Genomic DNA, 57,671 nt, shown 5'->3' with positions numbered 1-57,671 from the left:
GGTCCGCGATGGCATGCACAAGGTTGCAGATTTCTCCAGAATCGAGGGATAAGACCATGCCTGACCGCCTGCTCCTGCCGTTCGGGGGCTCCGCCCCCTCCGCCCACCAGCTCGGCAAGGCGCATCTGGGCGGCAAGGGCGCCAACCTCGCGGAAATGGCCGGGATCGGCTTGCCCGTCCCCCCCGGTTTCGTCATCCCCACCCCGCTTTGCGCGCTCTACTATGATGCCGGCGGCCGCCTGCCAGACGCGCTGAAGGCGAAGCTCGCCGAGGGTCTCGCGCATATCGAGGCGCTGGTCGGCATGGAGTTCGGCTCCGCCACCAACCCGCTTCTCGTCTCCGTGCGCTCCGGCGCGCGGGTGTCGATGCCGGGGATGATGGACACGGTGCTGAACCTCGGTCTCAACGATGTGACGGTGGAGGGGCTCGCCAGCCGCAGCGCCAACCCGCGCTTCGCCTGGGACAGCTACCGCCGCTTCATCCAGATGTATTCGGACGTGGTGCTCGGCCTCGACCATTATCTGTTCGAGGACGCGCTGGAGATCATGAAGGACGATCGCGGCGCCAGCCTCGACACCGACCTGACCGCCGAGGACCTGAAGGCGCTTGTGGGGCAATATCAGGCGATCGTGCTGAAGACCCGCGGCGAGGAATTCCCGCAGGACCCGCTGGAGCAATTGGAAGGCGCGGTGGCCGCCGTCTTCGGCTCCTGGCGGTCGGAACGGGCGGCCGTCTACCGCCGCCTGAACGACATCCCGGAATCCTGGGGCACCGCCGTCACCGTGCAGGCGATGGTGTTCGGCAACATGGGCGAGACGTCGGCGACCGGAGTCGCTTTCACCCGCGACCCGGCGACGGGCGACCGGCGCATCTATGGCGAATATCTCATCAACGCCCAGGGCGAGGATGTGGTGGCGGGGATCCGCACCCCGCATTACCTGACCCTGAGCGCGCGCGAGGCGGCCGGCGCCAGGGGCCAGTCGATGGAAGAGGCGATGCCGGCGGTGTTCGCGGAACTGGCCGAAATGTTCGAGCGGCTGGAAACCCACTACCGCGACTGCCAGGATATCGAGTTCACCGTGCAGGAAGGCAAATTGTGGCTCCTGCAGACCCGCAGCGGCAAGCGCACGGCGAAGGCGGCGCTGAAGATGGCCTGCGACATGGTGGACGAGGGGCTGATCGAGGCCGACGAGGCGGTGCTGCGCGTTGATCCGGCCGTGCTCGACCAGCTTCTGCACCCGACGCTGGACCCGGCGGCGCCGCGCGACATCATCGCCGTCGGCCTGCCGGCATCCCCCGGCGCGGCGTCCGGCGCCATCGTGCTCGACAGCGAGACGGCGGCCGAGCGCGCCGGGCGCGGCGAGGATGTGATCCTGGTGCGGGTCGAGACCTCGCCGGAAGACATCGCCGGGATGCACGCGGCGCGCGGCATCCTGACGGCGCGCGGCGGCATGACCAGCCACGCCGCCGTGGTGGCGCGCGGCATGGGCCGCCCCTGCGTCTCGGGCGCGGGTGGCATCTCCATCGACATGGAGGCGCGCACGCTGAAGATCGGCTCCAAATCGTTCAGGGAAGGCGAGATCGTCACCCTGGACGGCGCCAGCGGCGAAGTGATGCTGGGCCGGGTGGCGACGGTCGAGCCCGAACTGTCCGGCGATTTCGCCCGGCTGATGGGCTGGGCCGACCAGCATCGCCGCATGAAGGTGCGCGCCAACGCCGAGACGCCGGAGGATTGCCGGACGGCGGTGCGCTTCGGCGCCGAAGGCGTCGGCCTCGCCCGCACCGAGCATATGTTCTTCGGCGCCGAGCGGATCGTGCATGTGCGCGCGATGATCCTGTCCGCCGACGAGAGCGGCCGCCGCGCGGCGCTGGAAAAGCTGCTGCCGGCGCAGCGGGCGGACTTCGCCGAGATCTTCCGCATCATGGAGGGCCGGCCGGTCACCATACGCCTGCTGGACCCGCCGCTGCACGAATTCCTGCCGTCGCGCGAAGCGGAAATGGCGGAAGTGGCGGAGGCGACGGGCCTCGCACTCGGCGCCGTGCGCCGCCGGGTGGCGGAGCTGCACGAATCCAACCCGATGCTGGGGCATCGCGGCTGCCGGCTGCTGATCACCTTCCCGGAAATCACCGAGATGCAGGCCCGCGCCATCTTCGAGGCGGCGCTGGAAGCGGGCGGCGGAGTCGAGCCGGAAATCATGGTGCCGCTGGTCGCCACCGCGCGCGAGCTGGAACTTGTGAAGTCGGTGATCGAGCGCACGGCGGCCGAGGTGTTCGCGGAAAAGGGCAAGACCATCCCCTACACCATCGGCACGATGATCGAGCTTCCGCGCGCGGCGCTGCGCGCGGGCGAGATCGCCGAACATGCCGGCTTCTTCAGCTTCGGCACCAACGACCTGACGCAGACGACGCTTGGCATCAGCCGCGACGACGCCGCCCGCTTCCTGGGCGCCTATGTCGACGCCGGCATCTATCCGCGCGACCCGTTCGTCAGCCTGGACACCGATGGAGTCGGCGAACTGATCGGCCTGGCGGCGGAGCGCGGGCGCGGCACGCGCGCGGGCCTGAAGCTGGGCATCTGCGGCGAGCATGGCGGCGATCCGGCCACCATCCAGTTCTGCGAAACGCAGGGGCTGGATTATGTGAGCTGCTCGCCCTGGCGGGTGCCGATCGCCCGGCTGGCGGCGGCGCAGGCCGCGCTCCACAAGGCCTGATCCATGCGCGCGGGCGCAGGGCAGTGAAACCCCGTTTCCATCTTCCGCCAGCCGCGATCATCGGCCGCGAGGAGATGGCGGACGGGGCTTCCATCCGCACGCTGCTGCTGCCGCATGAGGCTCCGCTCGCCAATCTGCTGCTGCTGACCGGGCGCGCCGATTTCCACGAGAAATGGGCGGGCGCCATCCAGGAACTGCACGAGGCGGGCTTCGCCATCGCCGCCTTCGACTGGCGCGGGCAGGGCGGCTCCACCCGGCTGACGCAAAGCGGCGCGGGGCATATCGATAGCTTCGACACCTGGCTGTCCGACCTCGACCGGCTTTCCGGCTGGGCGCTGGGCGCGCTTTCCGGCGACCGCTGGCTGGCGCTGGGGCACAGCATGGGCGGGCATCTGCTGACCCGCTGGCTGGTCGACCCGGCGCGCCGCGCGCTGCCCCTGCGCCGCGCGCTTTCCGGCGCGGTGCTGAGCTCGCCTTTCTACGGGCTGGCCGGGCCGGTCGCGATGCGCGCGGCGGCGATGCGGCTGGCGCCGATCCAGGTGGCGCGCGGGCTGGGCGATCATTTCGCCTGGGGGCAGCGGCCCTATGGGGCGCTGCAGCAGCGGCCGGAGCGGCAGTTCCTGCTGACCGGAAGCCGGGCGCATTTCGAGGATGAGGGGCTTTGGGCAAGCCACAGGCCGGAACTGGCCACGGGCGGCGTCAGCTGGGGCTGGATCAAGGCTTTCGCCGACAGCGAGGCGATATTGGAGGCGCAGCCGATCGAAGAGGTCGAGCTTCCGCTGCTGATGCTGCTGGCGGATCGCGAGCGGCTGGTGGACAACAAGTCGGCGCTGAGGATCGCGGCGCGGCTGCCGCATGTCCGCCACCGGCTGTTCGCGGGGGCGGCGCACGAACTGCTGCGCGAAGCCGACGAGGTGCGGCGAGAGGCGATCAGCAGCGTCGTGCATTTCGCCCGCGAGGTGACGGCCTGAGCCGCTACGATATCGTGATTCTGGGCGCGGGCATCGGCGGCGCCTCGCTGGCCCATGCCCTGCTGCAGCGGGCGCCGCGCCTGAAACTGGCGCTGCTGGAGGCGGAATCCCGGCCAGGCTATCACACCACCGGGCGCTCGGCCGCCTTCTATGCGGAAACCTATGGCGGGCCGGGGGTGCAGCCGCTCAGCTCCGCTTCCAAGGCTTTTCTGCAGCGTCCGCCGGCCGGCTTTTGCGAAACGCCGATCCTCTCGCCCCGCGGGGCGCTGCATATTTGCCGCGCCGGGCAGACTCTGGAGGCGCTGGAAGCCGAGTTCCGCCAGGGCGGAATCGCCTGCGAACATCTGCACGGCGAGGACATCCTGCGCAAGGCGCCCCGGCTGCGCGCGCAATGGGCCGAGGCGGCCATCTGGGAGCCGGGCTGCTCCGATATCGACGTGGCGGGCCTGCACCAATCCTATCTGCGCTCGGCGCGCAGGGCCGGCGCCGATCTGGTGACGGATGCGCGGGCGGCGGCGGTCGCGCAACGTGGCGACTGGCGCATCCTCACCCCGGCCGGGGAGTTCCGCGCCGGGGCGCTGGTGAATGCCGCCGGGGCCTGGGCGGACGAGGTGGCGGCGCTCGCCGGGGTCGCCCCCATCGGCATCGAACCGCTTCGCCGCACCATCCTCGTCGCCGAAGTGCAGCCGGAGGCGCCCACCGGCCTGCCGCTGGTGATCGATTCCGGCGGCTCGCTCTATTTCAAGCCCGACGCCGGGCGGCTGTGGATTTCCCCGCACGACGAAACCCCGGACGTGCCGCGCGACGTGCAGCCGGAGGAGATGGACGTGGCGGTCGCCCTCGACCGCTTCGAACGCATGTGCGACTGGCCGGTCCGCCGCATCCTTTCCAGCTGGGCGGGGCTGCGCAGCTTCGCGCCGGACCGGCTTCCGGTCCTAGGCCCGGACCCGGAGGCGCCCGGCTTCCACTGGTGCGCGGGGCAGGGCGGCTGGGGCATCCAGACGGCGCCCGCCGCCAGCGCCGGCGCGGCGGCGATGCTGCTGGGGGAAGCCCCGCCCGCCGCCTATGCCGGGATCGACGCCGCCCCCTATCTGCCGGCGCGCTTTCGCTGAAGGCGAAAAGCCTTGCGGATTCCGGCCGTTTCATCCGCGCGAAACATGTTCTAACAATCGCCCGGAGCAACAAGCGGAAGCTTGTTCGGCCCACTAGATATGGTAAGGTTTTCGGCCAGATGACCAAGATGTTGAAAGTCGCGCTTCTTTTCTCGGGCACGCTGGCGCTGGTCGCCTGCGATTCGGGCACGTCCACCGCGGCGCCCGCCGCCAAGACGGAGGCGAAGGGGAGCGCGCCCGCCGCGAAGGACTGGACGACGGTCGTGGTCGAGACGCCGGAAGGCGGCTTCCGCATGGGCAACCCGGACGCCAGGGTGAAGCTGGTGGAATTCGCCTCTTTCACCTGCAGCCATTGCCGCGACTTCCACAAGGAAGCCGAAGCGAAGCTGAAGCCCGATTATGTGAAATCGGGGCAGGTTTCCTACGAATATCGGCCCTTCATGCTGAACATCTACGATTTCGCCGCGACGCAACTGGCCACCTGCCAGGGGCCGGAGAAATTCTTCACCTGGGCCGGCGAGCTCTTCAACAACCACGACGCCTGGATCGAGCCCTTCACCAAGCTGACCGAGGCGGACATCACCCCGCTTCGCAACCAGTCGATGGGCAAGCAGGTGCTGGGGCTGGCGACCGCCGGCAAGTTCAACAGCTTCGCCGCCGCCCGGGGCGTGCCGCGCGCCAAGTTCGACGCCTGCCTGTCGGACGAAGCGAAGATCGAGGCGCTGACGAAGCGCCAGCAGGCGGCGATCGACGCCTATCAGATCCAGGGCACGCCCACCTTCGTGCTGAACGGCAAGAAGGTGGAGAACGCCGCGAGCTGGGCGCAACTGCAACCCAAGATCGCCGAAGCCCTGTGATCCCGGCCGGGGCTTCGCGCGCATGAGATTCGCGAAGCTCCGCCTGTCGGGGTTCAAATCCTTCGTCGAGCCGACGGAACTGCACATCCGCGACGGGCTGACCGGAGTCGTCGGCCCGAACGGCTGCGGCAAGTCCAACCTGCTGGAAGCCTTGCGCTGGGTGATGGGCGAAAGCTCGGCCCGGTCGCTCCGGGTGGCGGCCGGCGGCGCGGGGATGGACGATGTGATCTTCGCCGGCACGGCGAAGCGCCCCAGCCGCGATCTCGCCGAAGTGCGGCTGACGCTGGACAATTCGGCGCGGCGGGCGCCGGCCGAATTCAATTCCGACGACAGCCTGGAAGTCTCGCGCGCGATCGTGCGCGGCGAAGGCTCCAGCTATTCGCTGAACGGCCGCGAGGTGCGGCTGAAGGATGTGCAGCTTCTGTTCGCCGACGCGGCGACGGGCGCGCATTCGCCGGCGCTGGTCAGCCAGGGGCGGGTGGCCGCCATCATCAACGCCAAGCCGCAGGAAAGGCGGCAGCTTCTGGAGGAGGCGGCGGGGATTTCCGGCCTGAACGTGCGCCGCCGCGAAGCCGAGCTGCGGCTGCGGGCGGCGGACGCCAATCTGCTGCGGCTGGACGATGTGATGAAGGGCGCGGAAACGCAGGCGGCCGGGCTTCGGCGGCAGGCGAAGTCGGCGGCCCGCTACCGCGAATTGTCGGACCGGATCCGGGCGTCGGAATCGGCGCTGCTGCGCCTGCAATGGGCCGCCGCCGTGGAGGCGCAGCAGGCGGCGGAGCGGGATTTGCAGGCCACGGATGCGGCCCTCGCCGAAGCGGTGAAGGCGGCCGCCCGCGCCGCCACCGCGAAGGCGGACGCCGCCGCCGGCCTGCCGGCGAAACGGCAGGCGGAAGCCAATGTCGCGGCGGTCGTGCAGCGGCTCTCCACCGAGCGCGCGACGCTGGTCGCCGAACGGGCCGGGCTGGTGAAGCGCCTGCAGGATCTGCAGGCGGCGCTGGACAATGCCGGCGCCGACGCCGAGCGGGAGCGCGCCCGCGCCCGCGATTCGGCGGGCACGCAGGCGCGTCTGGCCGAGGAGCTGCAAGGCCAGCGCCAAGCGGAAGCGGAAGCGCAGGCGGCCGTCTGCCCGCAGGCCGAAGAGGTGCGCGCCGCCGAAGCCGCCGCCACCGAGGCGGAGCGGGCGCTGGCGGGCGCGGTGGAAGCGCATGCCGCGCTGGTGGCGGAGGCGCGCAGCGTCCGGGCGCAGGCGGAAGCCGCGCGCGGCCGGGCCGAGCGGCTGCGGGGCGAGCGGCAGCGGCTGGAAGCGGAGCTGGCGCGGCTGAAGGCGAGCGGCTCCGGGGCGACGCTGGACGGGCAATTGGCGGAAGCCGAAGCGGCGCTCGCCGCGCGCATGGCTGAGGCCGAGGCCGCCGCCGGGTCCATCGCCGCCGCCGAGCGCGATGCGCAGGCGGCGCGGCAGGCGGCCGAAGCGGTGGAGCGCGCGCTCTCCGCCGCCCGCGCCGAAGTGGCGAGCCTGGAAGCCGAAGCCGCGGCGCTCGAACGCCTGCGCGGCGCCAAGCAGGCGCAGGCGGCGGCGGGCGCCCGCGCTTCGCTTTCCGCCAACCCCGGTTTCGAAGCGGCGGCCGCGGCCGCGCTCGGCGACGATCTGAACGCCGCCCTGGGGGCGCCGGAAAAGCCCGCGCGCCACTGGTTGCGGATCGGCGTGCAGAAGGGCGACCCCGCCCTGCCGCCCGGCTGCCTGCCGCTGGCGGCGGAAGTGCAGGCGCCCGCCGAACTGGCGCGGCGGCTGGCGCAGGTGGGCGTGGTCGATGCCCCGCCCGACGCCGCGACGCTGGCTGCCCTGCGCCCCGGCCAGCGGCTGGTGGCGCGCAACGGCTGGCTCTGGCGCTGGGACGGTTTCGTGGCGCCGCCCGGCGGGCAGGCGGCAGCGGTCGCCGAAGCGCTGGCGCAGGACAACCGCCGCAAGGAAATCGCCGCGAACCTGCTGGCCCCGCGCGAGCGGCTGAAGGCGGCCGAAGCCGAACTGGCGCAGCAGAAGGCGGCGCTGGCGGACGCGCAGGCCGCCGAACGCAAGGCGCGCGCCACCCGATCCGAAGCCGAACGCGCGCGCGAGCAACTGGCGGGCCGTCTGCAGGGCCTGCGCGCGGCGCAGGCGCAGGCCGCCGCGCGGACCAGCGCGATGGAAGCCTCGATCGAGCGGCTGGCGGCCGAAGGGGCGAGCGCCGCCGAGGAAGCGGAAAGCGCGACCCTTGCCGTCACCCGCCTGCCGGACGCCACGGCCGCCGCCGAGCAGGTGGGCGGCGCGCGGTCGGCGGCGGAAAGGGCGCGGGCGCATCTGGCGCAGGCCCGCGCGCAGGCCGCTTCCACCGAGCGCAGCCTGGCCGAGGCAAGCGCGCGAATCGCCCGCCTCGCGCGCGAGATCGCCGACTGGCAGGCGCGCGACCGCGACGCCGCCTCGGCGGCGGAAGCGCTTTCCGCGCGGGTGGAGAAGCTGGCGGCGGAGCGAACGGCGCTGATCGCCGAGCCGGAAGCGCTGGACGCGCGCCTCAGCCTGCTGGACCGCGAAATCGGCGCTGCCGAGGCGCAGCGATCGAGCGCGGCGGAAGCGGTGATGGCCGCCGAACTGTCGCAGGCGGACCTCGACAAGCAGGCGCGCGCGGCCGAAGCGCAGGTGGCGGACGGCCGCGAAGCCCGCGCCACGCGCGCCGCCCGCGCCGAGCAGTTGCGGGAAAAGGTGGCGGAACTGGTGGCGGAGGCGCGCGAGCGATTCGGCGAGCCGCCGCACAATCTCGAAGCGCCGGCGGAAAGCCAGGCCGATGCACTGGAGCAGATACTGGCGTCGATGCGCGCCGAGCGGGAGCGAATCGGCATCGTCAACCTGCGCGCCGACATCGAACTGGCGGAAATCGAAGCCGCGCTCGCCGAGCAGACGCGCGAGCGGTCGGAACTGGAAACGGCGATCAACCGCCTGCGCGGCTCCATCGGCACACTGAACCGCGAAGGCCGGGCGCGGCTGATGGCCGCCTTCCAGCAGGTGGAGGCGCATTTCCGCGAACTGTTCGTGACTCTGTTCGGCGGCGGCTCCGCCGAGCTTCAGATGATCGAAAGCGACGACCCGCTGGAAGCCGGGCTGGAAATCCGCGCCCAGCCGCCGGGGAAGAAGCTGCAATCCCTCTCCCTGCTGTCGGGCGGGGAGCAGGCGCTGGCGGCGATCGCCCTCATCTTCGCCCTGTTCCGCACCAATCCGGCGCCGATCTGCGTGCTGGACGAGGTGGACGCGCCGCTCGACGACGCCAATGTCGAGCGTTTCACACGGCTTTTGAAGCATATGGCGGAGACGACCGACACCCGCTTCCTTATCGTCACCCACAATGCCGTGACTATGGCAGCCATGCACAGGCTTTATGGCGTGACCATGGGCGAACCGGGCGTTTCGCAGCTGGTTTCCGTGGAGCTGAAGGAAGCGGAGAGGCTGGCCGCGGCCTGATCGGGCATTTCCGGCCTGCAATCCAACGGCTTTCGCAAGCTTGACCTTTGCTGAACCGCAATCTAACGAACCCCCGCTTCGGCGGCCTTGGGGCTGGCGGAGCCCTTGGCGCAATGTCGCCGATGGCTGACCTGTTCGAACGCGAAGGGCCAACCTTTTTGCCTGATCCTGCCGACAAGCGCGACCTCGAAGATCTCGGGGCCCGGCTGGAAGCAGCAAAGGCAAGGCATGAACCCCGCGCGCGGCAGGCGGCCTCGTCGGCCTTGGCCCAGGGCACCCGCCATGCGTTCGAGATCGCGGCGACCACCCTGGTCGGCGGCGGCATCGGCTGGATGCTGGACCGCTGGCTGGAAACGGGGCCATGGATGCTGCTGCTGTTCTTCCTTCTGGGGATTGCGGCGGGCTTCTGGAATCTGTTGAAGGCGGTCGGAAACGAAGCGAAGGCCGTCCGCAAGGCGGCCGACGAGCCGAAGAACGACGATCAGGTTTAGAAAAGCGAGAGCTGAACGGTGGCCAATCCTCTCGAGCAGTTTGCGATCAAGCGCTACGCCGAATTCTCGGTGGCGGGCGCCGACGCCGCGTTCACCAACGCCTCGCTGTTCATGCTGATCGTGCTGGGCCTGACGCTCCTCTTCTTCTGGCTGGGCAGCCGCAACCCGCAACTGGTGCCGGGGCGCTGGCAGGCGGCGCTGGAAGGCGCGACCGGCTTCATTTCGGGAATGGTGGAGGAGAATATCGGGCCGAAGGGCCGCGCCTTCGTTCCCTTCGTCTTCTCGCTGTTCATCTTCGTGCTGGTGGCGAACCTGATCGGGCTTTTCCCCTACAGCTTCACCGTCACCAGCCACATCGTCGTCACCTTCGCCTTCGCCGCGCTGATCTTCCTCATCTGCGTCATCGTCGGCTTCGCGAAGCACGGCCTCCACTTCTTCTCGCTGTTCGTGCCGCAGAACACGCCGATCGTGCTGATGCCGCTGATCGTGCTGATCGAGCTGATCTCCTTCCTGTCGCGGCCGCTCACGCTTTCCATCCGTCTCTTCGCCAACATGACGGCGGGCCACATCCTGCTGAAGGTGTTCGCGGGCTTCGTGATCTCGCTGGCGGCGGCCGGCGGCGCGCTGGCGGCGATCTCGATCCTGCCCTTCTTCATGACCGTGGCCTTCTACGGCCTGGAATTGATCGTGGCGGTGGTGCAGGCCTATGTGTTCGCGCTGCTGACCTGCATTTACCTCAACGATTCCATCAATCTCCACTGAACTTTTTTTCACTGAGTTTCATTCGAAAGGACTGACCAAATGGACGCTGAAGCCGCAAAGTACATCGGTGCCGGTCTCGCAGCCATCGGCATGGGCTTCGCCGCCATCGCCGTCGGCACGCTGTTCGCGCTGTTCCTGCAAGGCGCGCTGCGCAACCCCGCCGCCGCCGACTCGCAGCGCCCGAACCTGATCTTCGGCTTCGCCGTGACCGAAGCGCTTGGCATCTTCGCCTTCCTCGTGGCCCTGCTGCTGCTGTTCGCGGTCTGATCCACGAACACTGAAGGCAGGAGGCTCCGATGCCCCAGTTCGACTTTTCCCAGGCGCTGCCGCAGATCATCTGGCTGGTGCTGGTCTTCGGCATCCTCTACCTCGCGGTGCGCGGGCTCTACCCGCGCGTCGAGAAGGTGGTGGAAAACCGCAAGGCGCGGATCGCGGCGGACCTGCGCGAGGCGGAAGCCGCGCGCGATTCCGCCGAGGCCGCGACCAGCGGCGGCACTACGGCGCTGGCGCAAGCCCGCGCCCATGCGCTGGGCGTGACCGGCAAGGCGCGCGACGAGGCGAATGCCGCGACCCAGCGCAGGCTGGCGGAAATCGACGCGGGGCTGGAAGCCAAGGCGGAAGCGGCCGCCGCGTCGCTGGTGCGGCAGCGCGACACCGCCGTCGCCGAACTGGATGCGGTGGCGGCGGAGGCCGCGGCCGATCTGGTGAAGCGGGTGGCCGGCCTTGACGTCTCCAACGACGAAGCGGCGGAAGCCGTGAAGAAGGCGGCTGCCTGATGGCCGAAACGCAAAATGCCCACAGCAGCTTCGAAGTGGCCGACGTGGCGGAAGTAGCCGATTCGCCCGCCGGGCATCCCGGCACCGTCGCCGACGCCGAACATGCCGCCAACCACGAGACGATCCTGGGGCTGGACAGCTATGCCATCGTCGGCCTGGCTTTCCTCACCTTCCTGGCTATCCTCTGGAAGGCGGGCGCTTTCCGGATGATCAGCGGGGCGCTTGACGGCGCTGCTGAAAAGGTCCGGGCTGATCTGGCGGAGGCCGCGCAACTGAAGGCCGAGGCCGAAGCCATGAAGGCGAAGGCCGCAGCCGAAGCCGCGGAAACCGAAGCGCAGGCGAAGGCCATGCTGGCCGGTGCGGAAACGGAAGCGAAGCGGATCGTCGAACAGGCCGCTGCCGACGCGGAAGTCGCGATCGCCCGGCGGACGAAGCTTGCCGAAGACCGGATCGCCGCTGAAGCCCGTTCGGCCGAAGCGGAATTGCGTGCCCGCGCCGCCGATGTGGCGGTTAAGGCCGCCGAGACGCTGCTGGCGGCTCGTTCCAAGGAGCTGACGGGCTTCACCGACGAAGCCATTGCCGCGCTGGACCGCCGCTGAGGTCGCAAATGGCTGAAAGCGGGGCGCAAAGCGTCACGGTTGCCAGCTACAATATTCGAAAGGCCGTCGGCGCAGACATGCGCCGGCGGCCTTCGCGCATATTGGATGTGCTGGACGAAATCGGCGCCGATATCGTGGTGGTGCAGGAGGCCGACCGGCGCTTCGGCACCCGCGCGGCGGCGGTGGCGCCAGCCGAACTGCAAGAGCGGGGCTGGCGGCATGTGCCGGTGGGGATGACCCCGGCCGCCATCGGCTGGCATGGCAATGCGATACTGGTTTCACCCCGAGTGGAAGTCGAAAGTCACGACAGGCTTCAGCTTCCAGTGCTGGAACCGCGCGGTGCGGTGCTGGCGGGTCTGCGTGTTGGCGGGCGGGCGCTTCGGATCGTCGGCATGCACCTCGACCTCTCGGGCCTTTGGCGCCGGCGGCAGGCCCGCGCCATCCTCGACCGGCTGTCCGACGCCGGCGATACCCCGACGCTACTGATGGGGGACATGAACGAGTGGCGGGCGGCGGCCGGCTGCCTTGCCGATTTCGCAGCCACCCACAAGTTGGTGCTCACCGGCCCCAGCTTTCCCGCGCGCACACCGATCGCCCGGCTGGACCGCATCTTCGCCTCCAACGAACTGGAGATAGAGGACGGCGGCGTGCACCAGAGCCCGCTTTCCAAGGTCGCGTCCGACCATCTGCCGCTATGGGTGCGGGTACGCCTGGGTTAACCCCGGCTGCCCGCCGCGACATGGTGGCGAATCACCTCGTCGATGATGAAGCGCAGGAATTTCTCGGAAAATTCGGGATCGAGGTCGGCCTCGGCGGCCAATTGCCGCAAACGCAGGATCTGCTCCTCCTCCCGCCCCGGATCGGCCGGCGGCAGGCCATGCTCGGCCTTGAAGGCGCCCACCTGCTGCGTGATCTTGAAACGCTCGGCCAGCATATGGATCAGCGCCGCGTCGATATTGTCGATCGAGCGGCGGAAACCCTGCAACATCTGCGTGGCTGGAACGTCCCGCGACATGAAGGCCCTTTCCTTGAGTGCTGCAAAGCCCTAGCGCGGTGCAACCATGACCGCCACCGTCCATCCTATCCGGCCCGATAAGCCCAGCCTGCAGCCGCTGATGTCGCTGGTGGCACCCGGCCTCAACGCCGTCAACCGCGTGATCCTCGACCGGATGCAGAGCCCCGTGGCGCTGATCCCGGAACTGGCGGGGCATCTGATCGCCGGCGGCGGCAAGCGGATGCGGCCGATGCTGACGCTGGGCTGCGCCGCCGCGCTGGAGTATCAGGGCGAGCGCCACCACAAGCTGGCCGCCGCCGTGGAATTCATCCACACCGCGACGCTGCTGCACGACGATGTGGTCGACGGTTCCGACCTCCGGCGCGGGCGCGCCACCGCCAACATCATCTGGGGCAATGAGGCCTCCGTGCTCGTGGGCGACTTCCTGTTCGCCCGCGCCTTCGAGCTGATGGTGGAGGACGGCAGCCTGAAGGCGCTGAAAATCCTCTCCCACGCCTCGGCGGTGATCGCGCAAGGGGAAGTGCAGCAGCTGACCGCCCAGCGGGTCGTGGAAACCGGCGAGGACAGCTATCTGCAGATCATCCAGGCGAAGACGGCGGCGCTGTTCTCGGCCGCCTGCCAGATCGCCGCGGTGGTGGCGGAAAAGGATGAGGGGACGGAAGCCAGCCTCGAATCCTATGGCCGCAACCTCGGAATCGCCTTCCAGCTCGTGGACGACGCGATCGACTATGTGTCCGACGCGGAGACGATGGGGAAAGACATTGGCGACGACTTCCGCGACGGCAAGGTGACCCTGCCGGTGATCCTCGCCTACGCACGTGGCGACGAGGCCGCGCGCAAATTCTGGCAGCACGCCATGACCGGCCGCGCTAATGGCGAGGCGGAGTTGCAGGAAGGCATCGAACGGCTGCACGCCACCGGCGCGATCGCCGACACCATGGCGCGCGCCCGGCTCTATGGCAGCCGCGCCATCGATTCGCTGGCCCGCCTGCCGCAGACGGCCGCGCGCGCTGCCCTTGTCGAGACGGTCGAATTTGCCATCCAGCGCGCCTACTGACCCCATGCCCGACCTGATGGCGACGGGCCTGCCCGTCACCGAGGTTCTGCCCACCCTGCACCAAAGTCTGGCCCACACGTCCAATGCGGTGCTGGTGGCGCCTCCCGGCGCCGGCAAGACGACGCTGGTCGCGCCCTCTTTGCTTGGTGCGCCATGGCTGCGGGGCGGCAGGATTTTCGTGATGCTGCCGCGCCGGCTTGCGGCCCGCGCCGCCGCCGAGCGGATCGCCGGCCTGCTGGGCGAAGCGCCCGGCGAACGGGTGGGCTATCGCACGCGGCTGGAATCGAAGCCCGGAAGCCGGATCGAATGCCTGACCGAGGGGCTGTTCGTGAACCGGCTGATCGCCGACCCCGGGCTGGAGGGTATTGGCGCGCTGCTGTTCGACGAAGTGCATGAGCGCAATCTGGAAGGCGATCTGGGGCTGGCGCTGGCGCTCGACGCGCAGCAGCTTCGCCCCGATCTTCGCATCCTCGCCATGTCGGCGACGCTGGATGGCGGCCGCTTCGCGAAGCTGATGGGCGATGCGCCCGTGCTGCAATCGGACGGCCGCAGCTTTCCGGTCGAAATCCGCCACCTCGGCCGTTCGGAAGCGCGGATCGAGGATCGCATGGCCTCGGCCATTCGCGCGGCGCTGGGGCAAGCGGAGGGGAGCCTGCTCGCCTTCCTGCCCGGCGTCGCGGAGATCGAGCGCACGGCGGAGCGGCTGCAACTGCCCGACGGCGTGGCGCTGCACAAGCTGCACGGGCAGGCCGATCCGGCGGCGCAGCGCGCGGCGCTGAAGCCGGGCGGGCGCAGGGTGGTGCTGGCGACCAGCATCGCCGAAACCTCGCTCACCATCGACGGGGTGACGGTGGTGCTGGATTCCGGCCTCGCCCGCCGCCCGCGCTACGACCGCGCCTCCGGCCTCACCCGGCTGGTGACGGAACGGGTGTCGCAGGCCGCCGCCACCCAGCGCGCTGGGCGCGCCGGGCGGCAGGCGCCGGGCGTGGCGATCCGCTTGTGGGCGGAGGGCGAGACGCGCGGCCTCATCCCCTTCGATCCGCCGGAGATATTGGAAGCCGATCTGGCGCAGCTGCTGCTGCGGCTGGCGGCCTGGGGCGTGCGCGATCCGGGCGATCTGGAATGGCTCGATCCGCCGCCGGCCTCGGCCGTGGCCGCCGCCCGCGCGGACCTGCAGGCGCTGGGAGCCCTCGATGAAGCGGGTGGCCTGACCCCGCATGGCAGGCGGATGGGCGCGCTGCCGGTTTCCCCGCGCATCGCGCATCTGCTGCTGGAAGGCGCGGCGCGCGGGCAGGCGGAGGAAGCCGCCACCCTCGCCCTGCTGCTGGAGGAACGCGGCCTTGGCGGCCCCTCGGCGGACATGGAGGAGCGGCTGCGCCGTTTCGCAACCGAACGTTCCCCCCGCGCCGGCCAGTCCCGCCGGCTGGCCGAGCGCTGGGCCGCTGCCGCCAGCCGCTTGCAGGCGGAGGCAGGCGCCGCGCCCCTGCCGGTGGCGCTGCTGCTGGCCACCGCCTTTCCCGATCGCGTGGCCCGCCGCCGGCGCGCGCCCGGCGCTTCGGATCAGACGGCGGACTATCTGATGGCGAACGGCCGGGGGGTGGCGCTGGACGCTTCCGACCCGCTGGCGAAATCCGAATGGCTGGCGATCGCCGACGCGGGCGGCGCGGGCGCTTCCTCGCGCGTTCGGCTGGCGGCGGCGATCCCGCAAGACGCGCTGCCGGCGTGGCTGGAGGGGCGGACGGCCTTTTCCGAAAGCCTCGCCCCCGATCCGGCCAGCGGCCGCCTCGCCCTGCTGCGCGTGGAAAGGCTTGGCGCCATCGAGGTCGCCCGCCGCCGGGCGGCCGCGACCCCGGAAGCCATGGCGGCGGCGTTGAAGGCGGAAGTGGTGGCGAAGGGCCTGGCCGCGCTTGATTGGCCGGAAGCCGAGCTGGCGTTGCTCGCCCGCCTGCGTTTCGCGTCGGCCAATGGCTGCGAGGGGCTTCCGGACAGCTCGGAGGAAGCCCTGCTGGAAAGCGCCGATCTCTGGCTGCTGCCGCGCCTGCAAGGCGTTTCCCGCCTGTCCGACGCGAAGCTGGAAGGGGCGCTTTCGGCCCTGATCGACTGGCCGGCAGGCCAGTCGCTGGAGCGTTTCGCGCCCGCGCGGTTCCAGAGTCCGGCCGGCACCAGCCATGCGATCGACTATGCGGCGGACGGCGGGCCGGAAGTGGAGGTGCGGGTGCAGGCGGTGTTCGGCCTCGGCGCGCACCCGATGCTGGCGAACGGCCGGGTGCCGCTGACGCTGGCGCTGACCTCGCCGGCGGGGCGGCCGGTGGCGAAGACGCGCGACCTGTCGGGCTTCTGGAAGGGGGCCTGGAAGGATGTGCAGCGCGACATGAAGGGCCGCTACCCCAGGCACCCCTGGCCCGACGATCCGGCGCAGGCGGCGGCCACCGTGCGGACGAAGGCGGCCGATGCGCGGCGCGGCCATTCGGACGGTTGATTTTCCCCCCGCGAAGGGCCTAGGGCATCCTCATGCGCAAGGCACGAATCTATCAGCAGGGCACCCGCGCCACCCAGTCCGGAAAGGCGCGCAGCAACCTCTGGATCCTGGAGGCCGAGCCGTCCGAGGGCAAGCGCCCGGACCCGCTAATGGGCTGGGCGGGCAGCGGCGACACCGACACGCAGGTGGTGCTGTCTTTCCCCTCGCTGGACGCCGCCAGGGCCTACGCCCAGCGCCATGGCCTGGAAGCCGAAGTGGTGCCGACCACGCCGAAGCGGCTGATCCTGCAGAGCTACGCCGAAAACTTTAGGTAAGCCCGGCGCATCTGCGCTAAGGCGGCATGGTCGCGCCTGTAGCTCAGCTGGATAGAGCATCCGCCTTCTAAGCGGAATGTCGCAGGTTCGAGTCCTGCCGGGCGCGCCAACTCCATGTTGCCGACAGATGCCGCTTGTCGAAAGGCGAAGCCGCGTGACAAGGTTTTTCGTCTTAATGACGAGGGCGGTCTGTAACCGAGCGGCACCAAATCCTGGCAACTGGCGTATCTGTTTGCCCCTGCCGCTCATGTCCGGCTTTTCGAGGGCTTATTCTTGCGCGAGCTTCCGTGCGCCCTCGCGTTCAGGCACGGTGACAATGCCTCGACACCGCCGCTGGCTGCTTCCAGCGCCCGCAGGCGCCATATCTGCAGGATAGAAGATACCGGGCCGTTCCTGCATCCAGCGGACCCTTGAAGGTTTGGAGGCTTCGGGACCAGCTTGCCGGAGCGAGGCACAATCAGCGACCGAAGCCCGATAATCCCGGCGGCTCCATGGCACGACGAAGCGCGCTTGCCCTATAAACAGTTTTTCTTTCTCGCGCACCAAACTTCTATCGATACAGTCAGGAAACAGGAACGAGCCGTCCTTTACCCTCAGGCTCCGCGGACCTTGAAGGCAGAAATGCCCCGCGACACCAATGGCTGATGCACACGTAGTCCCAGGCGACAACGTCAGGTCTCGTGTTCCCCCTATCCAAGGATGAACATGATGATTCTTGACTGTAGCTGACGCCCCAAAACCCTATTTGCTGCTATCTTCGCTCTGAACGCCTGACTTGCGCAATTTCGCGAGTCGGCGGAGCGATGCACTATTCCTTTGAAAGGTCTATACCGCGTGGCATTTACGCGAACGCTTCCGCTTGCCTTTACGACAGCGTTGCTTGCGACGTCCTCCATCGCGAGCGCGCAGCAGCCGGGTTCCATTGAGCTTGCCGCTGCCGATTACCCGGCCGATGCAGGCGAATTCGCCGACAGTTCGGGGGATATCCTCGTCACCGCCCGCCGCCGCGAAGAGCGCGCGCAGGATGTGCCGGTCGCCTTCAGCGTCGTCTCGGCGGAGACGCTGTCGCAAACCGGCGCCGTCAACCTGGGGCAGATTTCGCAACTGGTTCCCGCGCTGCAGCTCTTCTCGTTCAACCCGCGCAACACCAATGTGAATATCCGCGGGCTGGGCTCCAACGTGGCGCTGGCCAGCGACGGTTTCGAACAGGGCGTCGGCATATTCATCGACGGCGTCTATTATGGCCGCATCGGCCAGTCGCAGTTCGATCTGGTCGATCTGCAGCAGGTGGAGGTGCTGCGCGGCCCGCAGGGCACGCTCTATGGCAAGAACACGACGGCGGGCGCCATCAACATCACCACCCGCGCGCCCAGCTTCGAGCCGGAAGGCCGGGCGGAAATCACATTGGGCAATTACGGCCGTAAGGAGTGGCGCTTCTCCGCTTCCGGCCCGCTGATCGGGGATGTGGCCGCGCTGCGCCTGAGCGCGGCCTGGAGCAAGCGGGATGGAACGATCCACAACGTCCGCACCGATCGGGACGTGTTCGACCAGGACAATCTCTCGCTGCGCGGCCAACTGCTGTTGCGCCCGGCGGACGCTCTCGAGATCCGGATCATCGGTGACCTTTCGCAATCGCGCACCGAATGCTGCATCAACGTGCTGGTCCAGCAATTCGACAGTTATGACAATGGCGCGGCCATCGCCAACAATTTCGCCCAACGCATTGCCCGTGCCGGCTACACTCCGCTGCCTTTCTCCCCATTCGAACGCCAGGTCGATGCCGATGGCCGCTTTCGCGCCGACATGGACGGCTATGGCGTTTCCGGCCAGGTCGACTGGGATCTGGGCGGTGCAACGCTGACCTCGATCACGGCGGCCCGCTGGTGGGACTGGAATCCCGCCAACGATGGAGACCAGATCGGCCTTCCCGTGCTCACCCTGGCCCAGCAGGTGAACCGCCAGCGACAGTTCAGCCAGGAATTGCGCTTGGGTTCCAACGGCGAACGCGCCATCGACTGGCAGATCGGCCTCTATTATTTCCGGCAGGTGATCCGGGGCTATGGCACCACCGGCTACGGCAGCGCCGCGCCGAACTGGTTCCTGCCCGCCGTTCCCGGCGCCGTTTCCGTCCCGGCCATCAGCGGCTTCGTCGCCGAAAGCTACTCCGACCCCCGCACCTGGAGCTACGCCGGTTTCGGCCAGATCAACTGGTCGCTGACGGAGCGGCTGAAGCTGACAGGCGGGCTGCGCCTCACGCACGAGAAGAAGAGCGGCACCTATTCCCAGTGGCACGCGACGGGCGCCGACCTTGGCCTGCTGCCGCCGGCGCTGGCCGCTGCCGCGCAGGGCATCCGCAACAGCTTCAACCCGGTCGCCAGCGTCGAATCCAGCTTCAGCGACACGAGCGTTTCCGGCCTCGTGAATGCCGCCTATCAGCTTGGCGGCGACGTCATCGTCTATGCCTCCTACCAGCGCGGCGAGAAGTCCGGCGGCCTGAACCTCTCGGTGCTTCCGGCCGGAATCGAGCCGGACGTGAAGCCGGAAACCGTCGACAATTTCGAAATCGGCCTGAAGTCCCAGTTCCTCGATCGCCGCGTGACGCTGAACCTCGCGGCCTATCTCACCGAGGTGCATGACTTCCAGACAACGATCACCGAGCAGGTTCCAAGCTCGGATGTGAACGCCGCTCCAAGCTTCCGCCAGTATATCGCGAACATCCCGCATGTGCGGTCGAAGGGGTTCGAAGCCGACGCGAGCTGGGCGGTGACGGAGCGCATCCGCTTCTCCGGCTCGGTCGCCTACACCGACGCGCGCTACATCGATTATCCGAACGCCCCGTCTCCGGCGGAAACGCTGAACCTGAACCCCATCACGGACCTGTCCGGGGAGCCACTTTCGGGCGTGCCGAAGTGGAGCTGGACGCTCGGCGCCGACGGCAGCCAGCCGGTCGGCTCCATCGGCGGGCGCCTTTCCGAATTCTACGGCAGCGCCGACTGGAACTACCGTTCCAGCTATTACACCAACGTCTCCAACAGCCGCTATTCCCTGGTCGACGGCTATGGCCTGCTCGGCGGGCGGATCGGCATCCGCAGCGAAGACGGCATCCTCGATATCTCGGTCTTCGCCCGCAACCTGCTCGGCAAGGATCATTTCCAGACACTCTCCCCCAACGCCTACGGCGTGGTCACCGCCATCCTCGGTGAACCGCGGACCTGGGGCGTCACCCTGCGCTCGAGGTTCTGACGATGGCCACTATTCCCTTCCTGCCCGGATATGCCGAAAAGCCTTCTTCGCAGCTCCCGGCCGGAAGGCTGGCGGCCCTCTCCTCGCTCGCATGGCCGATGGCGACGGCGGGGCTGCCGCTGGGGGTGCTGCTGCCCGCCATCTACGCCCAGCAATATGGCGTGTCATTGGCTACGCTGGGCTTTCTCTTCCTCGTCTGCCGCATCTGGGATGCCGTGACCGATCCGCTGATCGGCGCCCTTTCCGACCGCACCCGCAGCCGTTTCGGCCGCCGCAAGCCGTGGATCGCCGCCGGCGCGCCGGTTTTCGGCTTCTTCACCTTCCTGCTGTTCTTCCCGCAGGGCGAGGTCACGGCGCTGTCGCTCGGCCTCGCCCTCTTCGCCTTCTACCTCGGCTGGACGATGATCCAGATTCCGTTCGCCGCCTGGACCGGCGAGATTTCGGGCGAATATCACGAGCGCACCCGCGTGCAGACCTTCCTGCACGTCTCGGTCGCCGCGGCGCTCTTCGCCTCGCTGCTGATCCCGACCTTCCTCGACCAGGTCCGCCCCGGCGACAATGCGCTGAAGCTCACCGCCATGGGCAGTTTCGTGCTGCTGAGCCTCGCCATCTCGGTGCCCCTGGCGCTGCGCTCCTTCCCCGAACCCCGGCCCGGCCCCGAAGGCCCGCGCGCGGGCCTTCGGGAGACGCTGCGCGCCGTGGCTTCGGATCGGCTGCTGCTCCGCGTGCTCGCCTCGGATTTCGCCGTGTCGCTGGGGCAGGGCATCCGCGCCTCGCTGATCGTCTTCTACGTCACCTTCGTGATGGGCCGGCCCGAATGGGGCGCCGGGCTCTATCTGCTGCAATTCGCCTTCGGCATCGCCGCCGGCCCGATCTGGCTGAAGATCGGGCGCCGCTACGGCAAGCACCGCACGGCGGTCGCCGGCGAGGTCGCCCAGGTCGTCATCAACCTCGGGCTGCTCGCGGTGACGGCCAACAGCTTCGGCCTGCTGCTCGCGCTCACCATCGCGCAGGGGCTCACGCAGGGCTCGGGCAATCTCATGCTGCGCGCGATCGTGGCCGATGTCGCCGACGCCAAGCGCCTCGAAACCGGCCAGCAGGTGACGGGCCTTTATTTCTCGGTCTTCAGCCTCGCCAACAAGGCCGCGACCGCCGCCGCGATCGGGATAGCCTTCCCGCTGATCGCCTGGCTGGGCTTCGACCCGAAGGTCGCCAACGACCCCGCGGCGCTTGCCGGCCTCGCCGCCGTCTTCGCCCTTGGCCCGGCCATCGCCCACGCCCTCTCCGCCCTCCTGATCTTTCGTTTTCCCTTGGGAGAGCGCGAGCATGCCGAAATCGCCGCGACGCTCGCGCGCAGAGATTCCATCCCCGTCAACCACGGAGCCTGACCATGACCGATCAACGCTATCTGAACGCCGCCGACCCCAGCTCGCCGCTGGAAATCGTCCCCGTAGGCGGCCGAATCGGCGCCGAAGTGCGCGGCCTCAATCTGGCGGATGCCGAAGCCGACGACCTTGTCCAGCCGCTGTGGAAGGCCCTCACCCGGCACAAGGTGCTGTTCTTCCGCGACCAGCATCTGACGGACGACAGCCACGAAGCCTTCGCGGCGGCTTTCGGCGATCCGGTCGCCCATCCCACGGTGCCGGTGGCCAACGGTTCGCGCACCCTGCTCGGCCTGGAATCCCGCGATGGCCATGCGGCTTCCTCCTGGCATACCGATGTCACCTTCGTGGATGCCTTCCCTTCGGCCTCCATCCTGCGCGGCATCGAAATCCCCGAGGCTGGAGGCGACACGCTCTGGGCGAACAGCGCCGCCGCCTATCAAGAACTCCCCGACGCGTTGAAACAGCTCGCGGACACGCTGTGGGCGGTGCACAGCAACGACTATGACTATGCCGCCGTGCTCTCCAGCGTCGATCCGGCAAGGCTTGCCCAGCACAAGGCGGTGTTCGCCTCCACCGTGTATGAAACCGAGCATCCGGTGGTGCATGTCCACCCGCTCACCGGCGAGCGGGCGCTGCTGCTCGGCCATTTCGTCAAGCGCTTCGTCGGCCTTTCCGCCGTCGATTCAGCGGCGCTGCTCACCCTGTTCCAGAACCATGTGACGAGGCCCGAGAACACCGTCCGCTGGCGCTGGCGGGCTGGCGATGTCGCCATCTGGGACAATCGCGCCACCCAGCACCGGGCCATCGCCGATTTCGGCCTGCAGCCCCGCCATCTGCGCCGCGCAACGCTGAACGGCACGCCCGCCGTCTCCATCGACGGCCGCACCAGCCGCGTCTTGAAGCCGGCGCAACCAGAGTTCGCGGTGGCCGCAGAATAGTCAGCCCCGCCCGGGCACAGCCTGCCCCCCGGCGCCGGCGCCGGGGGCGTTTTCCCCTTCCATCGGAGCATCTCATGCGGAAGTTCGCCATTGCCGCCACCGTCGGCTTCACCCTGGGCTTTGCCGCCGTGCCGGCCTTTGCCGGGCAGCCCGCGCCCGCGCCGAAAGCGCGCCCCGATTTCCTGGTGATCATCGCCGACGACCTGGGCTATACCGACATCGGCGCCTTCGGCGGCGAAATCCCCACCCCCAATCTCGACCGGCTGGCATCGGAAGGCGAGCGCTTCACCGATTATCACGTCAATGCCACCTGCTCGCCCACGCGCGCCAGCTTCCTCACCGGGCTCGACCACCACGAAGCCGGGCTCGGCACCATGGCCGAGCTCATCGCCCCCAACCAGCAGGGAAAGCCGGGCCATGAAGGCTATCTCCGCCGCGACGTCGCCACCATCGCCGAACGCCTGGGCGAAGCGGGATATGCCACGCTGCTATCTGGCAAATGGCACCTCGGCCTGACGCCCGAGCAGGATCCGCATGCGCGCGGCTTCCAGCAGAGCTTCGCCCTCCTGCAGGGCGGACATAATCATTTCGGCCTCGGCGCCTCGCAGGACATCAACGTCTTCAACGCCTCCTACCGCGAAAACGGCAGGACGGTGGACAGTCTTCCCGCCAACTTCTTCTCGTCCGACACCTTTGCCGACAAGCTCATCGGCCAGTTGGGCAAGGTGCCCAGGAGTAAGCCGCTCTTCGCCGTCCTCACCTTCACGGCCCCGCATTGGCCGTTGCAGGCCCGCCCCGAGGATATCGCCCGCTTCAAGGGGCGCTACGAGGCCGGTTACGAAGCGCTGCGCAGCGAGCGCCTGGCCCGCCAGAAGCAACTGGGCCTGCTTTCCCCCGCCACGGTCCCGCACGAAATCCAGGGACAGAAATGGGCCGAGCTTTCGCCCGAGGAACAGGCGAAACAGGCCCGGCTGATGGAAATCTATGCGGCGATGGTGCACAATCTCGACGGCAATGTCGGCCGGGTTGTCGCCGAGCTGAAGCGGCAGGGCCGCTACGACAACACCGTTATCCTCTTCTTCTCCGACAATGGCGCCGAGGGCCTGAACGTCTCCGACCTGAAGCTGGGGCCGCTTTCCGACCGGCTGGCGAAGGTGGACAACAGCCTTGCCAATCTCGGCGCGGCCAGCAGCTATGAAAGCTATGGCCCCGGCTGGGCGCAGGCGGCCACCTCGCCGAGCTGGCTCTACAAGGCCTTCCAGACCGAAGGCGGCACCCGTTCGCCGCTGATCCTGAAGGCGCCCGGCTTCACGAAGGGGGGCGGCGTCGCCCGCTGGAACGCCCATGTCACCGATGTCGCGCCCACCATCCTCGATCTCGCGGGGGTGACGGAAAAGCGCGAGGTGGCCGGGCACGCGGTGAAGCCGATCAGCGGCAAGAGCTGGAAAGCCGTGCTCACCGGCAAGGCCGAGGCCGTGCGCGGCCCGGAAGAGGTGATCGGCGGCGAACTGTTCGGTTCCCGCAAGCTGCGGCAGGGCGACTGGAAGATCACCGACATCGGCGACGGCAAGTGGCGGCTGTTCAACCTGGCGCAGGACCCCGGCGAAACCCGCGACCTGGCCGCCGAGCAGCCGGCCCGATTCCAGGCGTTGAAGGATGCATGGGGCAAATGGGCAGCCGAAGTCGGCGTGATCCTTGCCGACCGGCTGCTGCCCCGAAAAGAGCTGGCCACGACGCCCGGCGGGAATTCGAAGTGAGATGACTTCGGCCCGTTGCCGTATCGAGCATCTCGAACGGGGTGCCATCTGCAGAGAGTGAAGCCGCGAAAGTGCCGCGCGGGGGCGGCGCGGCACTTTCGGCGGCCAATGCGGCCTGTAACAGCCGCCCGGATTTCTCCATTGGAGTTGTTGCGAGTCATTTGCAATCAGGCTAACGACTGGCCGCTCCTACGGTCATGCCTACCAATTCCATCGCCTTGTCGCGCCTGCTTCTCGCAGAGCGCACATCCCTCATCAGGCGGATTCGCAGGCTCGTGGGCAGCGAAGGCGCCGAGGATGTGGTGCAGAAGATCTGGCTCAGAATCCAGGCGGTGCGGGATGATCCGCCGATCGACAATCCCAGGGCCTATCTGCGGCGGCTGGCGCACAATGTCGCCGTCGACCATGTGCAGGCGGACAAGCGCCGGCGGGACGTGCATGCGGAAGCGACGGCGCTGCTGCACGAAGGGGTGGAGCAGATATCCGGCGAACGAATCCTTTTGGCCCGCGACGAATTGATGCGGGTGGAGACGGCGATAGCCGCTCTGCCCGCCACCACCCGAAGAATATTCCTGCTGAGCCGGGTGGACGGCATGGCGCAGCGGGAGATCGCGGCGCATGTCGGCGTTTCCCGTCCGACCGTGGAGAAGCATCTGCGCCGCGCTTTCGACGCCGTGACAGCCGCGCTGGAGCGTCAACCGTGATTCTGCGCGCCGGGGGGTTGGCCATAATCCACGCCCAACAGTCTAGGAACGGAAATGCAGCTTTGGCCTGTGTCGGCATGGGAAACGGGATGAAACAGCCTCCAAGCGATCCTGAAGGCGGGCGCGCCGGCATTTCGGGCGAGGCGCGGGACTGGGTTCTGCGCCTCGCATCCGGGGAAATGGATGGCGCGGAAATCGACCGATTCAAGGCGTGGATCGCGGCGAACGAGGCGCATGCCGAGGCCTTTGAGCAGCGGCGCTCGCTCTGGCTGCAACTCGGCGAGCATCCGGAACTGTTCGCGCCTCCGCCAGCCTCCGCGGGGCCGCGCCGGCGGCTGCGGCCGTTCGTTGTCGCAAGGTCGCGGCGCATGGCCGTTGCAGCCTCGGCGCTGGCGGCGGCGTTTCTGGCGCTGCTGGTGGCGCCCGAGGCCATGCTGCGGCTGGAAGCGGACCACCGCACCGCGGCCAATGTGTCCGAATACAGCCTGCCCGACGGCTCGACCGCCTGGCTCGATGCCGGATCGGCGATCCGTGTCGATTTCGGCGCGCGGGAACGCAGGATCAGGCTGCTGCGCGGCAATGCCTTTTTCACCGTGCGCCATGGCGAGGCGCGGCCGTTCCGGGTGCAGGCCCTGCGCGGCACCGTCGAGGATATCGGCACCAGCTTCGAGGTGCGCCATGGCGGCGGCCGTGTCGATGTCGCCGTCACCGAGGGGGCTGTCAGCGTCGAGTCGGAAAGCGGCGGCGATCGTTCTGTTCTGCTGCGCGAAGGGGAAAGCGCAGCTTATGATTCGTCGGGAACCCTGGCCAGGACCAGCGCCCTGGAGCCGAACAGCGTGGCGGCCTGGCGTCGCGGGGAACTGATGATCGACCGCCGGGAACTGCCGGAGGTGATCCGGCAGATCGGCCGTTACCGCAGCGGGCCGACCTGGATATGGGGCGACCTTTCCGCGCGCAGGCCCGTCAGCGGCGCGCTTCGCATCGGCGACGCCGACGCCGCGTTGCGCGATCTTGCCGCCGAACAGGGGCTGAAGATCGTCTGGCTGCCGGGGGGAATAGCCATCGTCCGCCACGGCGACACAGGCATGCGCTAAAAAATCTCGCAAGGGGGTTGGCCAAAATCGGCCCCTCGGCAGTCCTGTCCATGCCCGTTGATGCAAATGCGACGCAACGGCAATAAATTGCGCTCATCCGCTGGGCGCCAGATGGTCAGAGGACAGAGATGAAGATGGTGCCATTCTCCGATGTTCTTGCGCGCAGCGCCCTTCGCCTGGTGCTTCTAGGCAGCGCCAGCGGCCTTTCGCTGGCGCCGGCAGCCGCCTTGGCGCAATCGAGCCAGACCGAGGCGAGGCCGTTCGACATCCCGGCGCAGCCGCTCGCGACCGCGCTTCAGCGCTTCATGCAGCAGTCGGGCCTGCAGCTTTCCTATCCTTCCGATCTCACGGCGGGCGTCAGCTCGCGCGGCGTTTCCGGCTCGATGCCGGCGGTGGAGGCCATCGGCCAGCTGCTGGCCGGAACCGGCCTCACCTACCGCTTCGTCTCGCCGACCGCCGTCACGCTCGAACGCGCGCCAGAGGCGTCGAGCGGCGCCGTCCAACTCGGCACGCTGAGGGTGGAGGGAACGTCCGGCGCGGGCAGCGCGGGGAGCGGCGGCGAGGGCTGGACGGCGGAGACGCCCTTCTTCACGCCCGCCCCCACCGCCCATATCTCGGCCCAGACAATCGAGCGGTTCCGGGGCTCCAGCCCGGCCGACATCTTCCGCGGCACGGCCGGCGTCATGTCCGGCGAGGCGCGCAACTCCGGCAGTTCGATCGACGTCAACATCCGGGGCATGCAGGGCTTCGGCCGGGTCGTCACCACCGTCGACGGCGCCGAGAACGCCGTCACCGTCTATCAGGGCTACCAGGGCGTTTCCAACCGCACCTTCGTCGACCCCGATTTCATCGGCGGGGTCGACATCACCAAGGGCGCCGACATGTCCGCCTGGGGCAGCGCCGGCACCGTTTCCATGCGCACGCTGGACGGCTCGGACATCCTGAAGCCCGGCGAGACATGGGCCGTCCGGGCGCGGGGCAGCGTCACCGGCAACACCTCCAAACCCCATACGGGGGACATGGCCGGCTATGGGCTGGGAACCGCCACCCTCACCGAATCCGCGACCGGGCTCGATCGCCCGTCCTTCCTGAAGCCGACCGACGGATCGTTCAGCTTCGTCGGCGCGGCGAGGCTCGACAGCCTCGAGATCGTCGCCGGCTATGCCTGGCGCAAGCGGGGCAACTACCATGCCGGAAGCAAGGGCGGCGACCGCGTCTGGGCGGATCCGGTCGTCGGGACGAACGGGCGATATGTGAACGACGGTTACACCAACTACCGCCCGGGCGAGGAGGTGCTGAACACCGAGCTCGAAACCCGGTCGTGGCTGGTGAAGGCGACGGCCCAGTTCGACGAGGCGCACAGCTTCCGCCTGGGCTACACCGGCTTCCGCAGCGAAGGCGGCGACATATTGGCGTCGCGCCTGTCGGGCAGCGGCGGCCGGGCGACGCAGGCCGCGCAGACAGCCGGAACCCGCCTCGACACCATCACCGCACGCTATCGCTGGAAGCCCTCCGACAACGATCTCTTCGACCTGACGGCCAATGCCTATTGGAGCTATCTCGAGCTGCGCAACCCCATCCGCGGCGGGCGCAACCGCAAGCCGGAGCAATATGGCCTGCCGGAAGATTTCCGCGTCGGGTCCGACACCGACATGTGGGGGCTGGATGTCGCCAACCTGTCGAAGCTCACCGTCGGCAACGGCCGGCTGGAATTGAGCTACGGCCTTTCCTACCGCGCCGAGGATACGCGGGGCAGCCGCTTCACCGGGCCGCTGGAGGCCTGGAACGTCCCGCGCGACGCCATCCGCCACGAAGCCGCCGGCTTCGCCAAGGGAAGCTACACGCCCGATAATCTCGACTGGCTGACGCTGAACGCGGGCCTGCGCTATTCGCACTATTGGTCGAAGGACCGCTACGATCCCTATGAGGAAAGCCAGGCCAATTTCCGGCCCGTCGGCCTGCGGAAGAATGCGGGCGGCTTCAGCCCGTCTGCGGGGATCACTGCCGCCCCGGTCGAGGGCGTGCAATTCTATCTGAGCTATTCCAGCATGCTGCGGGCGCCCAGCGTGTTCGAATCGGCCAATGCCTTCAACAGCGCCTTCGGCCAGGAAGACCTGATCCCCGAGCGTTCCCGGAACTGGGAGATCGGCGCCAACCTCACCTCGGAAGGCCTGGTCGGCGACGGGGACACCGCGCTCCTGAAGCTCGGCTACTTCAACTGGGACGTGAAGGACTATATCTCCTGGGTGACCGGGATTCCCTACAACCCCGGACGCATTCTGGAGACCATCAACATCCATCGCGCCCGCTTCGCCGGGCTGGAGCTTTCCAGCCACTATGGCATCGGCGGCTTCGCGGCGGATATCTCCGCCAACTATTTCCTCAACGTCGAATATTGCCGGACGAAGGACAGTTGCGAGTCGAAGTCGCTCTACAGCGACTATGCCACCAACCATGTGCAGCCGGAATATACCGTCAGCCTGACGCTGTCGCAGAAGCTGTTGGGCGAACGGCTGACGCTGGGCGGCCGGGCGAACCATGCCGGCCCGCGCGCGATAGGCCATGGCGATGTCACGGGCCAGGGCCTGATGCAGTTCATTGCGCCGATCCGGTGGAAACCGCACACGCTGGTCGATGTGTTCGCCGAATACCGCATTTCCGACAGGATAACCGCCTCCGTCCGAACGGAGAATCTGTTCGACATCTTCTATGTCGATCCGCTCGGCCTCGTCACCCAGCCCGGGCCAGGCCGCACCTTCCATGCCAGCCTCACCGGCACCTTCGGCAGCGGCGGCCGGGAAGGCGGCGCCCCGGAGCCGATCTTCAGCGGCAGCGGGCGGGACGACTGGACCGGCGCCTATGCGGGCTTCCACGCCGGCTACGGCCACGGCCGCTTCCGGGGGACCAGCGGCGTTCTGGTCCCGGGAACGCCGACGGCGGAGCTGATCGCCGCGACGGAATCCGCCGACGTGGCTTTCGATACGCCGGTGATCGGCTTGCAGGCCGGTTACAACCGGCAGTTCGCCGGCGGCTTCGTCGTCGGCTTCGAAGCGGACGTCAGCAAGATCCGCTCCCGCGCCTTGCAGACTTCGATGATGGAGGAAGCCTGGCTGCAGGACCGCAACGATTTCGCCGGCGTGCAGGCCCAGAACAACCATTATCTCGACTGGATGGCGACGCTGCGCGCCCGCGCCGGCGTCGCCGTCGGCCGGCACTGGCTGCTCTACGCCACGGGCGGGGCGGCCTTCACCAACGAGAAGCTCGTGCGCGACCAGTATCGCTACGAGAACGACGGATATGCCAACGGCTATCTCGCCACCCGGCCCTATCGGGTGGAGACGGTGTCGGCGACGCGGCTCGGCTACACGCTGGGCGCCGGCAGCGAATATGCCGTGAACGAGCGCTTCTCGATCAAGGCGGAATATGCCTACAGCAATTTCGGGCGGAAGGATTTCATGTTCCGGGACGCAAGGTCGGGCACGGGCACCGACTGGCAGACGCGGGCGATAGTCGGTTACGAGCAGATGCCGCCCCCGCTTCTGCCCGATCACCCGTTCTGCGAGATCGCGCCCAGTTTGTGCGAACCATATGAGATCCCGATTTACGAGACGACGAACCACCCGGGCACCTCCAGCCTCGCCAACGGCCGCCGGGCTTCGAACAGGCTGGAAATCCATGCCATCAAGATCGGCTTGAACTACCGCTTCTGATGCTTGCAGGCCCCCTTCACCCCCTGACGGCAGAGGGCAAGCCGATGGAGGCCCCCGTGCCCCGCTACAGCGACAGTTCGCTCGACTGGCGCACCCGGGCGCTGGGCGTGTGCGGCACGGCGGGCCTGTTCCTGCTGCTCGCCTTGGCCGCGCTCTTCACCTGGCGCGTGGTGCGGCCTGCCTTCCCGCCGCCCGCGCCGATGGTGGTGAATCTGCTTTCCTTCACCGCCCCGCCCGAACCGGCGCAGGAGGTGCCCGAAGGCCCGCAGCAGCTGGAGCAGAAGGCGCAAAAGCCCGAGAAGCGGGAAGATCGACCCGAACCGCCGGAGATTCTCGTTCCGCAGCCCTCGCCCACCGCCTCGACGGCCGAGCCGCCTGTGGAACAGGCGAAGGCTGCGGATCCGGTGCCGGAAACGACGGCCCCCCGGTCGCTGCCGGCGCCACCGGCAAATCACGCCTCCAGCAACGCCGAAGCGACATGGGAGGCGCTGCTGCTCGCGCATCTGGAGAAATATCGCCGCTATCCCGCCGCCGCCCGCGCCCGACGGGAGCAGGGCGTCGCCCATGTCACCTTCCGCATGGACCGGCAGGGAAGGCTGCTCTCGGCGGCGATTGCCCGCTCCTCCGGGTCCGCGGCCCTCGACCGCGCCGCCCTCGAGACGCTGCGCAGGGCCCAGCCGCTTCCGGCCATTCCCGACGACAAGCCCGATCCGCTGGAACTTTCCGTTCCCGTGGAATTCTTCGTGAGGCGCTGAAGGCCGGACTGGCGGTTTCGGGTCAGGCCCGGCGGGCGAATCCCGCGCATCGGGGCAGGCGCATCGCGGATGCGGCGATGGCCGCCGGTTCGCCCCTCATGCTATGAGGATTGCCCCAGAAGCTCTTCCAGCAGATCCTCTTCCTGGCTGGAGCATATGCCCAGAAACCGGGCTTCCTCGAAGCCGCCGGCGACGACATAGGCATGCGCCATGCTGCTGTCGATATAGAGATACTCGCCCGCCTGCAGCACCACGGGGTCGTAGAATTCCGTATGCACTTCCACCGCGCCTTCCAGCACGAAGATGAATTCCTCGCCACTGTGGCGGTGCAATTCGCCGAACTCCTCCAGGCTCTTGGCGCGCAGGTGCATGACCATGGGGATCATGCGCTTGTGCAGCAGTTCCGTGCAGAGATAGCGATAGTCGTAAACCTCGGTCGAAAGCTCCAGCGTCTGGCTGAAGGGGCCGACGCTGCGCCGCGCCATGCCGGTCGACGGCACCAGCGGCGTGGCGGGGCCGGCGAACAGGCTGGACAGCGGCAGGCCCAGGCTGTGCGCCAGCTGCTGCAGCTTGTCGTAGTTGAGCGAGAGCTTGTCCCGCTCGATCTTCGACAGGGTGGACACGGGAATGCCCACGCGCTCGCTCATTTCCGCGAGCGTCCAGCCATTCTCTCCCCTCAGCCGGCGGACGACGGCGCCCAGCGAAGCCGACGAGGCCCTCGAATCGGCCGGTGCCCGCGATAGTTTTTCCTGTGCTCGCACGATTTTTCCTGAAATGCGCTTTCCTCCCCTTCCTGACAGACGCTTTATCTGATCGGAAAGCCATCCGGGCATATCATTCCCGACACGCGCGCGCAAACCGCAGACCGCGCAACAGATTTCCTTTTTCCGATGTGAAAATTTTCTCTCTTGAATGAGAATTGTCATAATCGGAAAAATGTGCCTAATTAGAAAAATCATCAAAAGGACATCATCAAAAGGACATGGGGGCGTCGTTGACCAATCCGCATCCTCTCGCGCGCAGGGCCTTCCTCGGAGGGCTGGCCGCATCCGCCGCCTTCGCCGCAGGTGCCGCTTCCACCGCCTTCGCGGCAGGCGCCGCCCCGTCCGCCCCGAAGAAAACCGGCCCCTATGCCGACGGAATGAGTTTCCTTCCGGAAAAACCGGAGGATGTCCGCCGCTCCGGCGTCGACCTCTTCATCGCCGATGTTTCGAAGGGGGAAATGGACGTCGATGCCAGGGGCTATAAATTCTACCATCGCAAGTTCGAGCTCTGCGACCGGAGCATCACCGAAGCGGCGGCGCGCATCCGCACCGAATTCAAGGATGTCGACCTCGCGCTTTCGCCCGGGGACATCGGCAACCCCGGCCGAATCGCCGCGGTGTTCCAGTTCCAGGGCTGCGAGCCGATCGCCGACGATCTCTCGCGGATGCAGTATTTCCGCGACAAGGGCCTGCGAATCCTCCAGCTGACGCATAACGAGAGCAACGCCCACGCCACCGCCTACACCGATGAGAAGACGGGCGTCGGCCTCTCCGCCCTGGGGGCGGACGGCGTGCGGGAGATGAACCGCATCGGCCTCGTCCCGGATGTGTCGCACGCGTCCGAGCCGACGGCGCTGGAAACGGTCGCGCTTTCCAAGGCTCCGGTCATCCTGTCGCATGGCGCCTGCCGGGCGCTGCTCAACCATCCGCGCGGCGCCACAGACCGCATGATCAAGGCCGTGGCGGACAGCGGCGGCATCTTCGGCGTCTTCGTGATGAGCTTCTGGCTGACCGACGACCCGGTGCCGCTTCCGGCCCATTATGTCGCGCACATCCGCCACGCCGTGAATGTGGCCGGGCTCGACAATGTGGGGGTCGCCAACGACTATCCGATGGAAGGCCTGTCGGCGGACGGCCACCCCTTCGACAACGCCCGCGACACCGTTCCGAGCTACGGCCCGTGGTGGGAAGGCAATCGCGCCCGCGGCATTCCGGGCTTCGGCCCGACGCCCACCCATGCGGTGATCCCCGAATTCAACAGCATCGAGCGGCTGGCGCGAATCCACCAGGCGCTGCTCGACGGCGGTTTCAAGCCGCGGGAAGCCGACAGGATCATGGGCGCCAACTGGACCCGCTTCTTCAAGGAGAATCTGCGTTGACGCGCTTCATCGGAACCGTCGCCGCCATCTGCCTGCTCGCCGCCGCGCCGGCGCAGGCGGCCGACAGCCGCAGCCTGAACCGGGCCTGGAGCGAGATCGTCAGCCAATATGAGGCGGACCTGAAGGCGCAGGGCGCGGTCGGCTCGGGCATGGCGGTGACGCAGGACGGAAAACCGCTGAAAGCCGCCTATTTCGGGCTGGCGGACAAGGCTTCCGGCCGCGCGGTCGACGCGGACACCATCTACCATTGGGCCTCGATCACCAAGATGTTCACCGCGGTCGCGGTGCTGCAATTGCGCGACCGCGGACTGCTTTCGCTCGACGACCGGGTGATCGACTATCTGCCCGAGTTCAAGCAGGTCCATAACCCTTATGGCAATATGTCGGACATCACGCTCCGGCATCTGATCACCCACAGCTCGGGCCTGCGCGGCTCCACCTTCCCCTGGCGCGGCGACAACGACTGGGCGCCGCACGAGCCGGCGAAATGGTCGCAGGTGGCGGCGATGATGCCCTACACGCAGATCGAGTTCGAGCCGGGCTCGAAGTTCAGCTACTCCAACCCCGGCACCTCGGCCCTGGGGCGGATCGTCGAGGAAGTGACCGGCGACGATATCGAAGTCTATATCACCAAGAACATCCTGATGCCGCTGGGGATGAGCCGCAGCTATTTCGACACGACCCCTTATCATCTGGGCAGATATCGCTCGAACAACTATTATCTGGCGAACGGCGCGCTGAAGGACAATGGTGCCGAAGTCGAAACCGGCGCCACCAACGGCAATGGCGGCCTCAACGGCCCGATATCCGATCTGCTGAAGTTCGCCCATTTCCTGCTGGGCGTGAACGACAATGGCAATTACGCCTCCGTCCTCAGCCGCAAGACGGTGGAGGAAATGCGCCAGCCGCTGCTTTCAGCGCCGGACCCGACGGTGACGAAGCAATGGATGGGGCTTTCCACCTTCATCATCGACGAGGATGTGGGCGGCGGCCGGACGCTGCGCTTCGCCGGGCACACCGGCGGGCAGATGGGCTTCTCCAGCTTCGTCTATATCCAGCCCGAAAGCCGCAGCGCCACGGTGTTCGTGGTGAACACGCGCAACTCGGAAGTGGCGCGGGCCGACACCGCTTTCGCCCGCACCCGCACGGCGCTGTTCCGGCGCTTCTTCCCGCTGCTGGGCAAGTGAAGCCGATGCGGAGCGTTCGCGCATGACCCTGGCCGAGGCGATCGTCGCCTTTTCCGAATGGGTATGGGACCTGCCGCTGGTCGCCCTGCTGACGGGCGGGGGGCTGTTCTTCCTGATCCTCACCCGCTTCCTGCCCTTCCGGCACCTGAACCTCTCGCTGCAGATCCTGGCGGGCCGGCACGACAAGGAAGGCGATCCGGGGCAGATCTCCCACTATCAGGCGCTTTCCGTCTCGCTGGCGGCGACCGTCGGCCTCGGCAGCATTTCCGGAGTCGCGGTGGCGATGGCGATGGGCGGACCGGGCACCATCTTCTGGATGTGGGTGGCGGCGATCGTGGGCATGGCCACCAACTATGTCACCTGCACGCTGGCGGTGATGTATCGCGGCCGGGATTCGCTGGGCGAAGTGCAGGGCGGCCCCATGTATGTGATCACCGAGGGGCTGGGCCGCAAATGGTGGCCGCTGGCGGCGCTTTTCTGCGTGGCGGCCATGTTCGGCTGCCTGCCGATCTTCAACGCCAACCAGCTGGCGCAGGCGATCGAGACGCTGGGGCTGCAGCCGCTGGGTGTGGCCATCGGCGGCGGCACGACGCTGGCGATCGGGCTGGCGCTCGGGGCCTTGACGGCGCTCGTCATCTTCGGCGGGCTGCAGCGGATCAGCCATGTGGCGTCGGCGCTCGTGCCTTCGATGGTGCTGCTCTATTTCCTGGCGGTGGCGGGAATCCTGATCCTGAACGCCGACGCGGTTCCCCGGAACCTCGCCCTCATCTTCACCGACGCCTTCGCGGCAAACTATTACAAGGGCGAGGCGCTGTTCGGCGGCGCGCTGGGCGGGCTGATCGTGCTCGGCGTGCGCCGCGCCTCCTTCTCGAACGAGGCCGGGATCGGCACGGCGGCGCTCGCCTACAGCGCCGCGAAGACCTCGGAGCCGGTGCACGAGGGGCTGGTCGCCATGCTGTCGCCGGCGATCGACACGCTGCTGGTCTGCACGCTGACGGCGCTCGCCATATTGGTGACCGACGCGTGGAAGGCCGAGGGGCTGAACGGCGTGCTGATGACGGCACAGGCCTTTTCGCAGGCCTATCCCGCCTTCGGGGCGCCCCTGCTGCTGCTCTGCGCCGTCACCTTCGGCGTCGCGACCTTGTTCAGCTATTCCTATTTCGGGATGAAATGCTTCGCCTTCCTGTTCGGGGCGCGGCGCAAGAATTTCTACAATCTGTTCTACGTCGCCTCCATCGTGGTCGGGGCCATCTCCACGACTGCGGTGATCGTGGGCTTCGTCGACATCATGTTCGCGCTGATGGCCGTTCCGACGATGCTGTCCGCCATCCTCCTGTCGGGCCGGGCAATGAACGAAACCCGACGCTATTTCAAAGTGTTGCGTTCATGACCCTGGCCAGACTCGACCTTTTTGCCTTCCCCCGCGCGCGGCTTGCGCATCTGCCCACGCCGCTGGAGCCGACGCGGCTGGGCGACGGCGCGGTGCGCATCTGGATGAAGCGGGACGATTGCACCGGCCTCGGCATGGGCGGAAACAAGGTGCGGAAGCTGGAATTCACCCTGGGCGACGCGCTGGAGAACGGCGCCAGCCTGCTGATCACCAGCGGCGCCCGCCATTCCAACCATGTGCGGCAGACGGCCGCCGCCGCCGCAAGGCTGGGGCTGCGCTGCCAGGCGGTGCTGCACGACCCCATCGACCGCCTGACCGATTTCTATGCCGCTTCGGGCAATCTGCTGCTGGACAAGCTGTTCGGCGCGGAAGTGCATCTGGCGGCGGACGCCGAAGCGGCGACCGAGGCGAAGATCGCCGATCTGCTGCGCCAGGCGCATGCGGCGGGCGAGCGGCCTTATGTGGTGCCGCTGGGGGCATCGAACGGCTTCGGCTCGCTCGGCTATGCGCTGTGCGCGGAAGAGATACTGGGGCAGTGCGCGCTTCAGGCGATCCGGCCCACCGCCATCCTGCTGGCGACCGGAAGCGGCGGCACCCATGCCGGGCTTCTGGGCGGGCTGCGGCTTCTGGGCTCGGACCTGCCGGTGATCGGCATTTCCGTCAGCGAGCCGGCCAGCGTCAAGCGCGCGCGAGTCCGCGCCGTGCTGGACGAAATGCTGGCGCTGCTCGCGCCGGCCGTGCCGGTGCCGGACAGCGACATCCTCGTCCTCGACGATTATGTCGGCGACGGCTATGCGCTGCCGACGGCGGCGGCCAATGCCGCGATCCGCAGGCTGGCCGAAAGCGAAGGCCTGCTGCTGGACCCGGTCTACACGGCAAAGGCGATGGCCGGGCTGCTGGACATGGCGGCGGCCGGCCGGCTTTCGGGCGATGTGCTGTTCCTGCACAGCGGCGGCACGCCGGCGCTTTTCGCCTATGCGGACGATTTCCTTTCCCCCACCCGCCTCGAGGAGGCTTTCCCCCTATGCTGAAGACCCTGAAGCCGCCGATGGCGGCCCCTGTCGCATTGCTTGCCGTCCTGCTGGCGGCGACTTCCGCTTATGCCGCCGACTTCAGGGCGGCGGAGAAGGCAGCGGGGGGCCGCTTCGATATTTTCATCGCGGACGCCAGCATCGTCGACGGCAGCGGCAGGCCCGCCTTTCGCGGCGATGTGCTGGTGAAGGGCGACAAGGTCGTCTTCGTCGGCGATGCGCCGGACGCGAAGGTGAAGGCGGCCCGCACCGTGCAGGCCGGCGGTCGCGTGCTGGCGCCGGGCTTCATCGACACCCACACCCATGGCAACGCCCTGAAGGACGATTTCGGCGCCTTCCTCGCCATGGGCGTGACGACGGTGGTGCTGGGCCAGGACGGCCGCAGCGCCAACGCCGATTGGGACGGACAGGAAACCGCGAAGCCGGGCCTGATGGCGGACTGGATGCGCGAGGTCGAAACGCGCGGCCTGCAGGTGAATGTGGTGCCGCTTTCCGGCCATGGCACGCTGCGGCGGCAGGCCGGTATTCCGGATTCCGCCCGCGCCCTCGATCCGGCGCAGCAGGGGCGGTTGAACGCCGCCTTCGCCAGCGACCTGAAGGCGGGCAGCTTCGGCCTTTCGACCGGGCTGGAATATGTGCCCGGCCGCTACGCGGAAACGGGGGAGCTGGTGCCGCTCGCGAAGCTCGTGGCCGAAGCCGACGGAATCATCATCAGCCACATGCGGACGGAAGACGACGGGCTGATCGAAGGCGCGCTGGAAGAGCTGGTTTCCTATGGCGACAAGGCGCGGATACAGGCTTCCCACCTGAAAATCGTCTTCGGCAAGGATGTCGCCGCCGCCGACCGGCTGCTGGCGCTGATCGCCCGCAAGCAGGCCGAGGGCGTGCGCCTTTCGGCGGACGTCTACCCCTACACCGCGGGCTATGGCGGGCTGGGCCTGATCTTCCCGGAATGGGCGCTGCCGCCGGTCGACTATGCGAAGCTCGTCGCCGAGCGCGGGGCGGAACTGCGCGAATATGTGCGGGCGCGGATGCTGAAGCGGGGCGGCCCGGAAGCCTTGCTGTTCGGGTCCGAGTCCTATGTCGGCAAGACGCTGGCCGATGTCGCGCGGGAAAAAGGCAAGCCCTTCGAGGAAGTGCTTCTGGAACTGGGGCCGGACGGCGCCCATGGCGCGCATTTCATCATGGACGAGAAGGTGCAGGACCGGCTGGTGGTCAGCCCGCTGACCGCCATCTCGACCGATGGCGGGCCGGGGATCAAGCATCCGCGCGGCACCGGAACCTATGCGAAGCTGATCCAGCATTATGTCGAAGGGCAGAAGAGCCTGACCCTGGAAGAAGCCGTGCGCAAGGCGAGCGGGCTTCCAGCCTCTTCGCTGGGCCTCACCGACCGCGGCCTCGTCCGGGAAGGCGCCCGGGCCGACCTCATCCTTTTCGATCCGAAGAAGGTGAAGGCGGCCTCCGACTATCTCAATCCTTTTCAGCCGGCCGAAGGCTTCGACCTGGTGCTGGTGAACGGAGGCGTGGCCCGCGATGCGGGCGCGACGACGGCCGGCCGTTACGGCCGGCTTCTGAAGAAGAGCCGATAACCGAAAAAAAGGGGAAATCCCGAACAATCGGGATGGAAATGCGAGCAGGATCGAGGGGCTGACGCCCCGAAACGGCAAGGGGCCGCACCCATCGGCGCGCCCTCTTCACAGGGAGTGACACATATGTCTGATCATCCGACCAACCCTTCCGCCGGGCATCGAGCGCTGCTGCGGGCCGGTATCTCCACGCTCGTCCTTCTGGCTGGCGGCGCGGCGCTGGCCCAGGAAGCCGCCCCCCTCGACGACCCCGAGGCGATCATCGTGACCGGCTCGCGGATCGCCCGCCTGCAGATCGACACGCAGGTGCCGATAGCCGTCGTCGATTCCACCGCCATCCGCCAGGACGGGTCGGCCAACATGCAGGACATCCTGCGCAAGATGCCGCAGATCGGCATCGGCACCTCGCGCTCCAACTCCAACTTCAACGATACCGGAAACGGCGCGGCTTCCGTCAACTTGCGGAACCTCGGCCCCAGCCGCACGCTGGTGCTGGTGAACGGCCGCCGCTTCGTGGCCGGTTTCCCGGGCACGTCCGCCGTCGACATCAACAACATCCCCACCGATTTCGTGGAGCGGGTGGAAATCGTGACCGGCGGCGCGTCCGCCGTCTATGGCTCGGACGCCATCGCCGGTGTCGTCAACTTCATCCTGAAGGACGATTTCGAAGGGGTCTCGGCCCGCGCCGAATATGGCCTGACGGCGCGCGGCGACAATCCGCGCTATCTCCTCAGCCTCACGGGGGGCACCAGCTGGGGGCCCGACGACCGGGGCCATGTCAGCCTGAACTTCACCTACGACAACGACGAGGGCCTGCTCTCGCGCGACCGCAAGAACTCGCGGGAGGATCGCTCCCTCGCCATCGCCGGCGTGCCGGCCTACAGTTCCTACGCGCCGCAGGGCCGTTTCGACCTGCGCACCGCCAACAGCAGCGCGCAGGTGTTCACCTTCGACACCGACAACAGCCTGGTCTTCGGCTTCCCGCAGCGCCTCGCCTACAACCGCAACTGGGACCGGCGCATCTCGCTGCCGGTCGAGCGCTACCTCGTCACCGGCAACATCAAATATGACGTCGCCGACAACCTCGAATTCTTCTTCGAGCCGACCTTCTCCAAAGTGAAATCCTCGGCCCTGCTGGAAGCCTATTCCTTCGACTGGAGCTTCGTCTACAAGGACGGAGCGCTGGGAATGCCGATCACCAACGCCTATATTCCAGCGCCGATCCGCACCATCATCGACACCCGCAACAGCGACGCCGACCCCGCGAACGACATCGTCGCCATCCAGTATCGCCGCCGCCAGAACGAGGTCTACAACCGCTCCAACGAAGCGGAGCGCGACACGTGGCGCGTGGCGACCGGCTTCAGCGGCGACCTCGGCTCCAGATGGTCCTATGAGCTGAGCTACGTCTATGGCCATATGAGCGACTATACGGGCACGCAGGACATCGATGCGATCCGTTACCGCCAGGCGCTGGACTCGATCGTCGACGCCAACGGCCAGATCGTCTGCCGCGATCCGGCCGCACGGGCGCAGGGCTGCGTGGCGATCAACCTGTTCGGCTTCGGCACCGTCACCCCCGAAGGTGCGGACTATGTCGTCGTGCCGCGCTGGGCGAAGATCCGGAACACCCAGCATGTGCTGAACGCCAACGTCACCGGCAGCCTGCTGACGCTTCCGGCCGGCGATCTGGGCGTCGCGTTCGGGGGCGAATACCGCAAGGAGAAGAGCGTCACCGACTGGGACGACAACACCAACGCCGGGAACGGCACCGGCTCGCAGCGCGACGACCTCTCGGGCCAGTTCGAAGTCTATGAACTGTTCGGCGAGGCCAATGTGCCGCTGCTGGCGGAGCGGCCGTTCGCCCATTATCTGGGGCTGACGGGCGCGGTGCGCTATTCCGACTACTCGACCGTCGGCGGCGTGTTCAGCTGGAATGTGGGGGCGGAATATGCGCCCATGCGCGGGCTTCGCCTGCGGGCCAATTATGCCGTCGCCAACCGGGCGCCGAACGTCGCGGAACTCTACGCCTCGGTCACCGGCGGGGCGAGCGGCGCGACCGTCCTCGACCCCTGCGCAGGCACGACGCTGACCAGCACCCGGCCGCAGGACGCCACCTGCCGCGCCATCCCCGGCCTCGTGGACGAGATCGTCGCCAACGGCGGCACCTTCACCTACAGCTCGTTCGACATCAACTGGATGGGCGTCAGCGAAGGCGGCAACCCCGACCTGAAGGAGGAGACCGCCAAGACCTTCACGGCCGGCGGCGTTCTCACTCCCGCTGCCCTGCCGGGCTTCAGCCTTTCGGTCGACTATTTCAACATCAAGATCGACGACGCCATCGGCTCGCTTCCGGCGCAGATAACCGTCGACCGCTGCATCGAACTGGGCGACCCCTTCTACTGCAGCTCGGTCGAGCGCTTCCCGACCGGTAAGCTCTACACGATCGACACAAGGCTGGTGAACGTGGCCAGCATCAAGACGTCCGGGATCGACGTGAACCTCAACTATTCGACGCGGCTCGGGCTGGCAGCGGACGACAATCTCGCGTTCAACCTCTTCTACACCTATCTGCTGGAGCTGGAGAAGCGCTCCTACACGGGCGGTCCGCTGGAGAACAACCGTGGCCAGCTCTACGCCGGCGGGCGGCTCGGCACCGGCTTCAAGCACAAGGCCGACGCGCGCCTCACCTATGGCATCGGCGGCTTCTCGGCGAGCTGGCAGGTGAACTATCTGAGCGCCATCCAGGACCGGCTGGACTGGGAGGCGCCCGCCGGGCCGGACCAGGCCTATCTGCAGAGCCTGAACGACGTGGGCGCCGTCTGGTACCACAACGCCCAGCTGAGCTACACCGTTCCCGGCAAGACCGAGTTCGAGTTCGTGCTGGGCGTCGACAACATCTTCGACAGGGAAGCGCCGCTCATTCCGTCGGGTTTCGCCTCCTCTGTCACCGGGGTGGAATCGGCGCAGGAATATGACCCCTACGGCCGGCGCTATTATATCGGTGCCCGGGTGCGTTTCTGACCGGATGCAGAAGGGGCGGCGCCGCGCCGCCCCTTTTCCTGGGTTGAGAACCCATGGAAGCAATAGAGATATTTTCCCGTCACCCCGGGCTTGACCCGGGGGCCAGCTTTTCTGCCGGCGCTGCGCTCTAGGAAGAAAGCCGGACCCCGGGTCAGGCCCGGGGTAACGAAGGGAAGACCTAGGCGAGCTTCCGCGCTCGCTCGATGGCGCGGCGGAAATCCCTTTCGGGCACGGCGCCGCGCACCAGCACGCGCCCCGCCAAATGCCCCGGCGTGCCGCCCAGCCCCAGCGCGAAGGCGTGGACGGCGTTGCGGCTCAACTGCCCCTCGATCCGCGCGCCTTCGCGTTCCAGCGCCGCGCGCAATGCCTCGACATCGCCGCCGGCGGCTTCCAGCGCCGCTTCCGCCGCCGGCCCGTCCGCCCGTCCGCCTTGCATCAGCGCGGAATGGACGGGCAGGTAAAGCCCCTGCGCGTCCGCCGCGATCGCCGCGCGCGCGGCGGAGCGGCTGTCGTCTCCGAAGATCGGCCAGTCGAGGAAACGCAGCTTCACATCGCCGTCGGCTTCCACCGCCCGCAGCATCTCGGGATGGGCGCGGCGGCAGGCGCCGCAGTTGAAATCGGTGAAGACGATCAGGGTGACGCCGCCCTCCGGATTGCCGCCCTCCGGCCCCGGCTCCGCCAGCGCGCGGGCGAGCACGGGGCTGTCCTCGACGACGAGGCCGATGGGCTGCGTTCGCCGCAGGGCGGTCAGGCCAAGGGCGCCGGCGCCGAGCAACCCGCCCAGCACGACCAGCTCGCGCCGGGAAACGGGCGGCGCTTTCCTCACTCGGCCAGCCTCTCCCGCCCGGGCCGGTTCCACAGCAGCAGCAGAAGCGCGGCGCTGGCCAGCAGCACGGACAGCAGGAACGGCATGCCCGGCGCGTGGACGGCGGCATCCTCGCCGGAGAAATGCGTGAACACCCGGGCGAACAGCAGCGGCCCCAATATGATGGTGAGCGACGACAGCGTGGCGAGCGCGCCCTGAAGCTCGCCCTGGGCGTTGGGTGGCGCATTTTCCGTCATCAGCGCCTGCAAGGCCGGCACCGTCAGCCCGCCGATGGCGCCGATCGTCAGGCCGGCATAGGCCAGTTCCGGCCGGTCGGCGAAGAAATAGACGATATAGGCCAGCGTGCCGCCGGCGATGCCCAGCAGCGCCGTGCGCCATTCCCCCAGCCATTTCACGCTGCGGCGCACGAAAAGCCCGTTCACCAGGATCGCCAGCACACCGACGAAGGTCAGCGAAAGGCCGATCCCGAACGGAGTCCAGCCATAGCGATAGGCGGCGATGTAGCTCCAGATTCCGTGCAGCGATTGCAGCGCCAGCATCCACAGGAAATAGACCAGCGCCAGCCGCCTGAGCTTGCCGCCCAGCCGCCCCAGCTGGCGCAGGCTGCCCACCAGATTGGCGCGCCGCCAGTCGAACGGCCGGCGGCGTTCGGGCGGCAGGCTTTCGGGCAGCAGGAAGATGCCCATCAGCATGTTGCAGCCCGCCATGGCGGCCGCCACCAGGAAGGGCCAACGCGGGTCCAGGGCGCCGATCAGTCCGCCGATGGCCGGCCCCAGCGCGAAGCCCAGCCCGAAGGCCACGCCCAGCAGGCCGAAGGTCTGCGCCCGCCGCTGCGGCGGGGTGATGTCGGCGATATAGGCGTTGGCGGTGGCGATGCTGGCGCCGGTGATCCCGGCAAGGATCCGGCCGACGAACAACAGCCACAGCACGGGCGCAAACGCGGTGATCAGCATGTTGACGGCGAAGCCGCCCATGGAGATCAGCAGCACCGGCCGCCGCCCGTAGGCGTCCGACAGGCCGCCGAGCACGGGCGAGAAGATGAACTGCGCCAAGGCGTAGGACATGATGATCCAGCCGCCGATCCCGGCGGCGTCGCTCAGGCCCACATGCCCGAGTTCGGACACCAGCGTCGGCAGCACCGGCACGATGAGGCCGAAACCGATCACGTCCATCAGGACGGTCAGCAGGATGAAGGCGAGCGGCCCGCGCGGGATGGAAGGGGCGCCCTCGGCCCCCGTCAAGCGCCGCCGCCGGTCGCGTCGCCCGGGCCTGGTTTGTCCGGCCCCAGCTTGCCGTGCGCGCGTTCATAGGCCTTCACATCGCCCGAGGCGAGGAGGCGTGCCTGCGATTGCCACTGGTCCCGCTCGGGCCGGCCCTGGAACTGGCCGAGTTCGGAATCCACCAGCGCCATCTGCTCGGGCGTCCAGCCGGCGATCTGCCGGTAATGGAACACCCCAAGCTCCTTCAGGCGCGCCGACAATTTGGGGCCGATCCCCTTGATGCGGGAAAGGTCGTCCGCCTCGCCCTCGGGCGCCGGCAGGAAGGGGGAGGGGGTGTCGGCGGCCGGTGCGAGGGGCGGCGCGGCGGCGGGGGGAGGCGCCTGTTCGGCCACCTCGACCGGCGGCGGCGCGGCTTTCGCTCGGCCGATCAGGCGGAAGGCCACGAAAACGGCCAGTGCAAGCAGCAGCAGGCCGGCGAGGAGAAGAAGCTGTTCCTGGCTCATGGTCTTCTCCTCTGGCCGCGCCTTTCGCCACGGTCAATCGCGCCGGCGTCACATAGGCCGGGCGTCGGCCTTCCGGGGCGATTTCATTCCCCCGCACGCGGTTTCCGGTCTATGGCCTGCCGGGATGCAGCCACGAACCATCAAGGCGCCGGTGGAGGCGCGCGGCCTCAGATGCCCGCTGCCGGCCTTGCGGCTGGCCCGCGCCGTGCGCGAGGGCGGGGCGGGGGACTATGAGCTGCGCGCCGACGACCCGGCGGCCGAACGCGACATCCCGGCCCTCTGCGCCGAACGCGGCTGGGCCTTGCTGGAAGCGGGTGGCGGGCGCTTCCGCGTCCGAGTGCTCCAGGTTCAAAACTCATACAAGTAATGGATATGTTTCCGTCATCCCGGGCTTGACCCGGGATCCCGCTTTTTCCCCACGCTGGTGGGAAAGCTGGACCCCGGGTCAAGCCCGGGGTGACGAAGGGAATATGAATCCCCGACCTAATTCACCACCGAACAGGCCTCGCCCGCCACCTTCAGCCGGCCGCAGATGTTCCGCGCGTCCGCCGGGCTGGCGGCGGTGGCGCGCAGGCGGTAGAGCGTCTTTCCGTCGCTCGCCACCGGCACGATGTGCGGCTCCATCCCGGAAAGATAGGCATAGCGACCCGACAATTCCTTGAAGGCCGTGCGCGCCCGGGCCTCGCTGGAGAAGGCGCCCAGTTGCAGCACCTGTCCACCGCCGCCGGAGGCAGGCTTTTCCGCCGGCTCGGGCGGATAGATGACCTTGGGGGTCACCGGCTTCTTCACCGGCGCCTCCTTGGGCACCACCGTGTCGGAGGCCTTCGGCCTTGCCGGCGGCGGCGCCGGAACGGGCGCGGGCTCCACCACGGGCGGGGCTTCGAGCGGAATCTCGTTGCTGACCGGCACGCCTTCCTCGACGATCTCGCCGACCGGCCGGGGCAGCGGGTCTTCCGGCAGCGAATCGAGCGCGATCCTCGCTTCCGTTTCCCGGCCGTCGCCGGTTCCGAACAGCACCTGGCCCTGGCCCTCGACCGGAACGCCATCCACATCCGGACCGCTCGGCGGCACCTTCCACGGGCCGGGCGAAGTCAGCACCGGCACCGCCTCGCCCACCCCGGGCACGTCGATCGGCGCGCTTTCGCGCTTCGACACCAGCAGGATGCCCACCACCACACCGATCGTCAGCACGCCCAGCAGGAACAGCAGGCCGAACAGCATCCGCCGCCCGATCAGCGTGTGGACCCGGGCCTCGTCCTCTTCATATTCGCCCTCGTCCAGCCAGGGCTCCGGCTCGGCCGGCCTGCGGTTGCGCGGCGCGGGCGCCTCATCCTCCCAGCCGCGCCCGCGCCGCGTGGCGTCGGCGCGCGGCGAAGGCCCGCCCCTTCCGGAGGGCTGCTTCGCCATCAGCGAAGCTCCTCGGCGGCGGTCACGCCCATCACCGAAAGCGCGGTGCGGATCACCTGCGCCACCGCCCGCGCCAGCTCCAGCCGGGCGGCGGTCAGCTGCGGGTCGTCCTCGCGCAGCAGGCGGAAGGCGGGGTCGTCGTTGCCCCGGTTCCACAGGCTGTGGAAACCGCCCGCCAGATCGGCGAGGTAGAAGGCGATTCGGTGCGGCTCGCGGGCGGCGGCGGCCTGCCGCACCAGGCGCGGCCATTGCGCCGCCAGCTTCGCCAGCCCCAGCTCGTCGGCGTCCAGCCGCGAAAGCTCGGGCACCGGCAGCGCCAGTTCGGAGGCCTTCCTCAGCACCGAGGAAATGCGCGCATGGGCGTAATGCACATAGAAGACCGGATTCTCGCGCGACTGCTCCACCACATGCGCGAAGTCGAAGTCCAGCATGGCCTCCGGGCGCTTGGTCAGCATCATGAAGCGCACCACGTCGCGCCCCACTTCCCGCACCACATCGGCCAGCGTCACGAAATTGCCGGCGCGCTTCGACATCTTCACCGGCTCACCGCCACGGAACAGGCGCACCATCTGCACCAGCTTCACGTCCAGCCGTTTCTCGCCATGGGTCAGCGCCTCGACCGCCGCCTCGATCCGCTTCACCGTGCCAGCATGGTCGGCGCCCCAGATGTTGACGAGGGCGGAGGAGCGCCGCGCCTTTTCGGCGTGATAGGCCATGTCGTTGCCGAAATAGGTCCATTGCCCGTTCGACTTGCGGATCGGCCGGTCGATGTCGTCGCCATAGGCGGTCGAGCGGAACAGCGGCAGTTCCACCGGCTCCCAGTCGTCCGGCGTCTCGCCCTTGGGCGGCGGCAGCACGCCGTCGTAGATCAGGTCGCGGGCGCGCAATTCCGCCTCGGCCCGCTGCGGCGCGCCGGAGGCGAGAAGCGCGGCTTCCGACGAGAAGATGTCGTGGTGGATCCCCAGCAGCGCGAGGTCGCCGCGGATCATCTCCATCATCGCGGCGACGGCGCGGGCGCGGAACGGCACCAGCCATTCGCTTTCGGGGGCGGCCGCATAGCGGTCGCCGAATTCGGCCGCCAGCGCCTTGCCCACCGGCTGCAGATAGTCGCCGGGGTAGAGCCCTTCGGGAATCTCGATGGCTTCGCCCAGCGCCTCACGGTACCGCAGATGCGCCGAGCGGGCGAGCACATCCACCTGCCCGCCGGCGTCGTTCACATAATATTCGCGCGTCACCTGGTGCCCGGCAAAGGCCAGCAGGCTGGCCAGCGCGTCGCCCACCACCGCGCCGCGGCAATGCCCCATGTGCATCGGCCCGGTCGGGTTGGCGGAGACATATTCCACATTCACCGGCAGCGTCTCGATCGCCGCTTCGCCCCGGCCGTAATCGGGCCCCTCGGAAAGGATTCGCGCCAGTTCGGAGCGCCAGACGCCTTCCTCCAGCGTCAGGTTGATGAAGCCGGGGCCGGCGACCTCGGCCGTGGCGATCTCCGGGTGGCGCGCCAGCTTCAGGCCGATCAGCGTCGCCAGCTCGCGCGGGTTCATGCGGGCGGGCTTCGCCAGCGCCAGCGCGGCGTTGGTGGCAAGGTCGCCATGGCTGGCGTCGCGCGGGGGCTCCAGCACGATCGCCGCGCCCGCCGCCTCGGCCGGAATCGTCCCTTCCGCCACAAGCGCCGCAACTTGGTCGGCGACCACTGCCTCGAACCGCTGAAAAACGTCCAAATTCCTGTCTCCTGGGGCAGCCCGCCAAGGCCGCTCGATCGCGTCTCGTTAGCCGTCCCGGCGTTTCGCCTCAACCGGGGGCGCAGAATCGGGTTGGACGGCTTTTGCCCATGGCCTATTCTGGGCCGGAACGAATGACCTTGCCAAAGGAATTGGAATGCCGGCGCATAGCAAGAGCTTGAACCTGGGTGTGGCGGCGGCCGTCGCGGTGGCGCAAATGGCCCCTCTGCCGCTTCCCGCGCTCGCCCCCATCGCCCTCGCCCCGATCGCCCTTGCCTTCGGCGCCGCCCCGGCGCTGGCGCAGGGCGGCCGCAACACGATGCGGATCAACTGCGCGTCGGGCAACAGCGGCACGCGCACATGCGATCTGCCGCCCAACACCCAGTCGGTTTCCTTCGTCGGGCCGGATCGCAGCGGCCGCTGCCGCGAAGGCAGCACTTGGGGCCGGCGCGGCAACGACCTCTGGGTGTCGAACGGCTGCGGCGGCACGTTCGAAGTCGTCAGCTATTCGGGCGGCGGCTGGAACGGGGGCGGCAACGGTGGCGGGCAGGGCAGCGGCTTCGCCGGCGAAATCACCTGCCGCAGCCGCGACAACCGCCAGCAGACCTGCCCGGCCACCACGCGCAACCGCGTGGTGATGCTGCAGCAATACAGCAGCGCGCGCTGCATCGAAGGCTCGACCTGGCGCTACACCCAGAACAGCATCATCGTGCGCAACGGCTGCCAGGCCCGCTTCGGCTACGGCTATGGCAACAGCGGCGGGGACGACTGGAACAACGGCGGCTGGAACAACAACAGCGGTTTCGCCGGCCAGACGGAGTGCCGCTCGAACGACAACCGCTACCGCCGCTGCTCGGTCAACACCCAGAACCGGGTGGAGATGCTGCGGCAATTCTCCTCGTCCAGCTGCACGCGCGGCCGCAGCTGGGGCTATGACCGCAGCGGCATCTGGGTGGACAATGGCTGCCAGGCGCGCTTCGGCTACGGCTATGGCAATGTCAGCGGCGACACCTCGGGCGGCGGCGGCGGGTCGGACACCGGCGCGGTGATCGGCGGCGTGGCGCTGGCGGCCGGATTGATCGCGCTGCTGGCGGCCGCGGGGAAGAGCAGCAACAGCCGCTCCGCCTCCGCCGCGTCCGGCAACGCGAAGCTGACGGCCGATCTCAACAAATTCCCGTCCGACGCGCGCACGTCCGGCGAGGCCTGCCTGAAGGAAGCGGCGCGGCAGGTGGGCAGCACCGGCGGCACGGCGGTTCGGCTGGACTCGATCGACCGGGCGGAGCGTTCCGGCCAGGGCTGGCTGATCCTCGCCCGGCTGACCGGCACCTGGCCCGAGCACAGCCAGCAGATGACCATGGATTGCCGTGCGACCGGCAGTTCCGTCACCGCGTTCGACGTGCGATAAAAGGCCGTGCCAGCGGAACCCTGGATGGAACTTTCACCACCTGTTCCCATTTCGACTGGGAGCATTTCCGAAAAAAGAAGAGGAGCATGTCATGGCCAGCAAGTCAGCCAAGAAGGAAAGCGCGAAAAAGCCCCTGAAGGCGGTCCCCAGCGCCGCCGCGCTGGACATCGGCATTCCGGCCGCGCAGCTCGACCAGATCACCGCCGGTCTGTCGCGCCTACTCGCCGACACCTACACACTCTATCTGAAGACGCATAATTTCCACTGGAACGTCACCGGCCCGCAGTTCAACACGCTGCACCTGATGTTCGAGGCGCAATATACCGAACTGGCCGACGCGGTGGACGTGATCGCCGAGCGCATCCGCGCACTGGGCGCCTATGCGCCCGGCACCTATGGCGAGTTCGCCCGGCTTTCGACGGTGAAGGAAGCCGACGGCATTCCCACCGCGCCGGAAATGATCGCGCAACTGGCGGCCGACCAGGCGACGGTGGTTCGCACCGCGCGCGAAATGTTCCCGCACGCCGACGCCGCGTCCGACGAAGCGACCGCCGACCTGCTGACGCAGCGCATGCAGGTGCATGAAAAGACCGCCTGGATGCTGCGCGCCCTGCTCGCCTGAGAAGGTGACCTGCCGAAAGCCCGCGCCCTNGCCGGTTCGGATTTGCGGCCAGCCATCGTCCCAAATTTCCCGTCACCCCGGGCTTGACCCGGGGTCCATCTTTTCTCTGCCCAAACGCCTGAGGGAGAAAGCTGGACCCCGGGTCAAGCCCGGGGTGACGAAGTGTTAGCTTCGGTTCAGACTGACGCCTTGCCAAAGTCTGCATGTGTCAAAAGAAAAAGGCGCAGGCAAAGCCTGCGCCTGGCGGCCGGAGCTTTCGCAGCCGTCAAAGGCTGCGCGGGTGCCCGGCCAAGGGGTCAGAGGGTGTCCCTGCTGGCTATCCGCTCGTCCCTGTCTGGCGGCTGAACAGGGGGCTTGCCCAGCATCCTCATCTCGTTCAGCCCCAGGAAGATCAGCGCCAGCAGCAGCGGCGCCCAATAATAGATCAGCCGGTAGAGGATCAGGGCGGAGACGAGCGAGGGCTTGTCCACCTCCGGCAGCGTCACCAGGATCACCGCCTCGAACACGCCGATTCCGCCCGGCGCATGCGTCAGCAAGGCCACCACCACCGCCACCACATAGGCGACGAGGAAATCCGGATAATGGTGCCAGGTCTCGGGCGGCAGCAGCGCCAGCAGCGCGGCGCTGGCGATGGCGATGTCGGTCGCGGCCAGCCCGAACTGGATCAGCGCCTGCTTCAAGGTGGGCACCGGCAGCGTCCAGCCGAGGATGTTGAGCGGCCCCGTCTGCCGGGCGCAGGCGATCAGATAGCCGGCGATGGCGACGAGGATGGCGGTGCCGATCCCCGCCTGCATCCCGAACGACATGGTGGCGTCGTGCACGCGAAGCGCGCCCGGAAAGGCGACCAGGAAAATCCCAAGCAGCAGGAAGATGCCCAGCCAGAAGGTGACTCCGGCGATCACCACCACCCGGGCGATGTCCGCCGCGTCGAGATTGGTGCCGCGATAGGCCCGCCAGCGCGCCGCGCCGCCGGTGATCGGCGCGAATCCCAGATTGTGGCTGAGGTTATAGGCGGTGAAGCTGCCCAGCAGCGCCCGCCAATAGGGCTGCGGCTTGCCGATCGCCTTCAGCCCCAGCACATCGTAGAAGCTCAGCACCACGAAGGAGAGGGCGGTCAGCCCGATCGATAGCAGCACCTGATGCGGCGTGATCCGGCCGAAGGCGGCGCGGATATCGTCCACCTTCACTTCCTTCAGTATCTGCGACAGCGCGAAACCGGCGACACCGATCACCACGGCCATGAAGGCCAGGGTAAGCCAGGTCTGGTGGACCCGCACCCAGCCGATCAGCCGGGAGAGGCGGGGGTCGAGCTTCATCCGGCGGCCGTCTGGCGGCCTCCGTAATTGGTTTCGACCCATTGCCGATAGCTGCCGTCGAGGATTCCCCGCCACCAGTCTTCATGGTCGAGATACCAGCGCAGCGTCTGGGCAAGCCCGCTCTCGAAGCTGTGCTTCGGTTCATAGCCGAGTTCCGCCGTCGCCTTGTGGCAGTCGATCGCATAGCGCCGGTCATGGCCAGGGCGGTCGGTCACGAAGGTCTTCAGGCTGGAAGAGGGCTTGCCGCTGGCGGCCGGCGCGTCGGGGAAGCGTTCGGCAAGCGCAGAATCGGCGGCGAACAGCTTGTCCACCTCGGCGCAGAGCGTGTCGATGACGCGGATGTTCGGAAGCTCGGCGCCGCCGCCGATATTGTAGGTCTCGCCCGGGCGGCCATGCTGGATGACGGCGGCGATCCCCCGGCAATGGTCTTCCACATGCAGCCAGTCGCGCACCTGCATGCCGTCGCCATAGATGGGCAGGCTGCGCCCGTGCAGCGTGTTCAGGATGAACAGCGGGATCAGCTTCTCGGGGAAGTGGAACGGCCCGTAATTGTTCGAGCAGTTGGAAGTCGTGGTGGTGAGGCCATAGGTGTGGTGATAGGCCCGCACCAGATGGTCCGACGCCGCCTTGGAGGCGGAATAGGGCGAGTTCGGCGCATAGGGCGTGTCCTCGCGGAAGGCGGGGTCGCTCGGGCCGAGCGTGCCATAGACCTCGTCGGTCGAGACATGGTGGAAGCGGTGCGGCTTGCCGCCATCCACCCAGGCTTTGCGGGCGGCCTTCAGCAGCGCATGCGTGCCCAGCACATTGGTTTCGATGAAGGCGTCAGGCCCCAGGATCGAGCGGTCGACATGGCTTTCGGCGGCGAAATGGACGATGGTGTCCACTTGGCGGCTGTCGATCAGCTCGGACACCAGCGCCTCGTCGCGGATGTCGCCCACCACCAGCTCGGCCGGCTGGCCGTCCAGATTGGCGCGGTTTCCGGCATAGGTCAGAAGGTCCAGCACCGTCACCCGGTCGTTCGGATGCGTGGCGGTCCAGTGCGCCACGAAATTGGAGCCGATGAAGCCGGCTCCCCCCGTCACCAGAAGCGATGCCATCAGGTCAGTTCCTTCATTTCCTTCAGCGCAAGGCGCAATTCCTCGCGCCAGTGCGCCGCCGGCCCGGTCACGGCCCAGCTCGATGTCTTGTCGAGCACGCTCATATGAGGGCGCTTCGCAGGTGTCGGATAGTCGCTGGTCCGGATCGGCACAACCGGCACATGGGCGCTCAGCAGCCCGATTGCCAGTGCCTCATCGCGAATGGCGACGGCGAAATCGTACCAGCTCGCCACCCCGGCGTCGGTCCAGTGGTAGAGACCGCTGGCCCCGGCCGCGTCCAGCGCCCAGATGGCGCGGGCGAGCGAGGCGGCGTGCGTCGGGCTGCCGATCTGGTCGGCCACCACGCGGATTTCCGGCCGCTCGCGCATCAGCCGCAGCATGGTGCGGACGAAATTATTGCCCTCGGCCGCATAGACCCAGGCCGTCCGCACGATCAGCGCGTCCGGGTGGGCGGCGCGCACCTGCTCCTCGCCCTTCAGCTTGGTTTCGCCATAGGCACCGATCGGCGCCGGCGTGGCGTCGGGCGGATAGGGCGTCGGGCTCAGCCCGTCGAACACGAAGTCGGTCGAGACATGGGCGAAGCGGGCGCCGGCGTCGGCTGCCGCCTTCGCCAGCCCGGCGGCGGCGGTGGCGTTCACCGCCAGCGCCGTGTCGTAGTCGCCCTCGGCCTTGTCGACGGCGGTGTAGGCGGCGGCGTTCACCAATAGGTCGGGCCGGGCGGCGGAGACCACGGCGGCCACCTGCGCGGGGTTCAATATGTCGAACTCCGCTTCCGGCGGGGCGACGATTTCCGCGCCGGCCGGGGCCGTCGCCTGCAAGGCCCGGCCCAATTGCCCGGCGGCGCCCGCGATCAGGATTTTCATGCGAATGTCTCCGCTTCCGCCAGCAGGGGGGCCGCCGCATCCTTGGCGGCCAGTTGCGGGGCGATGCCGTCCAGAGGCCAGTCGATGCCGATCGCCGGATCGTCGAAACGCAGCGAGCGGTCGGAAGCCTGATGCCAGAGCGTCGTGCATTTGTAGCAGAAGTCCGCCACGTCCGAGAGCACGAGGAAGCCATGGGCGAAGCCCGGCGGCACATAGAGCATGGCGTAGTTGCTGTCGGAAAGCTCCGCGCCCACCCATTTGCCGAAGCTGGGGGAGGAACGGCGGATGTCCACCGCCACGTCGAACACGACGCCGCGCGTCACCCGCACCAGCTTCCCCTGCGGCTCGACGAGCTGGTAATGCAGCCCGCGCAGCACGCCGCGCACCGAGCGGCTGTGGTTGTCCTGCCGCCACTCGGTCGGCAGGCCGGCTTCCTCGAACACCCGGGCGTTGTAGCTTTCCAGGAAGAAGCCGCGATCGTCGCCGAAGGCGCGCGGAGTCAGCAGCTTCACGTCCGGAATGGCGAGCGCTTCCACCTTCATTGCCCGCGCTCCAGCTGCGCCAGCAGATATTCGCCATAGCCGGATTTCCGGAGCGGCTCGGCCACGCGCTTCAGCCCCTCGCCATCGATGAAGCCCTGCCGCCAGGCGATCTCCTCGGGGCAGCAGATCTTCAGGCCCTGCCGCTCCTCCATGATCCGCACATAGAGCGCGGCGTCCAGCAGGCTGCCATGGGTGCCGGTGTCGAGCCAGGCGAAGCCCCGGCCCATCAGCTCCACATTCAGCTCGCCGGCTTCCAGATAGAGGCGGTTGATGTCGGTGATCTCCAGCTCGCCGCGCGGCGAAGGCTGGATGCGGTCGGCATATTCGCAGGCGCGGCCGTCGTAGAAATAGAGGCCGGTCACGGCGAAATTGCTCTTCGGATTCGCCGGCTTCTCCTCGATGGTCTCGGCCCGGCCGTCGGAGTCGAAGCTGACGACGCCATAGGCCTGCGGGTCCTTCACCCAATAGCCGAACACGGTGGCGCCGCTTTCGCGCGCATTCGCCCGCGCCAGCAGTTCCGGCAGGCCGTGGCCGTAATAGATATTGTCCCCCAGGATCAGCGCGGACGGGTCGTCGCCCACGAATTTCGCGCCGATCTGATAGGCCTGCGCCAGCCCCTTGGGCTCGGGCTGCACGGCATATTGGATGGAAAGCCCCCACTGGCTGCCGTCTTCCAGCAGCCCTTTGAAGGCGGCCTGGTCGGCCGGGGTGGTGATGATCAATATTTCCCTTATGCCCGCCAGCATCAGAACGGAGAGCGGGTAATAGATCATCGGCTTGTCATAGACCGGCATCAGCTGCTTCGACACGGGCCTGGTCAGCGGGTAAAGCCGCGTTCCCGATCCGCCCGCCAGGATGATGCCTCTGCGCTTCGTCATTCCATGCTCCTAAAGCCGCCCTGTTCCTGAATCCGTGCTTAAATCCGGCCCGTCACGATCCGCCGCACCGTGCCGACGAAGGATTTCGCTTCCTCCCGCGCCCGCGCCTGCCTGCGGGCCTCGCCAAGGTGCAGGCCCTGCATATTCGGGCGCGGCATCAGCGTCACCGCCATCGCCGCCAACCGCGAGGCCAGCAGCCGCCGGCGATTGGCCTGAGAGGGCTGCATCAGCCGGATCTCGCCGATAGCCAGCGGCTCGGTCGAAAGCGCCCCGGCCGCTTCCGCCGCCGCCACCAGCGCGTCGCCCTTCCGCGTGCGGGTCAGGATCAGCGAGCGGCCGTCCGCCTCCTCGAATTCGGGGTAGCCGGTCTCGCCGCCATACCAGGCGTCGGCCGCCGCCACATCCGCTGCGCCGCCCACGCCATCGGGGCAGATCTTGCAGCGGAACTGCACTTCCTTCGAAAGAATATCGCCCCAGCTCGCGGCATAGCTGATCCGCGCGCGCCGCCCGTCCGCCGTTTCCGCCGTGGCGAAACCCGGCCAGCCGTCGCCGCGGTAGCGGAAATGCGCCACTTCCTCCGGCTCGAAGCCCAGCTTGCGCACGATCCGGTCGGTGCCGTCCTGGCTGGGCGTGCCGGCGCAGAAGAAGGACAGAAGATAGGGAATGCGCGCGGCGACGGCCGGATCGGCCTGCATCAACTGCCGCATCGCGCCCACATCGCAGGGCTTGCCGATGAAGAGGATGTTGCCCGGCGCTTCCAGTTCGGTCCGCAGCGTTTCCAGCGGCGACACCGGCGCATAGCGGGAGCCGGCGGTCGCCAATATGTCGTCCCGGTCGGCCGAGCGGGTGATCAGCGTCTCCAGCGGCTTCTCGGGGTTCATGCCCACATGCAGCACCCGGTTCACCGCGCCGGTCCGCAGCAGATGCAACGCAAGGGACGAAAGCGCCCCGCCCGAGGAGGCGGTGTGGCGGATTTCCGCGTCGGTCGAATTGCCCGTCAGCACCCGCACATGCGGGCCCCAGAAGGGGTGGGTTTCCGGCGCGTCGCTCAGCGTCCAGGGGGAAATGGTGGCCCCGGGGCAGACCTTGGCCAGCAGCGCATCGGTTCCCGGCGCCGGGGTGCCCAGCGCCACGGGCCGCTTCCAGCCTTTCGCATCGCGCGTCATGCCGATCGCCGGGTCCAGCCCGGCGCACAGGCCGCAGCCCGCGCAGGACTTGCCCTTCAGCACCCGCTGCAAGGTCGGCGGAAGCGCGGCGGTCATCGCGCCAGCTCGTCGAACAGCCCCGCAAGATAACTGACATAGGTTTCAAGGCCGTCTTCCACGGCCTTCTTCCCCCGGCCGATGTCGGCCTGGAGTTCCGCGCGCCGTTCGAAGGCGTCCAGCGCCTTCGCCAGCGCATCGTCGGTGGAAAAGCCCTTGGCGGGGATCAGCCAGGGATAGTCCAGCGCCTTGTAAAGCCCTTCGAACTTGCGGCTGTAGCTGACCGGCAGCACCGCCACGCCGGACGACCAGGCGGCGATCGAGGCGTGCATCCGCGCCGCCACAAGGAAATCCAGCCCGGAAATATAGGATTTCGCAGCCGACGGCGACGCAAAGGCGGGCACCACCAGCGTTTCAGGGTATTTCGCGTGAATGGCTTCGGCTGCGCGCAGATCGTCGTCGCGCGCCATCGGCGTCGTCACATGCGAGATCAGCTCCACCCGCGCTCCGCGCTGCAAAAGCCCTTCGATCAGCCGCTCCGTCAGCGCCCGATAGTCGATGGTGAGGCCATAGTCGTTCTGCCCGCCATAGCCGCCGGAATAGAGCAGGCCCGACACATTCACCCCCGCCCGCACGCCCGGCCCCTTGGCCGCCGGCGTGAAGGGCAGGGCGAAGGCCACGTCGATCGCCTGTTTCGCATGCGCGCGCGGCGCCAGCTTGCCGATCGCCTCGAAGCTCATCGGGTCGCGCGCGAACACGGCGCGGGCCTTTTCCATCACCCGCCCGGCAAGCCTCGTGTGCGGCTGGCGGCTGAAGGGGCCGATCGTCTGCGGCGAAAACACCAGCGGGATGCCGCGCCACAGGCAAAGCTCCTTGGTCGCCATCATATAGGCGAAGCGCTTGTCCGGGTAGATGTCGGCGAAGCTGTCGCCCGCGCCGATATCCAGCATCAGGTCCAGCGGCTTCAGCGCCGCCCAATAGCCGCCCGGCGAAGCCATGAACTTGCCGGTGATGTCGTGCCGGCTGGCCAGTCCGTCCGCCACATAGCTCGGCGCCTTGTCGCCGGGGCGGAACAGGCGCATTTCCACGTCCACGCCCGCGCGGTCGGCGGCGCGCTTCACCAGCGCCATATTGCCCACGGTCAGCGCGCCCACGCCGAGGTTGCCGCTGCTGTCGCTATGCCACAGCAGGCCGATGGAGAGTCGCCGCGTCATGACCGCCCGTTATCTCCTTGAAGCAGACATTTTCGTGAAATGGTTAATCGTTCGCGGAAACAGGCGGCCGGCCGGGGCTTCGGCCAGCCACCGTTCCCATGCCCTGCCTGTCAGACGGCCGGGGCGTCCACTGCCGCATCAACCGGCGGCGCCAGATGATCGGTTTCCAGCTCCCTGCTGCCGCTGGCGGGAAGCTCCAGCGGCGTGGGCGCCGGGTTGGAAGAGGGCGGAACCTTGCCGGCCACCGCCTTCGCGTCCACCGGCTGCTTCTGCGGCGTCGGCTCCCAGCCGGGCTGGAACACCACGCGCTCCTGCTGCGACTTCTGCTGCTTTTCCACTTCGGCCTTCAGCGCGTTCTGGATCCGCTCGTTGCGCAGATAGTTGGTGGCATATTCCCGCGCCTTGTCGCCGGTGAAGGGCTGCAGCCGCGATTCCTTCACCTGGTTCACCAGCACCACCGGGGCGGGCGCGCCCTGCGGCCGGCTGGCGAACATGAACAGCTCGTTCGGGTTGGTCTGCAGAACCTTCGTCACTTCCTTCACGAAAGTGGGGTTGGCGCCCAGCGAATCGAGCGAGGCCGGCTGCCGGCGGAAGGGGATCTTGTTCGCGTTCAGGATGGCTTCCACTTCCGCCATCGTCTTCGCGTCCTCGAAGCCCAGCTGCGCGATATTGTCGGGGCGCAGGAACTGGATCTGGTCCAGGATGAAGAATTTCCGCTCGGCGAACAGGAAGGGGTTCTCCTGCATGAACTTGTCGGCTTCGTCGCGGGTCGGCGCCACCACCTTGGAGGCGATGTCGCGCGCCAGCGCCTGCACCTTCAACTGCTCTTCCATGCGCCGCTGCTGCAGGAAGAATTCGGGCTTTTTGTCCAGCCCGCGCTCGGCCGAGGATTTGGAAAGCATGCGCCGGGTGATGATGTTGTTCAGCGCCACCTTCTCCGCATCGCGCCGGGTCATGGTCGGCGGGATGTTGGTGCCCTGAAGCTCGGCGTTCACCTCCAGCGCGGTGATCTCCTCGCCGTCCAGCTTGGCGACGACCGGGCCGGTCGGCTTGCTGTCGCCCTTGCCGCCGATTCCCAGCTTCTCGCAGCCGGCCAGCGCCAGCGCGGCGACGCTCAGCAGCAGGATGGGGCGGGCGGCGGGGGGAAGAAATGCGAATGGTTGCTTCATCATGTCCTGGATGTCCCTGGCTCGAGTTTCGGTTGGTCTTCTTCTTCTTGGTTCTTCTTCTTCTTGATCGTCTCCGCTGTCTCCGTCCGTCATCCGGGCCGGGTCTCAGCCCCGCGACATGCCCAGCAACGCCCGCATCATCGCCTTGGCCTTGGCGGGCTGGCGCCGGAGCAGCCGCTTCGTCATCTGCCACATCCCCAGCGGATATTGCATCGGCCACAAGAGCGGGAAATTGCGACGATAGAATTTCAACCGGCTGCGCAGCAGATAATATTCCGCCGTTTCCGACCGCTGCCCGCGCTTGCCGGACGAGCCGATCGACCCGCCCTCCTTGTGGTAAACGATGGCGCCATGGGCGAAGGCGATGGCGAATCGCCCCCGGTTCCGGACCGACCAGTCCATTTCCTCGAAATAGAGGAAATAGCTTTCCTCCATGAAGCCGACCGTCTCCAGGAAGGCGCGGCTGACGGCGAGCGAGGCGCCCAGCACGAAGTCGGTATCCAGCGCGACCTTCTTCGGATCGAAGGGCCGGGTGACGGGCACGTTCGCGCCGATGCCGTGGCTCTGGCCGGTCATCAGCTTGAAGCGCGAGCCGTTCAGCTGCTGCCAGGTGCCCGGCCGGTGGTAGAAGCGCACCTGCGTGCCGCACATGCCGACCTTGTGGGTCGCGTCCATGCGGGCGAGGAGGGCGCGCGGGGCATCCGGCTCCACCACGGTGTCGTTGTTGAGGCACCAGCAATAGGCGACCGCCGGGTCATTGAGGGCATGGCGCATGGCGAGGTTGTTGCCGCCGGCGAAGCCGCGATTCTCGCTGGAGCGGATGATCGTCAGCAGTTCCTGCCCCGGGCGTGCGGTCAGCGCCTCCTCGTCGGTCAGCTCGCGAATCGGGATCGGCTTGCGAAGCGGCGGGCGGGTCAGCCGGCCGAGCGGCCCCGCCGGCGATTCCCAGCTTTCCGCGCCCGAGGCCCACGCCCGGATGCGCTCCAGCGAATCGTCGGCGGAGGCGTTGTCGATCAGCACGATGCGCACCGGCTGGTCCGTCCGCATCAGCGATTCCAGGCATTCGAGCGAGTCGGCCCAGCGGTTCCAGTTGATGACGATCACCGCC

General features: G+C 68.0%; 48 protein-coding genes and 1 tRNA gene (2 of these 49 only partly in view). 33 read left to right on the top strand and 16 right to left on the bottom strand.

The window, feature by feature from the left end; translation table 11 throughout:
• The 12 genes from glyS to L6Q21_RS04680 form a co-directional block, all read left to right on the top strand.
• Positions 1–52, top strand: partial view of a glycine--tRNA ligase subunit beta gene (glyS, locus tag L6Q21_RS04735; RefSeq protein ID WP_237829465.1) — the 3' portion only. It extends 2,018 nt beyond the left edge of the window; 52 of the gene's 2,070 nt are visible here — the last part of the coding sequence; the start codon falls outside the window, past its left edge; its stop codon occupies positions 50–52.
• A 4-nt stretch (positions 53–56) separates the two neighbouring features.
• Positions 57–2,711 carry a pyruvate, phosphate dikinase gene (gene ppdK, locus L6Q21_RS04730; RefSeq protein ID WP_237829464.1) on the top strand — a complete coding sequence of 885 codons (2,655 nt, stop codon included), beginning with the start codon at positions 57–59 and terminating at the stop codon, positions 2,709–2,711.
• Positions 2,712–2,734: 23 nt separating this feature from the next.
• Positions 2,735–3,682 (top strand): alpha/beta hydrolase, encoded by a 948-nt coding sequence (locus L6Q21_RS04725; RefSeq protein ID WP_237829463.1) that lies wholly within the window; start codon positions 2,735–2,737, stop codon positions 3,680–3,682.
• A 14-nt stretch (positions 3,683–3,696) separates the two neighbouring features.
• Positions 3,697–4,794, top strand: coding sequence for an NAD(P)/FAD-dependent oxidoreductase (locus L6Q21_RS04720; RefSeq protein ID WP_237829462.1), 1,098 nt, complete (start codon positions 3,697–3,699; stop codon positions 4,792–4,794).
• 119 nt (positions 4,795–4,913) lie between these two features.
• Entirely contained in the window at positions 4,914–5,651 is a 738-nt protein-coding gene (locus tag L6Q21_RS04715) for a thioredoxin domain-containing protein (RefSeq protein ID WP_237829461.1), read from the top strand.
• Between the two features lie 22 nt (positions 5,652–5,673).
• Positions 5,674–9,138 (top strand): chromosome segregation protein SMC, encoded by a 3,465-nt coding sequence (gene smc / locus L6Q21_RS04710; RefSeq protein WP_237829460.1) that lies wholly within the window; start codon positions 5,674–5,676, stop codon positions 9,136–9,138.
• A gap of 122 nt (positions 9,139–9,260) precedes the next feature.
• The gene (locus L6Q21_RS04705; protein ID WP_237829458.1) at positions 9,261–9,629 is read left to right on the top strand and encodes an AtpZ/AtpI family protein; all 369 of its coding nucleotides are present in this window, start codon (positions 9,261–9,263) and stop codon (positions 9,627–9,629) included.
• Between the two features lie 18 nt (positions 9,630–9,647).
• Positions 9,648–10,391, top strand: a complete 744-nt coding sequence (locus L6Q21_RS04700; RefSeq protein ID WP_237829456.1) for a F0F1 ATP synthase subunit A — start codon at positions 9,648–9,650, stop codon at positions 10,389–10,391.
• A 39-nt stretch (positions 10,392–10,430) separates the two neighbouring features.
• Entirely contained in the window at positions 10,431–10,658 is a 228-nt protein-coding gene (locus tag L6Q21_RS04695) for a F0F1 ATP synthase subunit C (protein ID WP_237829455.1), read from the top strand.
• 29 nt (positions 10,659–10,687) lie between these two features.
• The gene (locus tag L6Q21_RS04690; protein ID WP_237829454.1) at positions 10,688–11,167 is read left to right on the top strand and encodes a F0F1 ATP synthase subunit B family protein; all 480 of its coding nucleotides are present in this window, start codon (positions 10,688–10,690) and stop codon (positions 11,165–11,167) included.
• Positions 11,167–11,766: a F0F1 ATP synthase subunit B family protein gene (locus tag L6Q21_RS04685; RefSeq protein WP_237829453.1), complete on the top strand. Its 600-nt coding sequence runs from the start codon at positions 11,167–11,169 to the stop codon at positions 11,764–11,766. The genes L6Q21_RS04690 and L6Q21_RS04685 overlap by 1 nt, the downstream gene beginning before the upstream one ends.
• Before the next feature lie 8 nt (positions 11,767–11,774).
• On the top strand, positions 11,775–12,485 hold the full coding sequence (locus L6Q21_RS04680) for an endonuclease/exonuclease/phosphatase family protein (RefSeq protein ID WP_237829452.1): 711 nt from the start codon (positions 11,775–11,777) through the stop codon (positions 12,483–12,485).
• On the opposite strand, the gene L6Q21_RS04675 is transcribed toward L6Q21_RS04680, so the two are convergent.
• Positions 12,482–12,781: a chorismate mutase gene (locus L6Q21_RS04675; RefSeq protein ID WP_237829451.1), complete on the bottom strand. Its 300-nt coding sequence runs from the start codon at positions 12,779–12,781 to the stop codon at positions 12,482–12,484. The genes L6Q21_RS04680 and L6Q21_RS04675 overlap by 4 nt on opposite strands.
• A 46-nt stretch (positions 12,782–12,827) precedes the next feature.
• On the opposite strand from L6Q21_RS04675, the gene L6Q21_RS04670 reads away from it, so the two are divergent.
• The 12 genes from L6Q21_RS04670 to L6Q21_RS04615 all read left to right on the top strand — a co-directional run bounded on the left by L6Q21_RS04670 (position 12,828) and on the right by L6Q21_RS04615 (position 30,217).
• Entirely contained in the window at positions 12,828–13,838 is a 1,011-nt protein-coding gene (locus tag L6Q21_RS04670; RefSeq protein WP_237829449.1) for a polyprenyl synthetase family protein, read from the top strand.
• Positions 13,839–13,842: 4 nt separating this feature from the next.
• Positions 13,843–16,317, top strand: coding sequence for an ATP-dependent helicase HrpB (gene hrpB / locus L6Q21_RS04665; RefSeq protein ID WP_237829447.1), 2,475 nt, complete (start codon positions 13,843–13,845; stop codon positions 16,315–16,317).
• Positions 16,318–16,349: 32 nt separating this feature from the next.
• The gene (locus tag L6Q21_RS04660) at positions 16,350–16,631 is read left to right on the top strand and encodes an ETC complex I subunit (protein ID WP_237829446.1); all 282 of its coding nucleotides are present in this window, start codon (positions 16,350–16,352) and stop codon (positions 16,629–16,631) included.
• 32 nt (positions 16,632–16,663) lie between these two features.
• A tRNA-Arg gene (locus L6Q21_RS04655) sits at positions 16,664–16,740 on the top strand.
• Between the two features lie 767 nt (positions 16,741–17,507).
• Positions 17,508–19,874: a TonB-dependent receptor gene (locus tag L6Q21_RS04650; RefSeq protein WP_237829445.1), complete on the top strand. Its 2,367-nt coding sequence runs from the start codon at positions 17,508–17,510 to the stop codon at positions 19,872–19,874.
• A gap of 2 nt (positions 19,875–19,876) precedes the next feature.
• On the top strand, positions 19,877–21,262 hold the full coding sequence (locus L6Q21_RS04645) for an MFS transporter (RefSeq protein WP_237829444.1): 1,386 nt from the start codon (positions 19,877–19,879) through the stop codon (positions 21,260–21,262).
• Positions 21,259–22,197, top strand: coding sequence for a TauD/TfdA dioxygenase family protein (locus L6Q21_RS04640; protein WP_237829522.1), 939 nt, complete (start codon positions 21,259–21,261; stop codon positions 22,195–22,197). The genes L6Q21_RS04645 and L6Q21_RS04640 overlap by 4 nt, the downstream gene beginning before the upstream one ends.
• Before the next feature lie 74 nt (positions 22,198–22,271).
• Entirely contained in the window at positions 22,272–23,954 is a 1,683-nt protein-coding gene (locus L6Q21_RS04635; protein ID WP_237829443.1) for an arylsulfatase, read from the top strand.
• 197 nt (positions 23,955–24,151) lie between these two features.
• Positions 24,152–24,658, top strand: a complete 507-nt coding sequence (locus L6Q21_RS04630; RefSeq protein ID WP_237829441.1) for an RNA polymerase sigma factor — start codon at positions 24,152–24,154, stop codon at positions 24,656–24,658.
• A gap of 89 nt (positions 24,659–24,747) precedes the next feature.
• Entirely contained in the window at positions 24,748–25,752 is a 1,005-nt protein-coding gene (locus L6Q21_RS04625; RefSeq protein WP_237829439.1) for a FecR family protein, read from the top strand.
• 179 nt (positions 25,753–25,931) lie between these two features.
• On the top strand, positions 25,932–29,462 hold the full coding sequence (locus L6Q21_RS04620) for a TonB-dependent receptor domain-containing protein (protein WP_237829438.1): 3,531 nt from the start codon (positions 25,932–25,934) through the stop codon (positions 29,460–29,462).
• Positions 29,462–30,217: an energy transducer TonB family protein gene (locus L6Q21_RS04615; protein ID WP_237829437.1), complete on the top strand. Its 756-nt coding sequence runs from the start codon at positions 29,462–29,464 to the stop codon at positions 30,215–30,217. The genes L6Q21_RS04620 and L6Q21_RS04615 overlap by 1 nt, the downstream gene beginning before the upstream one ends.
• A 101-nt stretch (positions 30,218–30,318) precedes the next feature.
• Here L6Q21_RS04615 and L6Q21_RS04610 read toward each other — a convergent pair whose 3' ends face one another.
• Entirely contained in the window at positions 30,319–30,978 is a 660-nt protein-coding gene (locus tag L6Q21_RS04610; RefSeq protein ID WP_237829436.1) for a helix-turn-helix domain-containing protein, read from the bottom strand.
• A gap of 233 nt (positions 30,979–31,211) precedes the next feature.
• On the opposite strand from L6Q21_RS04610, the gene L6Q21_RS04605 reads away from it, so the two are divergent.
• The 6 genes from L6Q21_RS04605 (at position 31,212) to L6Q21_RS04580 (ending at position 40,578) form a co-directional block, all read left to right on the top strand.
• The gene (locus tag L6Q21_RS04605) at positions 31,212–32,360 is read left to right on the top strand and encodes a dipeptidase (RefSeq protein ID WP_237829435.1); all 1,149 of its coding nucleotides are present in this window, start codon (positions 31,212–31,214) and stop codon (positions 32,358–32,360) included.
• Complete coding sequence (locus L6Q21_RS04600; protein ID WP_237829434.1) at positions 32,357–33,547, top strand: serine hydrolase domain-containing protein; 1,191 nt, start codon at positions 32,357–32,359, stop codon at positions 33,545–33,547. Before L6Q21_RS04605 ends, L6Q21_RS04600 begins: the two co-directional genes overlap by 4 nt.
• A gap of 22 nt (positions 33,548–33,569) precedes the next feature.
• Entirely contained in the window at positions 33,570–34,937 is a 1,368-nt protein-coding gene (locus tag L6Q21_RS04595) for an alanine/glycine:cation symporter family protein (protein WP_237829432.1), read from the top strand.
• On the top strand, positions 34,934–35,968 hold the full coding sequence (locus tag L6Q21_RS04590) for a D-cysteine desulfhydrase family protein (RefSeq protein WP_237829431.1): 1,035 nt from the start codon (positions 34,934–34,936) through the stop codon (positions 35,966–35,968). Before L6Q21_RS04595 ends, L6Q21_RS04590 begins: the two co-directional genes overlap by 4 nt.
• Positions 35,962–37,557 carry an N-acyl-D-amino-acid deacylase family protein gene (locus L6Q21_RS04585; protein WP_237829429.1) on the top strand — a complete coding sequence of 532 codons (1,596 nt, stop codon included), beginning with the start codon at positions 35,962–35,964 and terminating at the stop codon, positions 37,555–37,557. The genes L6Q21_RS04590 and L6Q21_RS04585 overlap by 7 nt, the downstream gene beginning before the upstream one ends.
• 123 nt (positions 37,558–37,680) lie before the next feature.
• Complete coding sequence (locus L6Q21_RS04580) at positions 37,681–40,578, top strand: TonB-dependent receptor plug domain-containing protein (RefSeq protein ID WP_237829427.1); 2,898 nt, start codon at positions 37,681–37,683, stop codon at positions 40,576–40,578.
• Positions 40,579–40,756: 178 nt separating this feature from the next.
• On the opposite strand, the gene L6Q21_RS04575 is transcribed toward L6Q21_RS04580, so the two are convergent.
• Genes L6Q21_RS04575 through L6Q21_RS04565 form a run of 3 tightly spaced genes read right to left on the bottom strand, consistent with a single transcriptional unit; the run spans position 40,757 to position 43,127 of the window.
• On the bottom strand, positions 40,757–41,404 hold the full coding sequence (locus L6Q21_RS04575; RefSeq protein WP_237829425.1) for a DsbA family protein: 648 nt from the start codon (positions 41,402–41,404) through the stop codon (positions 40,757–40,759).
• On the bottom strand, positions 41,401–42,645 hold the full coding sequence (locus L6Q21_RS04570; protein WP_237829423.1) for a TCR/Tet family MFS transporter: 1,245 nt from the start codon (positions 42,643–42,645) through the stop codon (positions 41,401–41,403). The genes L6Q21_RS04575 and L6Q21_RS04570 overlap by 4 nt, the downstream gene beginning before the upstream one ends.
• Positions 42,642–43,127 carry a hypothetical protein gene (locus tag L6Q21_RS04565; protein ID WP_237829421.1) on the bottom strand — a complete coding sequence of 162 codons (486 nt, stop codon included), beginning with the start codon at positions 43,125–43,127 and terminating at the stop codon, positions 42,642–42,644. The genes L6Q21_RS04570 and L6Q21_RS04565 overlap by 4 nt, the downstream gene beginning before the upstream one ends.
• A 124-nt stretch (positions 43,128–43,251) precedes the next feature.
• On the opposite strand from L6Q21_RS04565, the gene L6Q21_RS04560 reads away from it, so the two are divergent.
• Positions 43,252–43,494, top strand: coding sequence for a sulfurtransferase TusA family protein (locus L6Q21_RS04560; protein ID WP_237829420.1), 243 nt, complete (start codon positions 43,252–43,254; stop codon positions 43,492–43,494).
• A gap of 116 nt (positions 43,495–43,610) precedes the next feature.
• Here L6Q21_RS04560 and L6Q21_RS04555 read toward each other — a convergent pair whose 3' ends face one another.
• Both L6Q21_RS04555 and argS read right to left on the bottom strand, forming a co-directional pair.
• Positions 43,611–44,534 carry an SPOR domain-containing protein gene (locus L6Q21_RS04555; RefSeq protein ID WP_237829419.1) on the bottom strand — a complete coding sequence of 308 codons (924 nt, stop codon included), beginning with the start codon at positions 44,532–44,534 and terminating at the stop codon, positions 43,611–43,613.
• Entirely contained in the window at positions 44,534–46,255 is a 1,722-nt protein-coding gene (gene argS, locus L6Q21_RS04550) for an arginine--tRNA ligase (protein WP_237829418.1), read from the bottom strand. The genes L6Q21_RS04555 and argS overlap by 1 nt, the downstream gene beginning before the upstream one ends.
• A 157-nt stretch (positions 46,256–46,412) precedes the next feature.
• Between argS and L6Q21_RS04545 the strand changes: the two genes are divergently transcribed.
• Complete coding sequence (locus L6Q21_RS04545; protein WP_237829417.1) at positions 46,413–47,660, top strand: DUF3011 domain-containing protein; 1,248 nt, start codon at positions 46,413–46,415, stop codon at positions 47,658–47,660.
• A 91-nt stretch (positions 47,661–47,751) separates the two neighbouring features.
• On the top strand, positions 47,752–48,282 hold the full coding sequence (locus L6Q21_RS04540) for a Dps family protein (RefSeq protein WP_237829414.1): 531 nt from the start codon (positions 47,752–47,754) through the stop codon (positions 48,280–48,282).
• 296 nt (positions 48,283–48,578) lie between these two features.
• Here L6Q21_RS04540 and L6Q21_RS04535 read toward each other — a convergent pair whose 3' ends face one another.
• From L6Q21_RS04535 to L6Q21_RS04495, 9 genes are all read right to left on the bottom strand, one after another.
• Positions 48,579–49,598, bottom strand: a complete 1,020-nt coding sequence (locus L6Q21_RS04535; RefSeq protein WP_237829411.1) for a lysylphosphatidylglycerol synthase domain-containing protein — start codon at positions 49,596–49,598, stop codon at positions 48,579–48,581.
• Positions 49,595–50,695 carry a dTDP-glucose 4,6-dehydratase gene (gene rfbB / locus L6Q21_RS04530; protein WP_237829407.1) on the bottom strand — a complete coding sequence of 367 codons (1,101 nt, stop codon included), beginning with the start codon at positions 50,693–50,695 and terminating at the stop codon, positions 49,595–49,597. Before rfbB ends, L6Q21_RS04535 begins: the two co-directional genes overlap by 4 nt.
• Complete coding sequence (gene rfbD / locus L6Q21_RS04525; protein ID WP_237829406.1) at positions 50,695–51,558, bottom strand: dTDP-4-dehydrorhamnose reductase; 864 nt, start codon at positions 51,556–51,558, stop codon at positions 50,695–50,697. Before rfbD ends, rfbB begins: the two co-directional genes overlap by 1 nt.
• Positions 51,555–52,100, bottom strand: coding sequence for a dTDP-4-dehydrorhamnose 3,5-epimerase (rfbC, locus tag L6Q21_RS04520; protein WP_237829404.1), 546 nt, complete (start codon positions 52,098–52,100; stop codon positions 51,555–51,557). The genes rfbD and rfbC overlap by 4 nt, the downstream gene beginning before the upstream one ends.
• A complete protein-coding gene (gene rfbA, locus L6Q21_RS04515) occupies positions 52,097–52,978 on the bottom strand; it encodes a glucose-1-phosphate thymidylyltransferase RfbA (RefSeq protein ID WP_237829403.1) in 882 nt (293 codons plus the stop codon). The genes rfbC and rfbA overlap by 4 nt, the downstream gene beginning before the upstream one ends.
• Before the next feature lie 38 nt (positions 52,979–53,016).
• Positions 53,017–54,240 (bottom strand): Coenzyme F420 hydrogenase/dehydrogenase, beta subunit C-terminal domain, encoded by a 1,224-nt coding sequence (locus tag L6Q21_RS04510; RefSeq protein WP_237829402.1) that lies wholly within the window; start codon positions 54,238–54,240, stop codon positions 53,017–53,019.
• Positions 54,237–55,394: a polysaccharide pyruvyl transferase family protein gene (locus tag L6Q21_RS04505; protein ID WP_237829401.1), complete on the bottom strand. Its 1,158-nt coding sequence runs from the start codon at positions 55,392–55,394 to the stop codon at positions 54,237–54,239. The genes L6Q21_RS04510 and L6Q21_RS04505 overlap by 4 nt, the downstream gene beginning before the upstream one ends.
• Before the next feature lie 110 nt (positions 55,395–55,504).
• Positions 55,505–56,566, bottom strand: coding sequence for a hypothetical protein (locus tag L6Q21_RS04500; RefSeq protein WP_237829399.1), 1,062 nt, complete (start codon positions 56,564–56,566; stop codon positions 55,505–55,507).
• A gap of 102 nt (positions 56,567–56,668) precedes the next feature.
• On the bottom strand, positions 56,669–57,671 hold the 3' portion of the coding sequence (locus L6Q21_RS04495; protein WP_237829397.1) for a glycosyltransferase family 2 protein. 140 nt of this gene lie beyond the right edge of the window; 1,003 of the gene's 1,143 nt are visible here — the last part of the coding sequence; the start codon falls outside the window, past its right edge — the gene reads right to left on this strand; its stop codon occupies positions 56,669–56,671.

It is taken from the genome of Sandaracinobacteroides sayramensis (assembly GCF_022014495.1).
Lineage (GTDB): Bacteria > Pseudomonadota > Alphaproteobacteria > Sphingomonadales > Sphingomonadaceae > Sandaracinobacteroides > Sandaracinobacteroides sayramense.
Note: the sequence above shows the minus strand (reverse complement) of the source record. Positions and strands in the feature narration are given on the sequence as shown.

What these genes read in the sequence shown, in the direction of transcription:
- ppdK (WP_237829464.1), top strand. Translation starts at nt 57, where the DNA reads ATGCCTGACCGCCTGCTCCTGCCGTTCGGGGGCTCCGCCCCCTCCGCC.
- L6Q21_RS04715 (WP_237829461.1), top strand. Translation starts at nt 4,914, where the DNA reads ATGACCAAGATGTTGAAAGTCGCGCTTCTTTTCTCGGGCACGCTGGCG.
- smc (WP_237829460.1), top strand. Translation starts at nt 5,674, where the DNA reads ATGAGATTCGCGAAGCTCCGCCTGTCGGGGTTCAAATCCTTCGTCGAG.
- L6Q21_RS04705 (WP_237829458.1), top strand. Translation starts at nt 9,261, where the DNA reads ATGGCTGACCTGTTCGAACGCGAAGGGCCAACCTTTTTGCCTGATCCT.
- L6Q21_RS04695 (WP_237829455.1), top strand. Translation starts at nt 10,431, where the DNA reads ATGGACGCTGAAGCCGCAAAGTACATCGGTGCCGGTCTCGCAGCCATC.
- L6Q21_RS04690 (WP_237829454.1), top strand. Translation starts at nt 10,688, where the DNA reads ATGCCCCAGTTCGACTTTTCCCAGGCGCTGCCGCAGATCATCTGGCTG.
- L6Q21_RS04685 (WP_237829453.1), top strand. Translation starts at nt 11,167, where the DNA reads ATGGCCGAAACGCAAAATGCCCACAGCAGCTTCGAAGTGGCCGACGTG.
- L6Q21_RS04680 (WP_237829452.1), top strand. Translation starts at nt 11,775, where the DNA reads ATGGCTGAAAGCGGGGCGCAAAGCGTCACGGTTGCCAGCTACAATATT.
- L6Q21_RS04675 (WP_237829451.1), bottom strand. Translation starts at nt 12,781, where the DNA reads ATGTCGCGGGACGTTCCAGCCACGCAGATGTTGCAGGGTTTCCGCCGC.
- L6Q21_RS04670 (WP_237829449.1), top strand. Translation starts at nt 12,828, where the DNA reads ATGACCGCCACCGTCCATCCTATCCGGCCCGATAAGCCCAGCCTGCAG.
- hrpB (WP_237829447.1), top strand. Translation starts at nt 13,843, where the DNA reads ATGCCCGACCTGATGGCGACGGGCCTGCCCGTCACCGAGGTTCTGCCC.
- L6Q21_RS04660 (WP_237829446.1), top strand. Translation starts at nt 16,350, where the DNA reads ATGCGCAAGGCACGAATCTATCAGCAGGGCACCCGCGCCACCCAGTCC.
- L6Q21_RS04645 (WP_237829444.1), top strand. Translation starts at nt 19,877, where the DNA reads ATGGCCACTATTCCCTTCCTGCCCGGATATGCCGAAAAGCCTTCTTCG.
- L6Q21_RS04635 (WP_237829443.1), top strand. Translation starts at nt 22,272, where the DNA reads ATGCGGAAGTTCGCCATTGCCGCCACCGTCGGCTTCACCCTGGGCTTT.
- L6Q21_RS04630 (WP_237829441.1), top strand. Translation starts at nt 24,152, where the DNA reads ATGCCTACCAATTCCATCGCCTTGTCGCGCCTGCTTCTCGCAGAGCGC.
- L6Q21_RS04625 (WP_237829439.1), top strand. Translation starts at nt 24,748, where the DNA reads ATGAAACAGCCTCCAAGCGATCCTGAAGGCGGGCGCGCCGGCATTTCG.
- L6Q21_RS04615 (WP_237829437.1), top strand. Translation starts at nt 29,462, where the DNA reads ATGCTTGCAGGCCCCCTTCACCCCCTGACGGCAGAGGGCAAGCCGATG.
- L6Q21_RS04595 (WP_237829432.1), top strand. Translation starts at nt 33,570, where the DNA reads ATGACCCTGGCCGAGGCGATCGTCGCCTTTTCCGAATGGGTATGGGAC.
- L6Q21_RS04590 (WP_237829431.1), top strand. Translation starts at nt 34,934, where the DNA reads ATGACCCTGGCCAGACTCGACCTTTTTGCCTTCCCCCGCGCGCGGCTT.
- L6Q21_RS04585 (WP_237829429.1), top strand. Translation starts at nt 35,962, where the DNA reads ATGCTGAAGACCCTGAAGCCGCCGATGGCGGCCCCTGTCGCATTGCTT.
- L6Q21_RS04580 (WP_237829427.1), top strand. Translation starts at nt 37,681, where the DNA reads ATGTCTGATCATCCGACCAACCCTTCCGCCGGGCATCGAGCGCTGCTG.
- L6Q21_RS04565 (WP_237829421.1), bottom strand. Translation starts at nt 43,127, where the DNA reads ATGAGCCAGGAACAGCTTCTTCTCCTCGCCGGCCTGCTGCTGCTTGCA.
- L6Q21_RS04560 (WP_237829420.1), top strand. Translation starts at nt 43,252, where the DNA reads ATGCAGCCACGAACCATCAAGGCGCCGGTGGAGGCGCGCGGCCTCAGA.
- L6Q21_RS04555 (WP_237829419.1), bottom strand. Translation starts at nt 44,534, where the DNA reads ATGGCGAAGCAGCCCTCCGGAAGGGGCGGGCCTTCGCCGCGCGCCGAC.
- L6Q21_RS04545 (WP_237829417.1), top strand. Translation starts at nt 46,413, where the DNA reads ATGCCGGCGCATAGCAAGAGCTTGAACCTGGGTGTGGCGGCGGCCGTC.
- L6Q21_RS04540 (WP_237829414.1), top strand. Translation starts at nt 47,752, where the DNA reads ATGGCCAGCAAGTCAGCCAAGAAGGAAAGCGCGAAAAAGCCCCTGAAG.
- L6Q21_RS04535 (WP_237829411.1), bottom strand. Translation starts at nt 49,598, where the DNA reads ATGAAGCTCGACCCCCGCCTCTCCCGGCTGATCGGCTGGGTGCGGGTC.
- rfbB (WP_237829407.1), bottom strand. Translation starts at nt 50,695, where the DNA reads ATGGCATCGCTTCTGGTGACGGGGGGAGCCGGCTTCATCGGCTCCAAT.
- rfbD (WP_237829406.1), bottom strand. Translation starts at nt 51,558, where the DNA reads ATGAAAATCCTGATCGCGGGCGCCGCCGGGCAATTGGGCCGGGCCTTG.
- rfbC (WP_237829404.1), bottom strand. Translation starts at nt 52,100, where the DNA reads ATGAAGGTGGAAGCGCTCGCCATTCCGGACGTGAAGCTGCTGACTCCG.
- rfbA (WP_237829403.1), bottom strand. Translation starts at nt 52,978, where the DNA reads ATGACGAAGCGCAGAGGCATCATCCTGGCGGGCGGATCGGGAACGCGG.
- L6Q21_RS04510 (WP_237829402.1), bottom strand. Translation starts at nt 54,240, where the DNA reads ATGACCGCCGCGCTTCCGCCGACCTTGCAGCGGGTGCTGAAGGGCAAG.
- L6Q21_RS04505 (WP_237829401.1), bottom strand. Translation starts at nt 55,394, where the DNA reads ATGACGCGGCGACTCTCCATCGGCCTGCTGTGGCATAGCGACAGCAGC.
- L6Q21_RS04500 (WP_237829399.1), bottom strand. Translation starts at nt 56,566, where the DNA reads ATGATGAAGCAACCATTCGCATTTCTTCCCCCCGCCGCCCGCCCCATC.